Origin of the sequence: Corynebacterium sp. CCM 9203 (genome assembly GCF_041357675.1) — a bacterium.
Taxonomy (GTDB): domain Bacteria; phylum Actinomycetota; class Actinomycetes; order Mycobacteriales; family Mycobacteriaceae; genus Corynebacterium.
Genome location: NZ_JAUERY010000001.1, coordinates 346029 through 403699, shown reverse-complemented (window position 1 = coordinate 403699; position 57671 = coordinate 346029). Strand labels below are relative to the sequence as shown.

Here is a 57671-nt window from a genome sequence, read left to right as displayed (position 1 = left end):
AGCCAGAGCACTCATCTCATCGGGACCGTCGATGACCTCGGACATGGTCTCCAGAATCGCCAGCCGGGCGTCCCTCGCCTGGGATAGTGCCCCGGCGAGAACCTCCGATGGAATGCCATCAAGCTTCGTGTCGAGCTGGAGAGCGGTGATGAAGTCTTCCGTCCCGGCCACCTTGAAGTCCATGTCACCGAAAGCGTCCTCGGCCCCGAGGATGTCGGTGAGCGCCACGTAGCGGGTCTCGCCGTCAACCTCGTCGGAGACGAGGCCCATCGCAATACCCGCGACAGGTGCCTTCAACGGCACGCCGGCGTTGTACAGAGAGAGTGTTGACGCGCAGACGGACCCCATGGAGGTGGATCCGTTGGATCCGAGCGCCTCTGACACCTGACGGATGGAGTAGGGGAACTCCTCGCGGGTGGGTAGTACCGGCAGCACCGCACGCTCCGCCAGCGCGCCATGGCCGACTTCACGCCGCTTGGGCGACCCGACACGCCCTGTCTCACCGACCGAATACGGAGGGAAGTTGTAGTGGTGCATGTAGCGCTTGTGATCGACCGGGGACAACGAATCGATCTGCTGCTCCATCTTCAACATGTCCAGGGTGGTCACACCGAGAATCTGCGTTTCACCACGCTCGAAAAGTGAGGAACCATGCGCGCGGGGAATAAGATCGACCTCAACGCCCAGATCCCGGATATCGGTGATTCCGCGGCCGTCGATCCGGAAGTGGTCCGTCAGGATGCGGTGCCGGACGACATCCTTCATCACCGCGTTATATGCGTTCCGGATCTCCTTGCCCCGCTCCGGGAATTTCTCGATGAGCGCGGACTCGACCTCGGCCATGTGCTCGTTGGTCGCGTCATCACGGTCCTGTTTACCCGCGATGGACATCAGCTTGGCCAGCTTGGCCTTGGCCTTCTTCTCCACTGCCGCATAAACATCGTCAGCATAGGGCGGGAAGAGCGGGAACTGCTGGGTTTCTTTCGCCGCTTCCCGGGCCAGCAGACGCTGGGCTTCGCAGAGCTTCTCGATAAACGGTTTCGCTGCCTCAAGCCCCTCTGCGACAACGGATTCCGTCGGGGCGGGGGCGCCCTCTGCGATGCGGGCGATGACGTTCTCGGTGGCTCCGGCCTCAACCATCATGATGGCGACGTCGTCACCGCCGCCCTTCTTACCGGGGACGATACGACCTGCTACCACGATCTCGAACAGGGCCTTGGCATGCTGCTCATGAGTGGGGAACGCGACCCACTGCCCCTTCGGGTGCTTCTCATCGACAACGAGAGCCATCCTGACCCCACCAACGGGGCCGGAGACAGGCAGACCGGAGAGCTGGGTGGCGGCGGATGCGGCGTTAATCGCCACGACGTCGTACATATCTTTCGGATCCATCGACAGAACCGTGATCACGCACTGAACCTCGTTGCGCAGCCCCTTGACGAAGGTCGGGCGCAGCGGGCGGTCGATCAGACGGCAGGCGAGGACGGCCTCCGTGGAGGGGCGCCCCTCCCTGCGGAAGAACGAACCGGGGATTCGTCCAGCGGCGTACATGCGCTCCTCGACATCAACCGTTAGCGGGAAGAAGTCGAATCCCTCGCGGGGATTACTGGAAGCGGTGGTGGTGGCCAGCAGCATCGTTCCCTCATCGAGGTAGGCGGTTACTGATCCACCTGCCTGGCGGGCCAGTTGGCCCGTCTCGAGGCGAATGGTGCGGGTGCCAAAATCACCGTTATCGATTGTGGCAGTTGCCTCGACAATTCCGAATTCGGTGTCATTGTTGATTGTAACGTCGCGCAAGCGAGTTCTCCTTATTCTTGGCCTTCTGCTCGGCGATCTTCGGTGCCGCCGTTCATGTCTTCTTCGTGGAAGGCTCCGCCCCAGACTACCAGCAGGGCATGACAATTACCCCCGCATATTTCGGCATCACGTAATCCCCACCCCCACGGGCCCGGTCGAACCCACTGAACTGTGGATCTCGGCGGAGTGCATATCAACACCTAATTCAGCAGCACATCGGTGGCAGCGACGTGTTTTCCCTATATCGATTACGGGTCTTCTTCCACCCGGTCCCACACCGAGGTTCCCGTCACCACAAACTCCCAGCCCCGAGAACCCCCGAAACACCAGTACGTCGGATGTTCAGGCGCGGTAATCCAGTAACAACGTCGCAGTCTCGCTATCGGTGACGAGGACAGGGTTGATGTCAGTTCGGGAGATTGCCGAGATGGCGGCGACCTTTTCCCAACCCCAGGCCACCATCAGAGGAAGATCGATCTTCTTCAATCGCTCCGGTTCGAGGGAAATGGTGCGGTCACAGAGCACAGTGTGCACATGGCGACCTTTCACGTCGAAGTGGTGTCCAGAGAAATGCGCCACAACACGGTGTTTCTTCAGCTCTCGGCTGATCTGCGGAGTGATGAATGGTTGCAGCAGTTCGCTGGAGCTACCCTGACCGACCGACCCGACCCCGATGACCGCGATGTCCGCGCGAGCAGCGAGCTCCAGTGTTGTGACCATCATTTCCTCACGCCGCGCCCACCGGGCAGCCGTTGTGGAACGCATGACGATCGGTACAGGAAGCAACCGGTAGCCACCACCGAGTTGGTTGGCGAGATTCCGGGTGAGATCAGGTGCATCCACCGCATGATGCTCCGATCGCCCGAAAGATCCCACCATCTGACAGACGACGGACAAGGGCCAGTTCTGTCGAGGCATCGAATCCACCACCGCCGCAACCGACCGCCCGTTGGATAAAGCGATCACCGCCTGTCGGTGCCCAGCACTCTGAATGATGTCGGCAGCGAGTCGACCAACCGCCTGAGCAGGAGTGAACCTACCGAGGGCAGACGCGACGAACACCCTTTCCAGGCCGAGATGGCGGCGCAACTGGCGTTCGAGTTCAAACGACTGCTCCAGAGGATGGTGCACGGTTGTTCGCACCATATGCCGGTCCCGGGCCTCCTTGAGCAGTCGGGAGATTCGAGACCGGGAACAGAACTGCAGGTCAGCTATCTCACCTTGGGATAGATGCTGCTCGTAGTAGAGACGGGCCACTGTGAGAAGTTCCGCGACATGTTCGCGTTCATTCGGTTTCGCATCAGTGCACATAGTTGCAACATCTCCAGCTCATCCGGAATAACTTTTCACCATTGTACATATTTTACCTGCGATTATTCCCAAATCACATTCACAAAACCTCCACCATCTGCAAAAACGTGCACCAATACACTCCCTTAATCCCCATCCATCTGGAAATCTTCAAATCAGGCAACCGCCGTTATCACGTCAATTTTGAGGAGTAAACTATGTCACAGTTTGTACGCACCATTCTCGGCGACGTGGCCCCTGAGACGCTCGGTGTGGTCAATTCCCATGATCATCTGATCAGGGTCGGCGCAGGTGAGGTGTACATCGACGCCGACCATCAGCTCGCGGACGTCGACAAGGCCGTCGAAGAAGCCACCTATTTCGTCGAGGCATCCAGGAACTGGGCCGACGGCGGGACCGTCGTCGACATGTGCCCCGCCAACTGTGGCCGCGACCTCGATAAACTCGCCGAGGTGAACCGGCGTGTCCCGGGCCTCCAGATCATCGCCACAACCGGCTTCCACCGAGAGCACGTGTACCTGGAAACACAGTCCCACTGGGTGAGCCGCTACAGCGTGGATCAGATCGCAGATCTGCTCATCGCCGACATCACCGAGGGAATCGACCGGCACGATTACTCCGGCCCGATTGTCGACCGCACCGAGTACAAGGCGGGCTGCATCAAGGTCGCCACCGCCTACGGAAAGATCACGCCCTTCGAACGCAAGTGCATGGAGGCCTGCGCCAAAGCCTCCCTCGAGACCGGTGCACCGATCAACACCCACACCACCTACGGCACGTGCGGGCTGGAACAGGCGCAGCAACTGATCGAGATGGGCGTACCCGCCGACCAGATCGCGATCGGTCATATCCAGCGAAACGCCGACGTCTACTACCTCCGACAGATTCTCGACACCGGTGCGTGGTTGGAGATTGACGGAACGTACCGCATCAAGTATCAGCCGGAGTCAAACCGAATGATGGAACTGAAGGAACTGGGTGACAAAGGCTACGGGGACCGAATTCTGCTGGGCACGGATTCCGGGAAACGGAGCTACCAGAAGGCCTACGGTGCAGTCACCGGAGTGGATTTCAATCCTGCCGTCGACGGACCGCGCATGCTCGATGAGGGATTCGACCCGGAGTACGTCAACAAGTTGCTGGTGACCAATGGTCAGCGGTTCTTCACCATGCGGGGAGCTGAATAGCCATGAGACCACAACTTCAGGTCGCGGTGGACTCCCTCGATATGGTCTCCGCTCTCGGACCTTTGAACAAAGCGGTCGGACACGTCGACATCATCGAGTGCGGAACGATTCTGGTGATCGCAGAGGGCCTCCGGGCCGTCCGCGAGATCCGTGCTCTCTATCCCGAAAAGACCATTCTCGCCGATGTCCGTATCGCCGAGGCGGGCAGCCTCATCGCCCGCCAGTGCTTCGAAGCCGGTGCCGACTGGGTCTCCTGCGTAGCAGGCGCATCACTCGCCACCATCGAGCAGGTTGTCAAGGTCGCCCGGGAATACGGCGGTCAGGTTCAGGTCGAGCTCGGCGAAACCTATTCCGCTGATCGGGCACGATCCTGGCGGGACCTCGGGGTTCAACACGTCATCGTGAAACGATCCCGCGACCGGGAGGCCGCCGGAGATCTGTCGTGGGGAGACACCGATATCCAACGAATCAGCGAACTCGCCGAGATGGGTTTCACCGTCACCGTAACGGGTGGCATCAAGGCCAGCGAACTCGATGTCTTCACCGGGCGACCTGTGGGGGTCGTGATCGCAGGACGCGAAATCATGAAAGCAGCGGACCCGAAGGCCTCTGCCCTCAACCTACAGAACGCAATCAGTCAGGTCTGGCCATGAGTACCATCCGTCTCGGAATCTACGAGAAGGCTCTCATCAGTGGCCCCTGGCCCGAGTTCTTTGAGCAGGTCAAGGCCGGAGGTTTCCACTTCGTTGACCTGTCCGTCGACGAAACCCCTGAGCGGGCTGCACGGCTGGACTGGTCGCAGGAACAGCGAGATGCGGTCCGTGGAGCCGCCCGAGATGCGGGGGTGCAGATCGGAGGAATCTGCCTCTCCCTGCACCGGAGAATCATGCCCGGATCCGCTGATCCCGAAATCCGGGAACAGGCCCGCGAAGTGTACCGGAAAGGTATCGACCTGGCTCATGACCTGGGGGTATCGGTCGTACAGGTCGCCGGGTACTACGCCTACTACGAGGAGGATGATCCCGGCAGCCGGATGCGCTACATCGAAACGCTAAAGGACGCGATGCCGTATGCGGCGCACAAGGGCATCATCCTCGCGATCGAGAACGTTGACGGGAATGACATCTCCTCGGTGCAGGACGCGATGGCGGTGGTCGATGAGTGTCACAGTCCGTGGGTACAGATCTACCCCGATGTCGGCAACATCGCGGAACACGGCGGGGACGCGACCGAAGAATTGGCGGCGGGTTCCGGGCACATGGTCGCCCTGCACGTCAAGGATGTCCTCCCCGGTGAGCCACGTCGGATCGCATTCGGCACCGGTGTCGCCGACTTCGACGCGGCATTCACGGAACTCAGGCGACAGGACTGGGACGGGCGAATCATGCTCGAAATGTGGAATGACGATTCCCCGGATTCGCTGGAAACCTGCACAAACGCCCGGCGCTTCATCGAAGAAAGACTCATTTCCGCCGCTTGCATCGTGCAACCCCGACACAGTGAAGGAGGCAACACCGAATGATGCTCAAGGAACTACGGGAGCAGGTCTGCGAAGGCAACCTGGCGCTTCCCCGGCACGGTCTCGTCGCATGGACGGGAGGTAACCTCTCGGCACTCGCCGACTCCGGTGACCGGATCGTCATCAAACCATCCGGCAGGCTGTACACCGAGATGACCCCGGATGACATGGTGATCGTGAGCCTCGACGGGCGCATCATCGAAGGTACCCACGGGCCCAGCTCGGACACCTCCTCACACCTCGGGATCTACCGGGGCCGTGAAGACGTCAAATCAGTGGTACACACCCACTCCACCTACGCGACCGCCTGGGCGGCACTCGGAGAGGAGATCCCCTGCTGCCTCACCGCAATCTCAGATGAGTTCGGAGGACCAATCCCCTGCGGCGGCTACGCGCGAATAGGGGGCAACGCGATCGGAGAAGAGATCCTCCGCAGCATCGGCCACTCACCGGCAATTCTCATGAAACAGCACGGCGTCTTCACCATCGGCCCAGGAATCCAGAAGGCGCTCCAGGCCGCCGTGATGGTTGAGGACGTTGCACATACCATGTGGGCCGCACGGCTCATGGGTACACCAATCCCGCTTCCCGAAGAGGAAATCGCGGCCAACTTTGACCGCTACACCCATCGTTACGGGACAGCCCAAGCATCCGAAGGGGTGACTGAAAATGTTTGACATCACATCCATTGGCGAAGGCCAGATCCGACTGACAGTGATCGAGGGGCGACGACTCGTCAGCTCCACAAAGGTTCTGCTCAACGCTGCATGCTCGGAAGCGAACGTGTGCGGAGTTCTCTCCCAACTCGGACGCGCCACATCATGGTGCTCAATCCTGCCCGAGGGGGACCTCGCGGAGCGTTGCCTCTCCGAATACCGCTCCGTCGGCGTTGATCTCTCCAACATGATTCGTGTGCCCGAGGGCCGGACCGCACTGTACTTCATGGAGCCCGGCAAATCACCGATGCCGTCCCGGGTAACCTACGATCGCCAACACACCCCGTTTCGAGATATCCGGGTCGATGACGTCAACTGGGATTCCATGCTGGACACCAAACTCGTGTTCGTCACCGGAATCACCGCCTCACTGACCGACAACACCGGTGAAGTCATCACCCACTTCGTCAACTCCGCCGCCGATAGGGGCATCGACGTGGTTCTCGACGTGAACTACCGGGGTCTGCTTTGGTCCCCGGAGAAAGCGGCTGAGGTGCTCACCCCCATCGCGGAGAAATCCACTGCGCTATTCTGTTCCCGACGCGACGCCGAGATCGTCTTCGGTATCACCGGCGACGGCCCCGGGTGCGCTAGGACCCTGCGTAAGCGTTTCGGCGCGACATATGTGGTGTCGACGGATCAGACGAATCCGGTGTACTACGCGGGGCCGGACGGTGAGGACAGCGTAACCGTCGAGACCGTCCCCATCGTGGATCGTCCCGGAGCCGGGGACAGCTTCGTCGCCGGTTGCCTGCACGGCTTCCTGTCCGGGGACATGCGCAGAGGTGTCGAATACGGCAAGGCGATCGCGAAGTACGCACTCACCCACCACGGTGATCTGACGAGAATCAATCCGGCAGAACTGTCCATCCCCACCACCGCAGACATCATCCGCTAGCGGATTGTCCAGAGATTAAGGATATCCCCATGTCCAACACACCTACTGCGCCGGTGATGACTGCCGCCAGTCAGATTGACGCCGGGAAACTCACCCGCAACCAGAAATCCATCGTCGGCCTCGTCATCATGGGCAACATCGCCGAATTCTTCGACATCTTCCTCATCGGCTTCGTGGTGTCGCTCCTGGTCAAACCGTGGAATCTCTCAGGCTTCGAAGCCGGAGTCATCCTCGCATGCTCCGGACTCGGAACCGTGGCTGGAGCCATTCTGTGGGGCCGACTGGCCGACAAGGTCGGCCGTAAGGGTGCATTCTGGTGGTGCATCGTGCTCCTCGTGGTTTTCACTGCACTCTGCATCATCACCCCGGATCGCGGCTGGTGGATGCTCGCGATTCTTCGGATCGGCGTCGGCATCGGCGTCGGTGGTCTCAACATCACCTCGATCCCCTACGTCCAGGAATTCGTCCCCGCCAAGCACCGTGGACTTCTCGCAGGTCTCGCGTCCGTGTTCATTCCCGTCGGCCTGCTGTTGGGCGCCCAGGCACAGCAATGGCTCGCCGAGCCCATCGGCTGGCGCGGCCTGATCGCACTCGGCGTCATTCCGGTGTTCCTCCTGTTCTGGCTGGCACGGGTCCCCGAATCCCCCCGCTTCCTGCAGACACACGACCGGGCCGAGGAAGCCAAAGAGGCGTACGCCTGGGCCCTGATGGTTCCTGTCGGAGAAGTCGGTGACCTCCCTGAACTGAAGAAGGAAAGCTCCGCCAGCTTCAGCAAACTCTTTGAATCCCACAAGAAGTCCCTGGCGCTGATCACCCTCGGTTCGTTCTGCTTCATCCTGGGTTCCTTCACCATCCAGTCCTGGGGCCAGACCCTCCTCAAGGACGGTTTCGGCTACACGGCCTCGATGGTCGGCCTGATGTTCACGTTCGTCTCGCTAGCGGACATCATCGGGCGCCTCAGCTCCGCGTGGCTGTCCGACATCATCGGCCGCAGGTGGGTCATGTTCAGCTTCGGAATGCTCGGTGCCGCAGGCTGCGTAATATCCGCCACGGCCTCCACGGGAACTGTCTTCTTCATCGGTATCCTCATCGCGATGATGTTCGGCGACGGTGCGTTCGGCATCCTCAACGCCTTCGGTGCCGAACAGTTCCCGAACGATGTGCGTTCGACCGGCCTGGGACTCGGCTACGGTATCGGCGCTTCCGCGAAGATCTTCGGACCGGCCCTCATGGGGTTCCTCATCGGCGGTTCTGCGATCCGGCAGGATGTAACCCTTGATGCGGTACCACCCGCGTTCTTCCTGTTCGCGGCACTACTGGCACTAGGTGGTATTACCTACCTGTTCGCCAAGGAGACGAAGGCCCTGCAACTAGAGAAGATCTGACATTCTCCGCGAAACGCGGTTCCCATGGAAAGAACACCGTTGTACACGGCTGCACGGCCACTCACCCCTGAGTCGGCGGGAAGATTCCCACGATCTCCCGCCGACTTTTTGTCAGCCACCCGGGGATGTGTACCGCACGCCACTCCCTTACGATGCCGATACGGTTACACACGCCGACCAGGTTGCGCTATATCCAAACAGAACTGGGTATCTCGCAGAATATTCCTTTCCTGTACCGCCTCCGGTGCTCTCGGCTTCTGCCGAAGAGGCAATGACACGGAAAACCGCCGACCCGAAAAACGGGACCGGCGGTTGAACGTTGTTACGAAAACCTCAGCGGCGAAGGCCCAGTCGGGAGATCAGGTCGCGGTAACGGTCGACGTTGTTCTCCTTCAGGTACTTCAACAGGCCGCGGCGACGACCGACCATGAGGAGCAGACCACGGCGGGAGTGATGATCGTGCTTGTGGAACTTGAGGTGCTCGGTGAGTTCACGGATACGCGTGGTGAGCAGCGCGATCTGGGCCTCCGGCGAACCGGTATCGGACTCGTGCAGACCGAATTCGGCCAGGATGGACTTCTTCTTCTCGGTGGAAAGTGCCACGGAGTATTCTCCTCTTACATAATTTCAGTCCACATGAAAATTCCGTGTGTTCCCTCTTGCCATTAACCAGAGCCTGCGGGAAAGAAAAGGCGTCGGGAACCCACGGGGAGCAACTGCTGTGGACCGCAGTCACAAACCTCACGATACTATAGCATGTTGCCCCACCATCCCCTTAGCTTTCGGCTCGAGTTGCCATTATCTGGCGTGTGCGCAGGACATCACGGCCCATTGCGGTCAGTAGGTCATCGACACCGTTGAACTTCTCCATGCCCCGTAGCCTCTCAATGAACTCGATCCGGCAGTGCCGACCGTAAAGATCGGCATCGCGGTCCAGGACGAATGCCTCAACGCTACGACGCTCGTCACCGAAGGTCGGGTTCGTGCCTATCGAGATCGCCGTCACATAACGGACTCCGGGTTCCATGTCACCGTCGATCGGTTCATTTCCTGAATCATTGATGACGGTGAACCAGCCGCAGTAGACCCCATCAGCGGGGACCGCGACGGAATCGGGAAAGTAGAGATTTGCCGTCGGGTAACCGAGTTCCCGTCCCCCACGTCCGGCCCCCCGGACCACTTCACCGGAGAGTCGGAACGCTCGCCCGAGTGCCCAGTTAGCGCGCGCCACATTCCCGTCGCGCAACAGGCTACGAATCACCGAAGACGATATCGTGACACCGTCCTCGGTGAACAGCTCCTGTACATCGACCTGCACTCCATACACCTCACCGAGCTGACGGAGGGTGATTGTGTTCCCCGAGGCCCTGTGCCCGAAAGTGAAGTTCTCTCCCACGACAACGGCTGTCGCTTTCAGTCTCTCCACAAGTACACCCCGGACAAACTCCTCGGGACTCTCCTTCGCCATTTCCGCGGTAAACGGCACGACAAGCATGTGATCGACGCCGAGTTCGCTGGCGATATGCGCCCGAGACTCCATGGTACCCAGCATCGGGGGGAGCTTCTCCGGAGCAAAAACCGCCATCGGATGCGGGTCGAAGGTCATCAGGACGGTCGGCACCCCGTATTCGTGGGAGCGATGTATCGCAGTGGTGATCAGTTTCCGGTGTCCACGATGTACTCCGTCGAAAACACCGATGGTGACCACCGAGCCATCGAGGTCAGCGGGTATCTGCTGCAGTCCATGCCAAATGTCCACCGGTTCAGGTTACGCGATCGCCTAAACTGTCCGCATGACTGATCCCCTCGCCAGATCCGGACTCATCATCGTCGATAAGCCCGCCGGGTTGACCTCGCACGATGTCATTGCGCGTCTTCGCAGAGCTTTCGGGACCAGGAAGGTCGGGCATGCCGGAACACTGGATCCGATGGCCACCGGGGTTCTGGTCGTGGGCATCGAACGGGGCACCCGGTTCTTGGCTCACCTGGTGGCCGAGACGAAGTCCTACACCGGGACGATCCGGTTAGGGAGTTCGACGTCCACCGATGATGCGGAGGGCGAGGTGCTCACCGTGGCACCGAATGGAGCTGTGTCCACGCTTGATGACGCCACGATCACCACCGCACTGGATGGGTTACGCGGCGAGATCATGCAGAAACCGAGCTCGGTGAGCGCAATCAAGATCAACGGAAAGAGGGCACACGAGCGTGTCCGTGCAGGTGAATCCGTCGATATTCCGGCCCGCCCGGTAACGGTTCACCGTCTCGATGTCTCCGCTCAGCGTCGAACGACCGACCACCTGGATCTGGATGTGGATGTTCTGTGCTCCTCCGGAACCTACATCCGTTCCCTTGCCCGCGATCTCGGCGAGATACTCGGCGTCGGTGGGCACCTCACCTCACTCCGCAGGACATCAGTAGGCCCATTCAGCATTTCCGCGGCACGCCCACTGACAGAGATCATGGAAACCCCCCGCTTGTCGTTAAGCCTCGACGAGGCACTGATCGCGGCCTTCCCCGTCCTAGAGGTCACACAGGAGGACGGCTCCGCACTTGCGATGGGAAAGTGGCTGGAACCCCGTGGTGTGAAGGGCGTACACGCGGCGGTGACACCTGACGGACGTGCAATCGCCCTGGTGAAGGAGGGGCGCAAACGTCTGGCAACAGTGTTCGTCGCCCGCCCGTCGACACTGTGAACGCCATCTCTATGTGACCGCTGTTGTCGCGATGACGTACCCGTCCCGCATCGCCCACCTCCCGGATATGAATGGTACGGGTGTGGGGCGAACCAGCAGATAAGACACGAATGTACCGTCGCGACGAAGGTCGATCTCGGCTTGATCGAAGCCGAGCCACCGGCGGGTCAGAGGGAACCACGCCTTGTAGGTTGCCTCCTTCGCACAGAAAAGCAACAGGTCGGCACTCTGCACCCCCTCATCCGTGAGTTTCTTCAACTGCGGAAGTTCACCGTCCCGCGCGATCGATTCCAGCACCCCCTCCGGCAGTGCGGCGATGGGTTCAGCATCGAGGCCCATCGACCGCACCAGCAACGACGGCGCAATCACCGCGGCGCGGAACCCCACCGTGTGGGTGAGCGACCCGGACACCGTCGGTGGCAGCAGAGGCATACCCCGCTCGCCACGGAGAATGGGCATTCCCGTATCAATACCGAGCTGCTCCAACGCCCGATGCGCACACCAACGGGCATCCCCAAACTCGGCTTTCCGCACATCGAGGGCATGCGACACCAGTGCTTTCTCCAGTGGATGCAGTCCGTTGTAGTTCGTAAGATCATTGGCCCCGATCTCGGTCTTCACCCAGCAGAACCTGGCGGAGTCCGGAAACAGTTCCCGGTCAAGCATTCCGCACCTCCATCACCGGGTATGGCCAGGTCCACTCCCCCCGGAGATGCCGGTTCCATTCCCTCGGGTACCCGAGGGACACCTCGATGTGCGGGATACCGTCAACCACCGTCGTTCCGGGAGTGTGCAAGTGGCCGTAGACAACTGCCCTAGCCCCGTAACGCCTCGCCCAGGACCGTGTGTGCCGCGTCCCACACCAGAGCGAGAGTTCCGGGAACGCGATCTTTTTCACCGGCTCGATGACCAACGGCCAGTGGTTGACCAGAATGGTCGGTCCACTGACCTTACTAAGACGTTTGATCGAGTACGCGAGCCGATCCCAGCACCAGGCACGGATGTCGACGAACGGCGCGATGGCGAACTGGTCCGTCATCACCACCTGCCGGTCGTGCGCGGCCTGGACGGCCTGGTCCACCGTGTACCCCGTCTTCCTGAACGAGTAATCGTAGAGGGTGAACAGGGGAACGACAGTCACCCCGTCGAATACCGGGTAGGGATCTTCAGGAGTGAGCACGTCGATCTTCCGACAGCCGACGACGAGCTCATCATACTTAGCCCGACCCTGGTGCCGGTCCGTCGAGCGGCAGAACAGCTCATGATTACCCGGCACCCAGATCACGCAGGCGAAACGTTTACGGAGCCGGTTGAGAATCTGCAACACCAGCTCGGTGCGTTCCGCCACATCCCCTGCCACGATCAGCCAGTCCGATGGATCGCGCGGCTGGATCGAATCGATCATCTCAGTATTGTCCTTCACCGCACCGTGCAGGTCAGCGACCGCCCACAGGGTCTGCGTGACCGCTCCCGGAGAACCGGCGGCACCGCTCGAGCTGGAGGACATGGACATGCGGTTCATTATGCCGCACCACTGCCGACACCACCGTCCTTTTCTCCTAGATCGGTGGTACTGCCCGCACCGGCCCAGCGCATCGAACGGAAGCGCCAGATCACAAAGCCGAGGCGGAGGAACATGAAGGCACTCAGCCCACACCAGACACCAGTCAACCCGGAATCTGTGAGCAGGGCGAGCCATACCCCGGGGACGAATCCGATGAGAACAGATGTGATCGTCGCATTCCGCAGATAAGCGACATCCCCGGCCCCCAGGAGAACACCGTCGAGGGCGAACACCACTCCCCCCGCGATGATCATCACGATCAACAACCACCAGGGGCCGGACATGGCGGCGAGAGTCTCCGTATCGGAGGTGAACAGACCCGGGATGAATACATGCCCGAACGCGAACACCACGGCGAGGACGACAGCCAGTCCACAGGAGTACGCGGTCACGCGGGTACCGACGCTTCGGGCGAGCTGCGCGGTGCCTGCACCGAGTGCTGCCCCGGTCATGGCCTGCGCAGCGATGGCAAGGGAATCGAGCACGAGTGAAAGGAAGTTCCAGAGTTGCAGCATCACCTGGTGTGCAGCGAGGGAAGCGGCACCGAATCGAGCAGACACCGCTGCCGCTGAGATCATCGCGATCTGGAAGGACAGTGACCGGGCGATGAGATCCCGCCCCATAACCAACTGTTTTCGCATAATCCTCAGGTTGGGGCGCCAGTCGCCCTCATGCATCCTCGCCAGGCAGACCAGGAAGAGAATGGCAGTGATCGATTCACCCGTGAGGTTCGCCCACGCGGAGCCGACGATCCCGAAATGCCCGACCAGGTAGGGGACCAGAGCAGCGGATGGGATCACCCCGGCGAGAGTGAACCACAACGGCAGACGAGTGTTCTGGATCCCCCGAAGCCAACCGTTTCCGGCCATCGTCACCAGAATCAGCGGGATACCCAAGCCTGCGACACGCAACCAGGTGGTAGCCTCCGCTGCGACAACAGTGTCACCGGCCAACCACAGCGTCAATCTGGGGGCGGCGGTGAGAATCACCACAGCGATCAGGAAACCGACGGTGAGCGCGACCCATGTCGCGTGAATTCCTTCTCCGACCGCATCGCGTTCCTTCCCTGCACCGTAGAGCCGCGCTGACCGTGCTGTTGTTCCGTAGCTGAGAAAGGTCAACTGCGTGGTGACCGTCGCCTGAATTGTGGTGGCGGCGCCGAGCGCGGCGAGTTCGTGCTGCCCGAGACGCCCGACAACCGCCGTGTCCAGAAGCAGGTAGAGCGGGGTTGCGGCGAGAACCCCCAGTGCAGGAAGTGCCAGTGCGAGGATCTCCCGGAGGCTGACCTTCTCCAACTTCCGTGCTGTCGCATCCGATTGTTCGCTGATGTTCACAGCGCAACCGCATGTTCGTCGACAGCGCGGCGGACAGCGTTGAGAACCGTGGCCCGGCTTCCCGGCACAGTGGCCCCTGCCGCGAGAAGATGTCCGCCTCCACCGAGGACACCAGCTACCGCAGCGACGTTGTAGTTGGTGGAACGTAGCGAGATAGACCAGATTCCGGGGTGGTTTTCCTTGAGGAGGACCCCGATTCCCTGCCCTGTGGCACGGACGAAGTCAGTGAGTGATTCGATAGTCGCCGGATTCGTCTCCGTGATCGTTGAATGATCTGCGGTGAGAACGGTCATCCCAGGGCCGTCAGGGTGGGTTTCCACTCCGGTGAGGACTCTGCCGATGATCCTCAGATCATCCGGTGTCGTCGCGTCCATGAGATCCACCGCGATGGCACGCGTGTCAATGCCGCATTCCATCAGTCTCGCCGCCATCAGGTGCATTCCGGGGCCACCCCAACGGAAACTACCGGTGTCGGTGACCAGTCCCGCGTAGAGGGCGTGGGCCATGTCCCTGTCAATGTCATGACCGGCGACCGTGAACCAGCGGTACAGGATGGCTGTGGTTGATTCAGCGTCGGGTTCGATGACATCGACGGTGCCGAATCCGGTGTTCGACGAGTGATGGTCGATGACAAGGACACGGTCGTGTCCGCTGATGCCTGCCGCACAGCTTCCGGTACGCCCGAGGTCTCCGCAGTCGACAGTGACCACGAGATCCGCGTCCGGGAGGCGATCTACCAGTTGAATGTCGCCGCAACCCGGGATCGTGCGGAGGTTCACCGCGACGGGATCCTGCTGTCCGATGACACCAGTCGCGTCGATGCCCCGTCGCCGGAGCATAGCGACGGTCGCACATACGCTACCGATCGCATCGGCGTCAGGCCGGATGTGTCCGACAACGACGGCCCTCCCGACGGCGGTAGGATCAATCAGTTCCTCAGCGGCGGTGAAATCCCAGTCCGCCACAGTGTCAGTTCTCCTCGATGCGGTACGGATTCTCGTCGCCCACGGGCTTGGCGTTCTCGCGGAGCTTTGCCAGTTCCTCGTCACGCGCCCTGGCCTTGGCGAGAAGCTGTTCCATGTGATCCGCAGCCTGCGGCACCGTATCGTGGGAGAACGCCAATGTGGGAGTGAAACGCACTCCGAGGTCGTCACCGACGATCTTGCGGAGCTGCCCGCGATATCGTTTGAGTGCCTCCGCAGCGGCAGGAACGTCAGGTTGCTCATCGACGGTCTCGCCCCGGACGGTGTAGTAAATGGTTGCGTCGTGGAGATCTCCCGTGACCTTACAGTCCGTGATGGTGATCAGTTCCAGACGGGGGTTGTTGATCTCATTCTCGATCGCAGTCGCGACGATCATCTGGATGCGCTTGGCCATTCTGGCGGCGCGGGCGTGGTCAACCATGGTCGAGACTCCTCACAGTTCAGCGGTACAGGATGCGCCGCATTTCCTCATCCACCGTCGCGGATCGGTTGACGCGACGGCCGTTACGGTCCCTGATCCTACCCGGCGTCTCCACGGCCCCGTCGCTGCCCCGCGATGATTCTCCGGAGGATGAACCCAGAATCCGGGATCCCCATCACTGAGCCACAGTGATAGCCTTCTTCACCTGTGTCATAATCTCCGCTGAGTTACCCCTCCGCTCTCGCAGTACGCGATCACCGGGGTCAGAAGACACAGAAGAACCGCCTCTCCCCCGTGAATCCGGGGCAGGGCGGTTTTTCTGCCGAGTTTAACCTAGTCGCGGGGAACCTCAACCTGCTCGTAGGCTTCGACAATGTCACCGACGGAGATGTCCGGGTAGGACAGCACCATACCGCACTCGTAGCCTGCGGACACTTCGGTGGCGTCGTCCTTCTCGCGGCGGAGAGAGACGATCGTGGCCTTCTCCACAATGACGTTACCGTCGCGGATGAGTCGGACGGCCGCATTCCGGCGAACCTTGCCAGATTCGACCATGCAGCCTGCGATGAGGCCGACTGCGGATGCCTTGAAGAGCGCTCGGATCTCGGCGCGGCCGATCTCTCGCTCCTCGTAGACGGGCTTCAGCATGCCCTTGAGGGCCTGCTCGATCTCCTCGATGACCCGGTAGATGACCGAGTAGTAGCGGATTTCGACGCCTTCGGTGTTGGCCTCTTCGGTGGCCTTGCCTTCAGCGCGGACGTTGAAGCCGATGATCACTGCATCAGAGGCCGCGGCCAGCGAGACGTTCGTCTGCGTGATCGCACCGACACCGCGGTCAATGATGTTGAGCTGAACCTCGTCGTCGACCTCGATCTTGAGCAGGGCCTCCTCCAGCGCCTCGACGGAGCCTGCGTTATCGCCCTTGAGGATGAGGTTGAGTGTCGAGGTCTCCTTGAGCACCGCATCCAGATCCTCGAGGGAGACGCGCTTACGACTCCGTGCGGCAAGCGCATTGCGTTTGCGGGCAGCGCGCTTGTCGGCGATCTGGCGTGCGATTCGGTCATCCTCTACTACAAGGAGGTTATCACCGGCACCACAGACAGCGTTGAGTCCCTGTACCTGGACCGGACGCGACGGTCCGGCTTCCTCGACGTCATTACCGTACTCGTCAACCATTCGACGGACACGACCGTGAGCACCACCGGCGACGATGGAGTCACCGACGCGAAGAGTACCGCGATGAACGATGACGGTAGCGACTGGACCACGGCCACGGTCGAGGTGTGCTTCGATGGCGACGCCCTGGGCGTCCATGTCGGGGTTTGCGACGAGTTCGAGCTCGGCATCGGCGGTCAGCAGCACGGCTTCGAGGAGTGCCTCGATGTTCGTGCCCTGCTTAGCCGAGATGTCGACGAACTGGGTATCGCCGCCGTACTCCTCGGGAACGAGACCGTATTCGGTAAGCTGACCGCGGATCTTCTCCGGGGAGGCTCCTTCCTTGTCGATCTTGTTCACTGCGACGACGACGGGGACATCAGCGGCCTTGGCGTGGTTGATCGCCTCAACAGTCTGGGGCATGACACCGTCATCTGCGGCGACAACGAGGATCGCGATGTCTGTCGCCTTCGCACCACGGGCACGCATGGCGGTGAATGCCTCGTGACCGGGGGTGTCCAGGAGCGTCAAAGTACGGGGCTGCTCATCGAGCGTAACCGTCACCTGGTAGGCACCGATACCCTGTGTGATTCCACCGGCCTCGTCACCGCCGACATTCGTCTTACGGATAGTGTCGAGCAGTCGGGTCTTACCGTGATCGACATGGCCCATGACGGTGACCACCGGAGGACGCTTCGAGAGTTCTCCCTCGCCGCCCTCGTCCTCACCGAACTGCAGGTCGAAGGACTCGAGGAGTTCGCGATCTTCGTCTTCGGGGGAGACAACCTCAATCTTGAAGTTCATTTCCTCACCGAGGAGCACCAGGATCTCGTCCGAAACGGACTGGGTCGCGGTGACCATTTCACCAAGGTTGAACAGAACCTGGACCAGGCTCGACGCATCAGTGTCGATCTTGTCCGCGAAGTCGGAAAGCGAGGCACCCCGGGCGAGGCGCAGGCTGGCACCACGACCGTCAGGCAGGCGAACACCGCTGACGACGTTCGGTGCCTGCATCGCCTCGTACTCGTTGCGCTTCTGCCGCTTCGACTTGCGTCCACGGCGTGGAGCACCGCCCGGACGCCCGAAAGCACCTGCGGTACCTCCTCGACGTCCACCACGTCCACCGCCACCGCGGTTGAAACCGCCGGGACCGCCGGGGCCACCGGAACGACCGCCGGGGCCACCGGAACGACCGCCGCCAGCGGACTTCTGCGGCATGGCACCGGGACTGGGGCGTTCAGGCATCATCGCGGGAGTAGGACGACGTCCACCACCCTGACGTTCCGGAGAAGCACCTGTTCCGGGGCGACCACTGGGACGACCGCCCTGTGCACCACCGGGACGGGGACCACCGGGACGGGGTCCGCCACCGGGACGGGGGCCGGCCGCACCGGGACGACTGCCCTGTGCACCACCGGGACGGGGACCACCGGGACGGGGTCCGCCACCGGGACGGGGGCCGGCCGCACCGGGACGAGGCTGGGTTCGCTCAGTACCCGTGGAGAACGGATTGTTGGCTACCCGCGGTGCACGGGCACCCGGCTTCGGGCCAGGCTTGGCCATCGGACGAGGCATCGGAGCACGACCCTCGGAAGCCGGTTTCTCCGCTTCGTTCTTCTGAGCCACGGAAGCGGGGTTTGACTTTGCGCTGGGAGCCGCTTCAGCCGGGGTCGGAGCAGCGGGCTTCTTTTGTTCCGGTGCCTGGTCCCGGGTTTTCGCGACAGCCTCAGCCGGAGTGGGCACGGGCTTCGTATCCGGCTTCTCAGCGGTCGGCTTTACCGGTGCGGGCTTCGTCGCCGAAGGCACCGGGGCTGCGGGTTTCGCGGCACCGGGCTTCGGAGCGGCCCCCGGTCTGGCTCCCGGTTTGATGCCGGTGGAGGGCTTCTTCTCGGCGGCGGGCTTCTCACCGGAACCGCCCTCGACGCCGACACCCTTGTCGGCGTAATAGGACTGCATCTTCTTCACGACCGGTGATTCCACCGTCGATGATGCTGTTTTGACGAACTCGCCCTGCTCTTTGAGCGTGGCAAGCAGTTCCTTGCTTGTAATACCGAGCTTCTTAGCGAGCTCATGTACACGTAGCTTTCCGGGCACTTCTCTCCTTGTAGGTTTAGCTCCAGGCGGATCGAAGGCCGGCGGACTGCGCGTTCTTCAGATCAGCAGGCTGACGGATTCTCCGAGCGCCTGAAGATGTAGCGTGTGACGTTCATCGCTGATGCTTCATCGTGTGCTCATCAGTGTTCGTGTCTTTCCTGGGTAGGTGGTTCGGCGGTATGCTCCTGTATCCAGGTTCGTACCGCCTCGGTGTCCACGGGGGTGGACACCCGCAGCGCACGGTTGAATGCGCGCCTTTTTTCTGCCAGCTCCAGTGCCTCAAGACTAGGTGTGAGCCAGGCACCACGTCCCGGCTTCCGGCGCACCGGATCTGGGACGAGATGACCAGAGCATGAGGTGTCGACGACTACTCGCAACAGATGCGAGTCCGACTTACGTTCACGGGTCGCGATACAGGTGCGTATACGGATCCCGGTCGGTGCCTGGACACTGGTTCCGGTATTCCGCATTCATCTCCTCATTACAGTCATTGTCACCGGGATGGAACCGGCGACATCATTGTGCCGGACACGACCCACCCCATGGGGATGCATCCCTGTCACGACACCTGATTGATGTCGACTCGCGCGTCCGTCAAATGATGATCTTCCGGTGATGACCTCCGGATTATCCGGATATTTCCACAACCATCCCCAACTCCATGAGGAGCGGAAATTTTAGTGGTCATACATGGTCATCGGCACGGGCCTTTAACAAGCCTACGCGAAAAGCACATCAAAAGGGAACCCGCCCCTGCACGTCGTCGAGAGGTCAGGGGCCGTTCAAGGAAAAATCCCTAGGACTGAATTACACCGGAGTAGTTCCGTGATCCTGAATCACAGGATTCCAGGGTCAGCGTTCGACGGGGTCCGCATCCGAATGAATGTCGATCTTCCAACCCGTGAGTCTGGCAGCCAGACGGGCATTCTGGCCTTCCTTTCCGATGGCGAGCGAGAGTTGATAATCCGGAACGGTGACCCGCGCCACCTGCATCTCCGGATCTATGATCTCAACTCGCACAACCTTCGATGGGGCGAGGGCATTTCCAACAAAGGTCGCAGGATCATCGGAATGGTCGATGATGTCGAGCTTTTCACCGTGAAGTTCCTTCATCACGTTAGAGACACGTTGACCACGCGGACCAATACACGCCCCCTTCGCATTGAGGCCCTTGACGGCCGCCTGGACCGCAACCTTTGAACGATGACCGGCTTCCCTGGCGATGCCAGTGATCTCAACCGAGCCGTCGGCAACCTCCGGAACCTCAAGTTCGAACAGACGTCGAACCAGCTCGGGGTGGGTGCGGGACAGACTGATCTGCACATTCCGCTGGCCCTTTGCAACACCGACGATATAGCACTTCACACGATCCCCGTGCTTCAGTTTCTCCCCGGGAATCTGTTCGGCCGGAAGAAGGACACCGTCTTGACCATCCATCTCAGTACCGAGCCGGACGACAACAATGCCCCGCTCGTTCGCACGGGCATCAGCCTGCACAATACCGCTGATGACCTTTCCTTCGAACTCGGCATATTCGCCGAATGCACGCTCGTTCTCCGCGTCTCTCATACGGCGGATGATGGCGTCGCGGACAACACTCGCCGACACCCGGGCGAAGTTCGACGGAGTGTCATCGAATTCCGAGGTGACCTGCCCCTCCTCATCGAATTCGGTCACGATGACCGCTACGGAACCCGTCTCCGCGTCGATATCGATGCGGGCACGGGATGTCCCGTCGGAATTACCCCCGGTGTGAGTGTGGTAGGCCTGCAGAAGAGCCCTGCCGATCGTCGTGAGCATGTCGTTAACGCTAATCCCGCGTTCCTTCTCAATGCTCTTCAATGCTGCGACATCAATATTCACTTGTCTTCCTCTCGCTTGGACAGCGCGTCTTCGTAACTGAGATCCACCAGTTCGGCTTCGGCGACCGGCGGTTGTGAGAACTCAATTTCTACCACTGCCGAGGCCCCTGTTCCAAGCTCAGCGAGTTGGAGGGTGTCGATAATGATGCCCTTGCCCCCTCGCTCAGACCGACGCAGAAAAATGACAGAGCTTTCTTCATCATCCAGAGCACCGATCCTGCCGAGTTCCTTCCGACCGTCGCGGATCAGTGCCACGAGCCTGCCTCGATTCCGCCGCCAGTGCCGTGGACGTGTGAGAGGATGACCGACCCCCGGCGTCCCCACCTCCAAGGTGTATCCCTGCCCCCCGAATTCAATCTCCCCTCGTTCCTCCGCAGTGTCGAATACCTCAGAGATCTCCCGGGAAATTTCCTCCAGCAGGTCGAGATCGGGCCGTTCGTCGCCGTCGAGAGAAACAGCGACGGAAGACTTCGAACCAGCTCGGTTGATCCGGAGCTTCTCGACGTCCAGGGCCCTCCCCTCAGCTATCGGCGCAACAAGCTCGATCAGGGTTTGTTCAGTCGGGAATGCCATGGCCTCAACCCTACCGTGCGTCCCCATGCTCCGGAGTACACTGAACCGCCGTGAAACACCACCCCTTCCTCCTCCGCGTCTCAGCGCCTCTATCCGCTCTGTTACTGACCGGAGGACTGACCGCCTGCCAGGCCATTCCGACTCCGGAACCTGATCCTGTCCTGACGGGATTGTCAGCATCCGCGCATGCCGACGCCACGTATTTGAACGACAAAGATCCTTCGGCTGCGGCGGTGCGGGCACGGCACGCTGCCGCCCTCGACGCAGAGATACGCAGACTCTGTGGTTTCCTCGAAGACGGGAGGGTTCCTGCTTCCTGCACCGTGCCGGAACAGCAGGATCGGATCTCCAGTCGACCCGGTGACGGTGATTCCGTCCTCTCGGAGTCCCGTGCACTCACCATCACCGAACTCGCGGCTCTCCCGAAGGAATCGGTTCTTCCGGTGGCCCGCATGCACGCGGAGCTCGCCGTCATCACCGATTCATCCGCAGATCCGTCCAGTGCTCCGGATCTCGTCGGCGCACAATTTCGTACGGGGTCCGTCGATATGGATGCCCTCCGAATGGCGTTGGAATGGGAATATGGGGCTATCTTCGGACTTTCTGTGGCACAGGCATGGGCCACCCCAGAGGCGGCCACACTCATCAGTGAAGCCGTCGAAAGACATCGGTCATCGGCGGCACAGTTGCGCCGACTAGTCGCCGATGTACCTGACGATGAGCTACCCAGCCCTGCCGCCGGTTACCGCCCCGGGACAAACCTTGTGACCCCGGCCGATGCGGATTCGGCGCTCAAGACCGCTGTGCGTATCGAGGTTGATTCGGCCCGTATGTGGCAGGCTGCAGCAGCGTCCGCCGAACAGCCGGTGTGGCGGACCTGGTGTGTACTGGCTGGTTCAACCACGGTGTTACGGTCACTGCCGTTATTGGCCGCAGCGGGCACTAATCCGGCTGCCGAAGGATTGTTCGACCTGACGCATGCCCAGTCCTGACCAATTTTCCGGGGTCAGATCCGCTGCCATTCCGGCTTGTTGTCGAAGGCGTAGCGGTAGTAGTCAGCATTGATCAGCCCACTCGCGGCTGCCTCATCGACGATGACGGTGGCGTGTGGATGGAACTGCAGGATCGACGCCGGACACAGTGCCGAAACCGGCCCCTCGACCGTCGCCGCGACGGCATCCGCTTTCCCCGCACCGGTCGCAAGGAGGAGAAGATGGCCTGCGTCACTGATCGTACCCAACCCCTGGGTGAGGACATGGTGGGGAACCTGATCCTCGTCATCGTCGAAGAACCGGGCATTATCCGAGATGGTCTGCGGGTGGAGTGTCTTCAGCCTTGTCCGTGAGCGCAGTGAAGAACCCGGCTCGTTGAACCCGATATGTCCATCGGTACCGATACCCAACAACTGAACGTCCACTCCCCCGGCCTCCGCAATCGCCGAGTCGTAGGCTACTCCTGCGGCTGTGGGATCATCCGCGAGACCATCAGGGCTGTGTACCTCCGCATCCGGAATGTCGATGTGGGAAGTAAAATTATCGCGGATGAAACGGTAGTAGCTCTGCTCGTGGGTACGGGGCAATCCGACATACTCATCGAGGAGGAAAGCACGGCAGTGAGCGAAGCTCAGGCCTACATCCCGGTGCCTTCGGATGAGCTCCTCGTACATCGCCAGAGGGGTGGATCCGGTTGCTAGCCCCAGGTTGGCGGAATCACGGCGGGCGTAGTCGGTAAAGACGTCCGCCGCGACTCGCGCGACAGACTCGGCATCAGGCTGGATGATGACCTCCATAGCGGGGGCCGTCCTTTCTCCTCGGGGTCGTGACCATCGGTTGGATACCGGTGGAACAGCCGCCGTGTGCGGCACCTCCAATTCAACACCAAACGCGGCGTGTCAGACAGGAAAATCGGCGAAGGGTGTTCCCTGCCGCCGATTTTTCTTTGCCCGAAACTCAACACACCTAGTTGTCAGACAAGGGACCGTACCTCGTTAAGAACATCGGACACCGGAACCTCACGTACCTCACCGGACTCACGGATACGGAGTTCCACGATTCCATCCGCGAAACTACGCCCCAGAACAACAACGAAGGGCATACCCAACAGTTCGGAATCCTTGAACTTCACGCCGGGACTGACCTTGGGTCGATCGTCGAAAAGCACCTCGAGGCCCGAGTCGGACAGTTCTCCCACTAGCGTCTCCGCGGCTTCGGTCGCGTCAACGTTCTTGTTCGCCACCACAACGTGGACCTGGAATGGCGCGACCGACACAGGCCAGTTCAGCCCCTTCTCGTCATAACGCTGTTCGGCGATGACCGCGACCAATCGCGAGACACCGATTCCGTAGGATCCCATGGTGGGGACGGACCGCTTGCCGTTCTCATCGAGGATCTGCAGTTCCAGCGCTTCGGAGTATTTGCGCCCGAGCTGGAAGATGTGGCCGATCTCGATGCCCCGGGCGAGACGCAACGCGCCCTGGTTGTCCGGCGCCGGGTCTCCTTCCCGGATCTCAGCGGCCTCGATGTAGCCATCCGGGGTGAAATCCCGACCGGCAACACAGTTGACCACGTGGCGTCCCTCAGCATCCGCACCCGTGATCCAGGACGTACCGGGGACCACCCGGGGATCAGCGAGGACCGGCACGCCGTTGGCGGCCAGTCCTCGGGGACCGATGTACCCCTTGACGAGGAACGGGGTGGTGGCGAAGTCCTTGTCAGAGACGAGCTCGACGGCGGAGGGTTCCACTGAAGCCTCCAGACGCTTCATGTCGACCTCCCGGTCACCCGGGACGAGAATGCCGGTCAGTTCCGGCTCCTCGCCAGGGCGGGTGATCTTCACCACAAGGCACTTCAACGTGTCCGCGGCAGTGACCTCCCGCTCATCGATTCTGATTCCCGCACGATTGGCCCACTCCACCAGTTTGTTGATCGTCTCGCATTCGGGGCTGTCGTACTCCAACGCCGCAGGCTGCCCCTCGATGGGCTTCTCCTCGGCCCGCGGCGTGATGACCGCCTCCGCATTCGCCGCATAGTCTCCCTCCGTCGCACGGACGAAGGTGTCCTCCCCGTTCTCGCAGACGGCGAGGAACTCCTCCGAAGCTGATCCACCCATCGCACCGGACGTGGCGGCACAGATGACGTAATCAATGCCCATACGATCGAAGGAGTTGATGTACGCCTGTCGGTGCTTCATGTAAGCGGCGGCCAGCCCATCATCGTCCATGTCGAAGGAATACGAATCCTTCATCGTGAACTCACGGCCCCGCAGGATACCCGCACGCGGGCGCTCCTCGTCTCGGTACTTCGTCTGGATCTGGAAGAGGATCGCCGGGAAATCCTTGTAAGAGGAATACATGTCCTTGACTAGCCCGGTAAACATCTCCTCATGCGTCGGGCCAAGCAGGTAGTCACTTCCCTTGCGGTCCTTGAGTCGGAAGAGGTTGTCGCCGTACTCCGTCCATCGACCGGTCTGTTCATAGGGTTCCCGGGGAAGCAACGTGGGCAGGCAGATCTCCTGCCCACCGATGGCCTCCATCTCCTCGCGGACGATGCTCTCGATCTTCCGCAGCGTGCGCAGGCCGAGCGGAAGCCAGGAGTACACACCGGGTGCCGCACGGCGAATGTACCCGGCGCGAACCAGGAGCTTGTGGCTGGGGACCTCAGCCTCAGCCGGGTCGTCGCGCAGAGTGCGCAGGAATAGGGTGGACATGCGTGTGATCATGAGCGCCAATATACCCGCCCGCCCCCACGGGTTAGGGTGGTGACCATGCTCATTGTCCTGCCCCCTTCCGAAACCAAAGCCAACGGTGGCGACGGTGCCCCACTCGACCTCGGCGCCCTGTCCTTCCCTGAGCTCAACCCCGTTCGCAAGTCAATCGCGGATGCACTGCTTGCCCTCGATGACGTCGCGATGCGCGAGGCACTGAAGATCAGCACGAAGCTGGACGGTGAGATCACCGCGAACCGCGAACTCTGGGTGTCACCCACGATGCCCGCGATCCGGAGGTACACCGGCGTACTCTACGACGCTCTCGACGCCGGTTCCCTGGATGCCGAAGCACTGTCGCGGATCACAATCGGTTCGGCATTGTTCGGTCTGGTCCGCGCCACAGACCATATCCCCCACTACCGGCTGTCGGGTGGTTCAAAGATTCCGGATGCCGGTGCGGCCACGTCACCGACGATGAAATCCCGCTGGGGAAAGAGGATCACCGAAGCACTGCGCGCAGCAGCGCCGTCGAAGGGGCCGGTCGTGGACCTGCGCTCCGGCGCCTACCTCACCCTCGGTCCTCTACCCGGTGCCATCACCGTGCGGGTGGAATCGGTGCAGGAGGACGGGTCCCGAAAGGTGGTCAGCCATTTCAACAAGCACTACAAGGGAATCCTTGCCCGTGTCCTCGCCACCGCCGAGATCGACTTCGGCCCGACAGACGGGGCGCCGGAACTCGCAGCCGCTGCCCGGGATTCCGGATTGTCTGTCGAAATCACCGGATCGGACTCGCTGACACTCATCGTCTGACGGCCTGCACGACAGAGCAGCTCAGGACACCTGAGCCATTTTCTCGTCCGCCGTGACCAGTAATGATTCTCACCATCCGGAACGTGGCCTTCCACTAATAAAATGTTAGACCCATCATTACTGCATATCTGAGGAACGTCCTGTTGGGGCTCCCCTACACCCCCCGGTATGGGGACGTTCTCCACATATCCCCCTATTCCGGGACAACGGTTGGTAATACTCTGACATCAGGCCCATATGTCGGACGGAAGTACTCGGCAGGCGCCCCTGGATGTGACGGGATCGCCAGAGACATAGCGGGTCCAAACACAACCAACGCGACCCCAGGAAGCCACAATGTCAGGGAATACTCGTCACCAGGTCACCACAACACCATGGGCACTGGGAATAGACGTCGGAGGCACCGCGATCAAAGCCGCCGTTGTCGACCAGACGGGGAACACGCATCATCAGCTCACCATTCCCACTCCCACCGACCCGCGCGCCCTCGCGGACACAACCGTGAAGGTCACCACCGAGCTCACCCGGTGGGCGCGGTCGAAGGGCATCAACACCGTCGACACCATCGGCGTCAACATTCCCGGCATTATCGACGAGGTGCGCGGTATATCGGTCTTCTCAGCGAACCTCGGATGGCGCAATGAACCGATCGCCGCGATGCTCGAAGATTCCCTACGCCGTCCCGTGGCACTCGGACACGACGTCCGCAGCGGAGCACTCGCCGAATCCCGGTGGGGTGTCGCTTACCCCGATTTCTTCTTCCTCGCAATCGGTACCGGGATCTCCGCCGTCGTCATCAACGGACACCAACCGATGACCACCTGGCAGTGGGCGGGTGAGATCGGACAGATCCTCGTTCCCGGTTACGACGGTGCGCTGATGCCTCTCGAACAGGTCTGCTCGGCAGCCGGTATCGGACGCCGGGGAGCGAGTCTCGGACTCGTACCGGAAGGTGCCGGCTCCCGTGAGGTCTTCGAGCTGGTGGACCGGGGCGATGAAAAAGCCACCGAGATAGCCGACACCGCCTGCGAGACACTCGGCCGATTCCTCGCACCAGTTGTCGCGACCCTCGGACCCATCCCCGTCGTGATCAGCGGTGGCATGGTCGCACGAGGAGACAAACTCCTCACCCCGATCCGGAAAGCGCTGACCAGATACCTCGGTGTGGTCCCCGTGCCGACCCATATAGAAGTAGCTCGGCTCGGTGTCGACGCGCAGGTCCGCGGTGCGGCACTGAGGGCCTTCGACGCCTCCGGTTGCAGGATCCGGCCACAGAAAATCCAGAACACCGGAACTGACGCCGAACTTTCCCCCTAACATCCCGGTCTGTTCCATCCCTCCATAAGACAGCCCCACCGGACGACGGTGGACGGATGAGTTCGTTGACGCCGCGCTCCGCATGGATACGACGCCCGGCGACTCTTCCGTCGCCGTCACCATACTTTCCTTTTTCACCCCCACTTCTTCCTGCGGGCATGAACCGCACATGACATTCTGAAAGGTCAGTCATGTCCTTCATCAGTGATCTCAAGTCCGCTCCCCCGGTCGGGCGTGCCATCGCACTTACCGCAGCGGCCCTAGGAATCACCTACGGCTACGACATCTCGAACATCGCGGCCGCGCTGCTGTACCTGGAGAAAGACTTCGGTCTCGACACCACCGGACAAGCCACGATGGCCACCGCCGTTGTCGTCGGTCAGATCTTCGGCGCGGTCGCCGGTGGTCCGATGGCCAACGCCATCGGACGGAAGAAGACCATGCTCATCGTCGCCGGTGGGTACGTTATCTTCTCGGTCGCCAGTGCCTTCGCCCCGACCGCCGGCATCCTGGTATTCCTCCGCGCGCTGCTCGGCGTGACCATCGGTCTGTCCATCACCGTCGTTCCGGTGTTCATCGCGGAATCCTCCCCCAACAGGATCCGTGGTGGCCTCCTCACCTCTTACCAGGTGACTACCGTCCTCGGTATCATAGGCGGCTACCTCGTCGGCTGGGGACTGTCCTTCTTCGAGAGTTGGCGCTGGATGCTCGGCGCTGCGGCAATCCCCGCCGCTATCGTGTTCATCGCGCTGCTCAAGATCAACGAGACTCCACAGTGGCTAGTAATGAAGGGACGTCTCGCGGAAGCACGCGCCACCCTGTTGTCCATCAACTCCGAACGGGAAGCCGAAGAGGAATTCCGGTCCATCTCGCAGTCCGTCAACCAGAACCGTGGCGGAAACGACCTCAAGCGTCTCGGTGAGATGTTCCGCGGTCCCATCTCCCGTGCGACGATCTTCGCCATCGCGCTCGGCTTCTTCATCCAGATCACAGGTATTAATGCGACCATCTACTACGCGCCCCGGATCTTCGAGCAGATGGGCTTCCACGGCACCGCTCAGCAGTTGCTCCTCCCCGCTGTGGTGCAGACCTTCGGCCTCGCCGCAGTCCTGGTGTCCATGGTGGTGATCGATTCCTTCGGGCGCCGGAAGGTACTGCTGAGCGGCATAGCCACGATGATTCTCGCCGACATTCTGCTGATCCTCGTCTACCGCATGGGTTCCGAGTCATCCACGGCGTTCCTGATCCTCGGATTCATCGGCATCGTGCTCTTCACCATGGGCTTCACAGGTGGCTTCGGCGCGATCGTCTGGGTGTACGCCGGGGAACTGTTCCCCACCCGGTACCGGGCGCTCGGTGCTTCCCTCGTATTGACGGCGGATCTCATCGCCAACGCCATCGTCGCACAGCTCTTCCCGCCGCTACTGGAGGCGGTCGGCGGTGCCGGGGTGTTCGCCATCTTCGGGGTGTTCGCCGGGATCGCCTTCGTCACGGTCTTCCGTTACGCTCCAGAAACGAAGGGCCGCAAGCTGGAGGACATCCAGAGCTATTGGGAGAATGGCGCCACCTGGTCGGGGCCGGTCAAGGCCTGACATCTCCCGACGCCACCGCCGTCACTGTCTGAACCCGCAGTACCGGCGGTACCGGAGCCCGGGCACCTGTGCATTTCCGCACGGTGACCGGGCTCCATCTCGTGTTCACCGGGTGAGGGTGCAGGTTTTCGGCGATTTCCCGGGGTTCTATATCGGTCCAGCCGCCGGTCTCAATCACAGGTTCCGACGCCGGGTCAACGGATCGCGTATCTGGTGTCGGACCACCACGCGAGACCCCCCAGCACGAGCACCCATCCGACCAGCGCGATACCACCCTGGAGCGGCGTGGCTGTGATACCCGGGATGGAGGTTCCGTTGGCTATCCGCCCGGACAGGAAGGGGAGTACCCAACCGAGGTCCTTCAGTGTCTGGACGTTCAGGGCATAGACCATGGACTCGATGACAAAGACATCAGCAGCGAAGATCAGGGATGCGAGCACCGTCGAACGGGTTATCACGGCCAGAAGCGCGGCGAAAAGAACCGCGATGATGAACTTGATGAACTCGAACCGGAACTCCCGGAAATCCTCGTCTGAAATATCGACCGGGAGATGCTCCCCCATGAGGAGAAGGGCACCGTGGGCGAGTGCCAGTCCCAGGACGAGGGCCATGAGAGCACCGCTCAGGAGAACACCGATACGAATGGCGGTCCCTCTGCTCCTGTTGTTGTCCACCATCCACATCCAGGCGATGGAGTGGTGCCGGTAGGCTCCTCCGACGATCGCGGCGGCGGCGAAGCCCGCGATGAGGAAGGACAGATCGGTGCCGACTGTGAGGTCACGGAGTGTCGCGGGCTCATCGTCTCCGGCAAGCCGTACCGCTACCGTGAGTGCCGGAATCACGAGTATTACGGCGGCGAGGAAAACCAGATGACTGCGGACCGAAATCAGTTCCGTGATAACGGCGGCGAGCAGCCCTTCGTAGCTGGGACGCCGATCTGTTCCGGTGGTCGGGAAAACTGGGGTTGCGGCGGTCATGATGAGGAGCTCCTGTAGGTGGTGGTGTCGGCTGTTGCAGTGAGGAAGACGTCTTCGAGGGACTGTTCCCGGGAAGCCAGGTGTGTGATCACGATTCCTGCCCCCTGGCAAAGCCGGGCGATGCGCTCAGCGGTCGTGGTGTCCGCGCTGACGGTGATCAACCCGTCGGGCGCACGGTCGGCGGTGATGTTGTGCTCGGCGAGGACCCGGACGGCGGCGTCCACATCGGTACACCTGATCTCGTACACCGCATCCCCGACGAAGTCCGAGAGCGGTCCCTCCGCGATGAGTCTTCCCTGTCCGATGATCACGAGCCGGTCCGTGGTCACCGACATTTCGGAGAGCAGGTGTGAGGACACCAGCACAGCGCGTCCCTCCTCCGCGAGCTGCCGGGTCATCCGGCGCATCCAGATGACCCCTTCCGGGTCCAGCCCGTTGACGGGTTCATCGAGGATGATGTGGCCGGGGTCGCCGAGCAGCGCACACGCGAGACCGAGCCGCTGCCGCATGCCGAGACTGTATCCGCCGACCCTCTTGTGCGCGACGGAGTGCAGGCCCACCCGGTCGAGCACGGTATCGACACGATTGGCGTCGATACCGCCCGCTCTCGCCATCATGCGCAGATGTGCCTCTCCGCTTCGCCCCGGATGGAACCAGGAGGCGTCGAGCAGCGCGCCGATGACGCGGGCCGGTGCAGGCAGCGTGGTGAAGCGGTGTCCGTCGATGAGGGCGGTGCCCTCGTCCGGGCGTTCGAGTCCGCAGATCATGCGCATGGTGGTGGATTTTCCGGCACCATTGGGTCCGAGAAAACCCGTGACCTGCCCGTCTGGAACGGTGAAGGAGAGATCGTCGACGGCTACGGTACCGCCGTATCTTCTGGTGAGTGAACTGACTGTGATCATGTCTCCACGATCCCGCGCCGGAGGGGTTATCAGCGTCCTCCCCTCTGCCGATTCCCCGGATATCAGTCCCCGGGGTGAGCGAGCAGCTCCGCGCGCCCCACCAGACCGGTGCGGTAGGCGTAGAGAACCGCGTGAACCCTGTCCCGGGAACCCGTTTTCGCGAGAATGTGCCGGATGTGGGTCTTCACCGTAGCCATGGACACGAACTCACGGGCAGCGATCTCATCATTGTTGTAGCCGAGCGCGACCAGGCGCAGGATCTCGGTTTCCCGTGGCGTGAGCGGATCAACGAGGGACAGTGGAGGGGGATTCTGGTCTTCTGCCGCCTCCGCACCCGTGTGCCCCGGTGCCCGCAGTCGTTCAAGCAGGTCTGCGGTTACCGACGGCGCGAGGACCGCCGCCCCGGAGTGAACGGTGCGCACGGCGTCGAGAAGCTCCTCCGGTTGAGCGTCCTTCAACAAGAATCCGGACGCTCCCGCAGCGATCGCACCGCTGACGAAACGCTCATCGTCGAAGGTGGTGAGCATGATGACGCGGACGGTGCGGTCACTCGCGAGCACCCGTCTGGTCGCCGGAATCCCACCGATCCGGGCCATCTGGACATCCATCAGAATGATGTCGGCACCCGATTCCCCGTCGGGAATCTCATCACCGTCACCGGCCTGCCAGGCGATGTCCATGTCATCCTGGCTACCGATGAGCATGGCGAAACCCGCGCGCACCAGGGGCTGATCGTCGACGAGTCCGACTCGGATCATCTCGGCATCACCGCTCTCACCACGAACTGTGCACCCGAGTCCACAACACCTAGCTTGCCTCCGATCGCCCCGAGGCGTTCCCGCATCCCGGTGAGCCCGAATCCCCTGTCCGAAGTTCCCGTCTTCGGACCAGTCGGATTCGTGGCGGTCACCGTGACTTCCCTGTCACTGCTGTCCACCGTGAGATCCCCGGTGCCGGTCCCGTGCCGGAGCATGTTCGTCAGCATCTCCTGGACCAACCGGTACAGAGTCATTTGCGACAACGGGGACAAGTCCGTCGGGATCTTCTCCAGCCCCTCTGCCCGCAGCACCAATCCACTCCGCCGGGCATCGGCGACCAAACCGGGAATATCAGCGACTCCGGGCGGCGCCGTCTCTGAACGCCCCTCGTCCTCCCGCAGGACGCTCAACAAACCTCGCATCTGAACCAGCGACTCCCGGGAGGTCTCCGCAATCAGTTCCAACGTGTCGACCGCCACCCGCGGATCCTTAGGCGCCGCAAATCTGGCGCCGTCAGCGAGCGAGATCACCGCAGCCAATGAATGCGCCACGATGTCGTGCATCTCGCGAGCGATCCGGGTCCGTTCCACCACCCCGGCGAGTTCCGCCCGTTGGCGAAGTACCTCAAGGTCGCGGTGACGCCGACGCGCGGCATCGCCGAGCATCCAGAAGAATGCCACCCAGGTCCACGACGAGAAGAGGGCCGCCATGAGCATCACCACGGGCCACCTGTCTCCTTCGGGGAAGAGAGAGATGTTCCACAGCATCAACAGGGCCACGGTGGCACCGAGCAGCATCGCGCCGAGGTACACGAAGCGGATCCGCGATGTTATGCGCGCGGCGGTGAGGAACGCACAGTACGCCACGGCCACCGCGCCGACCACAGGTCCGCCGGGTAGACCGCGCAACAGGATCGCCAGCAACGCGATGCCCGTGGTTCCGACGGTGGCCTCCGGGTACCCCGGCGCAACGAGTAACACGCAGGCAATGAAGAGATAGAGGACCGAGGAGAGTGTGTCAGTCTGTCCACCGGCATCCAAGAAGATGACCCCGGACGCACAGAACACGTAGCAGAACGCGTTACCGGGTCCGCCGACAGCGACGCGGACACGCTCCAGAAGCGCGGCGGAGGCTCCGGAACGGGTGAAGGGTGGCGGCATCGGACAGATCTCTCGGATCGGGTGCGGGTCCACCTACCAATCGTAGGACCCAGCGGGCGGGAGAAAATCAGCCTCAGGGATGACTGTAGATCCGTCCGAAACGGGTCCGCCGGATACCCACCAGGGAGCACTCTCGGTCACCTGCCTGTCCAACAGTTCCTCCCCGGAGAGGCTTCACTCCGGCGAATCCCCACGATGTACCGGGCACCCACCGTGGGATCGATACACCGCGCTATCCCAGGGTGCTGGCTTTCTCCGCTTCCCTACCCTCACGTATCTGTTCCGGGGTGAAACGAACGAAGACCAGGGAGATCATCACGACGGCGATCGCCAGGCCCGCGCAGATGAGCAGTGATGAGGTGTAACCGGTTCCGAGCGCCGCACGTGCCGCGTCATTGAGTGCAGCGCGGTCAATCGTGTCGAAGGCCGCACCGAGAACTGAGCGTGCCCGGTATTCGGCGTATGCGGTGACGGCCGCGAGTCCGAGTGGTCCGCCGAGAGTCTGGGAAACCAGCGAGGTGGCGGTCAGCGGACCGACATCGATGGGTTTCACACCGGCGACAACGGACAGCGTGAGCGGGATGAGGACCACGCCGATGCCGAATCCGATGATGAGGATCGGGACGAGGAGATCGGGGAGATAGGTGGTCTCCACCCCGAGGGTGGATCCGAAGATGAAACCGGCGACGAGGATCAGACCACCGACGGCGATGATGAATCGAGGAGCAATCCGTTCCACGACGAGGCCCGCCACCCAACTACCCGCACCGAGGGCGAAGGCGAAGGGGATGAACGCCAGCCCGGCCTTGAGGGGGCCGTAGCCGACGACCTCCTGGACGAAGAGAGCGACCTGCACGGTCATCGCCATCATGAGGGCACCGACGAGCAATAGACAAATAAATACTGCAGCCCGGGAACGGTTAGCGAACATGTGCAATGGCAGGACCGGGTTGGGGACATGGCGTTGAGAAAAGAAGAACGCCACGAGGGTGAGTGCACCGAGGATCAGGGCACCGACAACAACAGCCGAGTAGCCGGTTCCCCCCTCTGCAAGGCCGAACACCAGGAGCGTGGACGCGCCGGTGGCGAGTATCGCTCCTCGAATGTCGAGCCGGATCCGTTCGAACGCAGGGGTCCGGGCGAGTACTTTGATGCCGACGGTGAGGATCAGTATCCCGATGGGGACATTGATGAGGAAGATCCACCGCCAACTCGCTTCGGTGAGTGCCCCACCCGCGACAAGCCCCAGGACGCTGCCCATCCCGGTCATCATGGCGAACACGGAGAACGCCTGGTTACGTGCTTTTCCGGGGGCGAAGGTGACGACGATGAGGGCCATCGCGGTGGGTGAGGCAATCGCCGCTCCGATCCCCTGGATGACCCGGGCCGCGAGAAGGATCACCGGTGTCGTCGATAGTCCGCAGGCCAGGGAAGCCAGGGTGAACAATCCAACGCCGGTGAGGAACACCTTTTTCCTACCGAAGGTGTCCCCCAGTCTCCCGCCCAGCAGGAGCAGTCCCCCGTAGGCGAGTGCGTAGGAGGTAACGACCCAGGAGCGGAGGTTGTCGGTGAGCCCGAGTTCGATCTGGATACGTGCGAGAGCGAGGTTGACCACCGTTCCATCGAGGACGACCATCAGTTGCAGGGCGGAGAGCACCGCCAGCGGCCAGCCGAGGGCGGAAACCGTCACAGGCTGAGTGAGCTCGGATGCGCGAGGCCCGGTTCCAGGTGCAGTCACAGGCCGGACACCTCTCCGATTACGATGACGGCGGGCGGGGAGACCGCATTGTCTGCGATGAGTGCACCGAGTTCACCGAGAACACCACGAAAGCTGCGTTCCCTATCCGTAGTCCCTTCCTGGATCACAGCTACGGGAGTCTCTGGGCTGCACCCGGAGGCGATGAGTGCGGTGGCGATGGACGGGGAGTTCTTCACCCCCATGATCACAACGATGGTTCCCCCGGTACGGGCGAGAGCTGCATAGTCGACGAGTGACTTCGGGTGACCGGGCGGAAGATGCCCGGATACGACGGTGAAGGAGTGGACCACACCCCGCTGGGTGACGGGGACGCCGACTGCCGCGGGAACCGACACCGCGCTGGTGACACCTGGAACGACCTCGCACTCGATATCTGCCTCGCGACAGGCGACGAGTTCCTCGAATCCCCGGCCAAAGACATAGGGGTCACCGCCCTTCAGCCGGACGACGGTGCGCCCGGCGCGGGCATGGGCGACTAGGAGTTCGTTGATCTTCTCCTGTGCCATCTGTTTCCCGTAGGGGAGTTTCGATGCGTCGATGACCTCTTTGTCTGTGACGTCACAGAGTTTGTCAAGATCACCGGTCGGCCCGAGATGGTCGGCGACAATGACATCGGCGTCCCGGAGACGATTCATGCCGCGGACGGTAATGAGGTCATAGGCTCCCGGCCCGCCGCCCACGAGGGTGACGCGGCCGGGAGCAGGCTGTCCGGTTCCAGGGCTGGTGGGTGAACTCATAGGTGTCCAGTGTAGTCGTTCGACTCATGCCTACCTGGGTTGGAGTCAGGTCTGTTCTCAGTCCACCGAGGGCATTGCCCCACAGGACCGCTGCACCCACCAACTCTGATTCCCGCTACGGTCCAGAGACACGGAAACCTCACCCGCTCCAGTCGGTTTCCGTCGATGGGCTAGTTACAGGCGGACACGAAACGTTCAATCGACTGAGGTACCGAAGTCGGGTGACAGTGCAGATAGGACGCGTGCACCGTCTCGTTGGTGAATCCTTCTCGTACGCTGCGACCGTCCCAACCGCGCCAGCCCCAAGATGGTGCCCACCCGGGGACGATTGTGGCAGTGAGCGCAGTGTGGTGAAACTCGTGCCCGGTCACTCGTTCCCCTTCCCGGTGAAGCAACGAATCAGATATCGCAACTGCTTCCCGGTAGCCGAGGGTGAGCCGCCTGCCCATGACCGCGTGGGTACCGATCACCCCGAGCATCGGGTGCGCGTCGAGGCTCGCGGTGAGCCACAGCAGCCCCGCGCATTCCCCGTGGACGGGCATCCCGTCCGCGATCCGGTCCCGTACCTGCATACGGAGTCCGTTTCGACCGGCGAGGTTCTCCACATGTTCCTCGGGGAAACCACCGGGGATGATGAGTCCGTCGCAGTCGGGTAGATCATCGACGAGCGGGTCAAAACGCACGACCCGGGCACCTGCCGCAACAAGAAGTTCGGTGTGTTCGGCGTAGGCGAACGTGAATGCGGGGCCTCCGGCGACAGCGATCGTCGGATCCCCCACCCTGCTGACCTCACTTTCGGGTGCCCAGGATGTTCCGTTCCATCCACAGTCGGCGGCAGCGATGAGCGAGCCGAGATCGAGATGCCGCTCAACCAGGTCCGCCATCCGCTCCACCGCTGCGACGGCGACACCACCTCGTTCAACAGCCGTGACCAGACCCAGATGCCGGGACGGAACCTCAATGTCCGCGAATCTCGGTAGCGCACCGAACACCGGAACTCCGACAGCCTCGCATGCTCTCCGACAGATGGCTTCGTGCCGTTCAGTACCGACCTGATTGAGTATCACGCCGGCAAGCCGCACACCGTCGACCGCGGTCGCGAACCCCCGAACGAGTGCCCCGATGGACTGGCTCATTCCCCGGACATCGACGACGAGTACGACGGGGAGACCCAGAGTGTGGGCGATCTCAGCGGTTGAACCCGGCGCGCACACGGGGTCCGATCCGGGTGCGATACGACCATCGAACAATCCCATCACCCCCTCCACCACGGAAATGTCACACCCCGACGAGCCGTGGGCGTAGAGCGGCCCTATGCGACTGCCACCGCACATCACGGAATCCAGGTTTCGCCCGACCCGCCCCGCAGCAAGACCATGGTAGCCGGGATCAATGTAGTCGGGACCAACCTTGAACGGGGCGACTTCCATGCGCCGGGCGAGAGCTCGGATGAGTCCTGTTGCGATGGTGGTCTTGCCTGTCCCGGATGACGGAGCCGCGATGCACAGCCCCGGTACTACCATTCGATTCCCTTCTGCCCTTTACGTCCCTGATCCATCGGGTGTTTGATCTTGGTCATCTCGGTCACGAGATCGGATATCTCAAGGAGTTTCGGGTGCGCATCCCGACCTGTCATCACGATATGCTGGCGCCCCGGTCTGGTTCTTAGTGTCTCCGCAACCTCATCGACGTCAATCCAGCCCCATTTGATGGGGTAGGTGAATTCGTCGAGGACATAGAAATCGTGGGCCTCCGCTAGAATCCGGCGACGAATCTCCATCCATCCATCCGCGGCGTCCCGGGCGTAATCTTCCACCGCCCCTGGTTTCCGCGCCCAGGACCAGCCTTCGCCCATCTTGTGCCACTCAACCGGACCGCCCATCCCGGTCTGTTCGTGGAGATTCCCGAGTCTGCGAAACACCGCTTCCTCACCGACCTTCCATTTCGCGGATTTCACGAACTGGAATACCCCGATGTTCATTCCCTGGTTCCAGGCACGTAGAGCCATACCGAAGGCCGCCGTCGATTTACCCTTGCCGGGGCCCGTGTGGACAGCGGTGACGGGCAGCATGCGTCGTTGCCGGGTAGTCAAACCATCATCGGGAATGCTGGCGGGATCAAGTTTTCCCTTGGGCATGTCATCCTCATGTTCATCGGGGAAAGGTCCTGGGTCATCCTATCGCGGAACATGAAGCCACCGGTGTACAGGACGGTCGGCACACCGAGTTCTTGCGGACATGACTGTTCCCCCGCTCTCTCGAGAGGGAGCGGGGGAACACGTTCTTCCTGGGCCACCGCCAACCGCTACCACCCGGTAGCGGTTCGGTGCAGGCACCCGGCGACGTTAGCGGTGCAGCCCCGACATCGGGGGAAGCTGGAAACCGCTCGGCATCTGGGTCTTGATGAAGTGGAACAAGGCTGTGATCATCGCGAAGATGCCGCCTACTGTCAGCAGTGAGACGAGCCCCAACCCGCCGAAGCCGAATGCCGCTTTGGTGGAAAGCTCATCAATCCGAGCACTGGCATCTGAAGACAGATCGTCCTGCGACTCATCTGTCCCGTTGTCGCCGTCCTTCGGATCCGGAGTTTCCGTACCCTTCAACGGTTTATTCGCATCGGAGGAACCCAGTTCAACCGTTTTGAGTGAGCCGTCTGCCGTACCGACCGTGACATCTTCTCCGACTGCGCCAACCTTGATGAAGGTCAGTTTGTCTGTGGAACCGTATCCCTCAACACCGGAGACGAAGATGTCATCGCCGACGATCTTCAGAGTGTCGGGGGATTTGCTGTTGGTGTACCGCAGCGATGAACCAACAGGGGAGGATTTGATGACCTCAAGTGTGATCGGATCAAGTATCACGAGGTCTTCGCCTTCACTGGCGCTGACCATCACGAGATTACCGTCTGCGTTGAACGTGGCTCCGGCGATGAAATCGAAGACCTCAACCTTGTCCGTGGTGCTCTTCTTTGTGAAGGTTCCGTCCGCATAGGTGTAGACACCCACGGACTCGGATTCGCTGTTCACACCGTTATAGAACACGATGTTCTCCCCAACAACGCTGACCGTACGACGCCCACCGGTGTACTGAACCGACTTGAACTGTTCCTTGGCCGCAGCAATCTCAACGACCGAGGGGGACTGTCCCGGACGGATATGGATCGGGGTGGATCCCGTCCTACCGTCAGGGCCATCCAGGATGTCATCGAGGACGTAGAGGAACGTGCCGTCCGGAAGCGCACGGAGCCCCACGGCTTCACCGGCGTTACCGTTGTAACCGTAGGTGCTGTCGTATCCGCCTCCGTCCTCAGCGGGAGCAGTCCCACGAACCTCGCTGGTGAGAGGCAGTTCCGTGATGGACAGACTCGATTCTGCGAGACCGAACTCGGTAAACACTCCCCTCCGGGTTTCCGGATCAGAGGTCAGAACCCCGACGGTGTCGGTCGACTCCGAATATGCGAGCCCCGTCACGTTCGAGTTAGGTACGATGCCGAGCTCCATGACCTCGCCGATACCCTCAGCGGTCACCGTGGCATAGCGGATGGTGTCTCCATCAGCCCAGAAGAGCGTATCCGTCGCCGATTTGAAGGCCGAGGGATTACCACGGTTGATCGTCACATCATCGGAACTGACGAACTTTTCGAGGTTGTTGTCCGCAATGACGAGCTGGGAATCTCCACCGAAACCACCCCGCGTGACATGGAGAATCGAGCCGTCCCGCAGTGCGAACAGGCGATTGGACTCCTCACGCTTGAATTCTGTGGTGACCTCCTTCTCCAGGTTCAAATCTTCGCTCGCAGTCGATTCGGTGCCGAATGTGACGGCACCGTTGAAGGAGAGATTGAGGGAATCCAGAGTATCGGAACCCCTCGGGTTTCCACTGAGAGCGGTACGACCTTCCTCGGTGACGGTGACGGCAACGTCCCGGACCGTTGAGGGCTCATCGGATTTATACCTCGCTTCAGAGAAATCCAGGTCCGCCATAGATACGCGGGTCGGCCCCACCCACTCCCCGGTCTTCTTGTCCAACGTGTGGACGACAACCGAAAGCTGTCCGGTACCGACAGTCGGGTTGAAGGTCACGATCGGCTCACTGAAGGTGAAATCGAGCTTGCAGCTTCCACGCTCATCCTCGCCCGTGTAGTCCTCCCCGCAGAAATTCATGACGTTGGCCGTGCCTGCATACTTCAGGATGATGGTGCCGTCGTCCTGGTTTGTACGGGAAAGAAACGCAAAGGACGGGACACCCGAATGGAGTGTCGCACCATCAAACACGCGATCGAAACCACCGGAAGCCCGACGGAACGGCTCCAGAATCCCCCAGGAGAGTGCCGGGGTATCTTCCGCATACCGGGTGGTCGAGGCGACGTGATCGATACCGATCGTCGAGTTCTCGTCAGCGAGTGCAACGGCGGGAACCATGAGAGACACAGACATCGAAAGGCACGCAACAGCGGCGAGGCCGGTACGGGAAATGCGACGGGGAGACAGTTTCATAATGGTAATACTTTCTGAAGTGGGGAGGCCGACGCTTTTATCGAGGTATTGCGACAATGCCCCGTACTAAGACGAGACCGCACATAAAGCACTCTGTCGTCGGTGCCGAATTAAACTTCCCTCAACTTACCCTAACCAAATATAAAAAAGATAGAGTTCTTTATTTTTATTTATATTTTACTCAGATTTTTACTTAATTAGTGACATCTTCGGGGAATATTTGGACCCCGGTGATCGTTGACCCAGGCGTATCATCCCGTTTTCCCACGCATAAGGAACTCCCCACTTGTCACAAGATCGCCAAGATTCCACTCCGGCCCGGCTCGTCGGCGTCTACAACGCCAATGGCGGACTCCTCGGAGAGCTCACCTATGTCGTGAACAAGATCCGGGGAGCGACTCACTGCGGCCTATGCGACATCAGCCACGGAAAATCCACACGACCGAGGAAGGACTGGACCAAAGCGATCAAACAACTACCCGTTCCGTTGGAGACCGTGCACCTCAATGAGATGGACGCAGACACGGAACGGGCAGCCGATGGCACCAGTCCGGTCATCGTCTACCTGGACGGGAAGACCGATCAGATTCTCCTGGGTCCGGAGGATCTGGACTCGTGCGGCGGCCGCGTAGATGTGTTCACCGATTTGATTCTGTCCCGACTCCCCGACAGCGCCGGGTGAACACACTCGGCGCACCCAACCTCCTAGTCCGAAAGATCAGCGCCACCGGGGATGGACCCCGTTCATACCGCCTCGATCACTCCAGCCACTGCATCCGCCGACACCTCATCCAGTCGGACACAGACGCCATCGAGTCGCTTTGCCAGATCGGTTGCCAACCCGAGACGAATCCTTCCGGACCGCTCACAGTCGATGACGATGCTCCCAGCCAGCCGTCGATCCCTGATGCGGGCCGCGGCACGACGAACACCACCTGTTCCGGACACTCCGGTGGCGCGCCCGTCGGATAATACGACGAGCAGTGCCCGACGGCCGGGTTCCCTGCGATACTCCCTCTCAATGAGTTCATGTGCCATCATCAGCCCCTCACCGAGCGGTGTGCGCCCTCCGGTGGGAGCTCCGTCAAGTCTGCGTACAGCGGCGACAGTGGAGCCGGTTGGCGGAAGCAGCAGTTCCGGTGCACTTCCCCTGACTGAGATCACAGCGATTCGATCCCGCCGCTGATAAGCGTCCCGGAGCATGGACACCACGGCACCCGTCACTGCGGAGAGCCGGTCCCTTCCGGCCATTGAACCGGAGGCATCAACGACAAAGACAATCAGATTGGACTCCTTACCGCGCCGGAGGGAACCCCGCAGGTCCCCCGGACGAAAATCAATGAGCCCATCGATGACCGCCGCGCCACGCTCCGCTGCCGCAAGCACCGAACCCGGTATGTTCACTCCACGTCCACCGACGACGGCACGTATGTTCTGCCCCTGGGGAGAATACGCCTTCGAACGCCTACCGGGGCTCCCCTCGGCGCCATTGTTCATCCGTCTGAGAATCCTGGGAACGAAAGGGGGCGCCCTGTTCGGCGCGACCTGCTTTCCCGTCGTTGTCGGGTCGTTCCGCCGGTTCCTCTTGTTCCGCCGACAGATTCGGTGTTGAGGCATCCGGCGCCTTCGACGAAGCCGATTCACTTTCCGGACCTGGTGTATCGTCCGGTTGCTCGGTTCCGGGATACTCTTCGCGTGCCTGTTCCATCACGTCATCAAGTTTTTCCTCGTCGAGTCCCGGTTCATCAAACGGATCCCGACGACGACGGTGCGGAAGTGCAAGGTGCGCAGCCGTACGAATGTCCTCATCTGTGACGTTGGTGTCACCGCGGTATGCGGCACAGGCGGTGGCTGTCCGAGCGATCACCAGATCCGCACGCATACCGTCAACGTCGAAACTCGCACAGATGTGGGCGATCCGAACGAGATTGGTTTGCGTCAGCTCAACATCCGGAAGAATCCGACGGGCACGGACGATACGGTCAGCGAGATCACCATCCTCTGATGACCATGCGTCCGCGAAACCAACGGGATCTGCCTCGAAAGCCAGTCGACGGCGGATGATCTCCGTTCGGACCTCGACATCTCGCGAAGCGGCGACATCGACAGCAAGACCGAAACGGTCGAGTAGCTGCGGCCGTAACTCCCCTTCCTCGGGATTCATCGTTCCGACGAGCACGAAGTTCGCGGGAGAACTATGTGAGATTCCGTCACGCTCGATGGTGACCCGACCAGTGGCCGCAGCATCGAGAAGTGCGTCAACGAGATGATCCGCGAGGAGATTCACCTCATCGACGTAGAGAACACCACCATCCGCCTGAGCAAGCAGACCAGGCCGATACTCGGCACGACCGGTGGTGAGAACGGTCTCCACGTCAAGAGAACCGACGACACGGTCTTCGGTCGAACCAATGGGAAGATTCACCAGAGGTGCCCCACCGAGTAGTGCGGCGAAGGCACGGACAGTCGTCGTTTTTGCGGTGCCCTTCTCCCCACGCACGACAACCCCCCCGATTCTGGGTGCGATCGCGTTCAGGATCAGAGCCAGACGTAAACGGTCCTGGCCAACGACCGCAGTGAAGGGAAAACCTGTATCGGGGGCAGCCTGCGTCACGGTCAGTCCTGGCCCTCCAGCTTGAGGATCTTCTGGGTACGCTCCCAGGTTTCACGGAACATCTTCTCGTCCGTCGCAAGTTTAATGCCATAGGTGGGCACCATCTCCTTGATCTTCGGACCCCAGCCGACCATCTGGTCCCCGAAGCAACGCTCGAGCAATTCAAGCATCGCGGCAGGAGCGACGGATGCCCCCGGGGATGCGCCGAGGATACCGGCGATCGAGCCTTCGGCATTGTTGATGAGGGCGGTACCGAATTCCAGGGAACCGAAGCGGGGGCCGGCGACAGGCTTGATGACCTGCACCCGCTGTCCTGCGGTGACCAGTTCCCAGTCCTCGGCGCGGGCACTCGGCATGTATTCACGCAGTGCGTCGAGCCGTGCTTCCTCCTTCTTCATCACCTCGGTAATGAGGTACTTCGTCAGCCCCAACTCCTGGATACCGACTGCGGCCATCGAAAGGACATTGGTCGGACGGAGGGACTTAGCAAGGTCGAACCACGATCCGTGCTTCAGGAATTTCGGGGTCCACCCCGCGTAGGGGCCAAAGAGCAGACCGGTCTTGCCGTCGATCACCCGGGTATCCAGGTGCGGGACGCTCATCGGTGGAGCACCCACAGATGCCTTGCCGTAAACTTTGGCATGATGTTGGGCAATGATGTCCTCATTGGTGCAGCGCAGCCACTCCCCGGAGACGGGGAATCCGCCAAAGCCGCGGATCTCCGGGATCCCGGACTTTTGGAGCAACGGGAGGGCCATTCCACCGGCGCCGACGAACACGAAGTTCGCCCGCACCACACTGACGTCACCCGTGTGGACATTCTTGACCTTGATCTTCCACTTGGCCCCGTCCCGAATGATGTCGGCAACCTCGTGTCCATAACGAATCTCCGTACCCGCTTCCTTGGCGTTGCGAAGAAACTGACGGGTGAGTGCACCATAGTTGATGTCAGTTCCGGACTCAGTCCAGGAAATAGCGACCTTCTCCCTGTCGAAGTCACGCCCTTCCGCCATCAGGGGGAGGAATTCGGAGAATTTCTGTGGGTCGTCGGTGTAGCGCATCTCCGGGAAGAGCGGATGCGCGGACAGCGTTTCATAGCGTTTGCGAAGATACTCAACCTGGTCGTTCCCCTGCGCAAAAGAGACGTGGGGTACCTGGTTGATGAAACCCCTGGCATTGTCGAGCTCGTCGTTCTCCAGGAGATGTGCCCAAAACTGGCGGGAAATCTGGAACTTCTCATTGACGGCTACGGCCTTGGTGATCTCTATCTTGCCCCGGACCTCCGGGGTGTAGTTCAACTCACACAGTGCCGAATGGCCGGTTCCGGCGTTGTTCCAGGGAGATGAGGACTCTTCCGCAGGGCCATCGAGCCGCTCGAACACAAGCTGTGACCACTCTGGTTCGAGCTGCCGGAGCATCGCGCCGAGCGTGGCGGACATGATACCGGCACCGATCAGGCAGACATCGACCTCATCCGTCACATGAACTGCAGAAACCTTGGAGTCAGACACTGTATTCAACCTTCGCTAGTTCTCTGAATTGTGCATTCGTCCCAGTCCCGGGAAACGGGTTCTCTTCATATCCGCCATTTCACCATGACAGCCCCCACCGGTATCTGCGCGCCCCCGGAACGCAAAGTCCGACCGAAACGCAGAATGTGACAGCAAACCGACGGAACCCGCTGGGATATCCCTACCGGCAATTGTCAGCCAAGAGGGCCTTCACCAGCACCGGTACGGCCCGATCAGGGATCCCTGGACTGGCCTATCGCTGTAACACCTTACGCCTCAAGCCCCAGAGCTATCAGCATAAGGGCATCCCCCATGCCCACATTCACACCCGGAAACACCCCCGATGGAAGTTGACTAGAACCCACCACTCCCAAGAACCTCGGATTACCACATCGGCATGCCCCTCACTAGAGACCAGTCACCAAACAATAAGGAGAGAAACATCCACCCCCATCACCCCCACGTTCGTGCCTACCCCCGACCACGACAGCACTGCGAGATATCACACCCCCTAGCGTGAACGATTCTTGAAAATTAAGTGAATTTTAGGTGAAAAATGTTCCAAAAAACCCGCTTAGACACATAGGTTTCACATCGAATCGACTCAACTTTTGTCTCAATCACCTCAATTACGAAGAAGGATCCTCACCTTCATGCTTCCATCACGTCTGAAGAAGACAACACACGCTGTCCTCTTGACAGCGGCAGTTACCGTCAGTATCAACCCCCTGCTCGGTTACGCCGCCGCTGACGAACCCCTCGAGCCCCAGTACGGATTCAAGAACCAGTACATCCCCATGGGCACTCCAGAAGATACGACTACCCCTCCCAAGGGGTTCGAGCAGGTGTACACCATGGTGCTCGGACGCCATGGTTCTCGGGGAGCGAGTTCTTCATCCCGATACAAGAGCACGATCAAGTACCTGGAAACAGCACAGAAAACTCCTGGAGCACTGACACCCCTCGGAGAACAGGTGCTCGACCAGATCCGGCAAATCCGGCAAATGACCAAAGACCTCCCAGCCAACAATGACATCACCCCACCGGACGACGGCGGATACGGAACACTCACCAAACTTGGTGCCCACGAGTGGCAGGGCATCGGGCAGCGCAACCATGAGCGCAATAGGGAATTCTACGATCGCATCGCCACGCCCGGCAGTACCGACAAACTCACGTTCCACAGCTCACCGAAGGGACGCTCACAACTTTCCGGTGTGAACTTCGCGATCGGGCTCCACGACAAAGACACTGCACTCGCAGAATCCATGGGATACGACGCTTCTGCACCGGTTCCCATTAACACCGGAGTATTCGCGGAAGACGGAAGCCAGACCCCGCAGTCTAAGCTCATGGTCGAGTACAAGAATACAGACAATCCCGATTATGAAGCTTATAAAGCTTCACAGAATCTGCCAGACGAAAAAGAAGCCAGTGCAGCCGCATACAAGGATCCACAGATCATCGCCGCTGCCCGGGAGATCCTTAGTCATCTCTACTCCCCCGGCTACATCGCAACGCTGGACGACGAGAAAGCCATTTCCCAGGCGCACCAGTTCTACACGGTCAATGGCTACGCCCGACTACTGGCCGCTGAAGCCGAAGCTCCAGTGGATGGATGGGCAACCGAAAAGTACATGACCCCACGGACCGCCCGGGAGATGCGCCACATCTACGACGCCCACGACTTCTACACCTTCGGGCCGGGACGCGAGGGTTCCTCGGATTCCTACCGGATCTATGATCCTCTTGTCCGTTTACTGCTCAAGGACGTCGACGATCGGGCCAACGGCCAGTCAGATATTGCAGCCAACTTCTACTTCACCCACGGAGAAACACTCGGTCCCGTCGAGAGCTACCTCCAGATCCCGCAGGCGAACCACCCGACGCCCCCCGGCAAGTTCTACGACAAGGATAATCCGTGGAACTCATCGGTGACCGTGCCGATGGCCACCAACATCCAGTGGGACGCCTTCCGAAACAGCGCTGGTATCACCGTCGTGCGGATGTTGTTCAACGAGAAGGAGACCCCCTTCGGCCCGAAGTGCCAGCCCATTGCCGATGGCTCCCCCTTCTACACCCTCAAGGAGCTTCAGTCCTGCGTACCTCTGGACTCCACCTCAGATCACTCCGATGCACGACCACTCGCCATATGGGCACCGGACCTAACAACCGAACCTGTCTCCGTGTGCGAAGGTGAAAAGATCGATCCACGGTCCGGGGTAACCGGGCTACCGGAAGATGCAGTCATCAATGTCGTGACACCCGCAGACACCACGAAAACCGGTGAAACACAGCAGACGGTCCAGGTCACGGTTTCAGGTGGCACTCCCAGCGAGCTGATCGTCCCGGTAAGCGTCATGAATTGCCCGACAACCACTCCGTCCAACGGTTCATCCTCCGGTACCGGAGAAGTGATGGTCACAGCCGGCTTCCTGACCATACTGGGATCTGTCCTCGCGATCATCACCGCGCTGAATTTACCGATGATCCTGGCCAGTATCGGGGACGTTTCTTCCGGCACCCCCTTCTTGCCCAGCTTCAGTCCCGGAGCACTGGAGTCCCTGATGCATTCCTTGCAGAATCTGTGATCTAAGTTCCCACACAGGACCTGTTGCATTCAGGAAGACATCAGATCGGTATGTAGCCTCCGATGGCGGGCCGCATTCAGCTTCACGTTCGACATCCGGACCCGGTTCTGCTCACTATCTCCGGTCCTCGGGATAGGGTGTTCCACATGAGTGGCCTGCCTTTCTCCGACACATACACGCCCGACATCCTGGGGTCCGGATTCACCCGCCGCACATTGCGGCTGGGTACCGATCCGGAGGGTGACGGTCCAGTGGTGGCAACCCTGATCAGGTATCTTCCCGAGGCATGCCCGGATTTTGATTCCAGGCCCGCAATGATCTTCATCCACGGGATGAGCGACTACTTCTTTCAACGGCATGTCGCTGAACGTTTCCACACGGAGGGCTACGCCATCTACGGCGTGGACCTCCGTAAGTGCGGACGTTCACATCTTCCCGGACAGGCATGGCACGACGTCCGAGATGTGCGTCGTTACTTCGAGGATCTCAATGCGGTCCTCGATGCGGTACGGGAACACCACTCCAGCGTGATCATTCAGGCCCACTCCACCGGTGGACTCATCGCTCCACTCTGGTTGGATCACTTACGCCGCGCCGCAGCGACCGGGGATCCGGTGTCCGCCGCCCGGCACTCCTCAATTCCCGCCGCTGTGTTGAACAGCCCCTGGCTCGACCTGATGTTCCCGGCGCCGCTACACCGCTGGTCCCGTCCCCTGATCAGAGCATTGGGCGACCGCTTCCCGAGGTTCGATCTTCCTGGCGGCCTGGCGTGCTACGGAGAGTCAATTCACGTGGATTACCACGGCGAGTGGAACTTTGACACGAGAATCAAACCCATAGCGGGCCACGCAAAGAACATCGGCTGGTTGGCTGCCATCGTCCGTGCCCAGGACACCATCCATGCGGGGGGTGTGGAATGCGGTGTACCGGTTCTGGTGTTGTGTTCTACGAGGAGCTGGTTAAACAAGCCGTACTCTGCCATGACCGACACCTCGGACGCGGTGCTCAACGTGAAACAGATTCAACAGTGGGCTCCGTCACTCGGTGCACACGTCACCGTGTCGCCGATTGACGGGGCCCGACATGATGTCTGGCTTTCACTGCACCACTCGAGAGAAAGGACTTTCACTCACACGTTCGAATGGTTAAATACGACGATCCACCAGCAAAACCCACTGTACTGAAACGCCCGAGCACACATTCACTCCCGATACGATGAGGAACAACAGACTCACACCATGACGACTCCCGCCACCAGCACACACTACGATCTCATCATCATTGGAACCGGATCAGGAAACTCAATCCCGGGTCCGGAATTCCAAGACCAGAGAATAGCTATCATCGAGAAGGGACGCTTCGGCGGTACCTGCCTGAACGTCGGCTGCATCCCAACGAAGATGTACGTCTACACCGCCGACATCGCGGAGGAGATCCGTAACGCTGCCACCTACGGCCTGGACGCACAGCTCAATGGAGTGGACTGGTCGTCGATACGCGAGCGCGTCTTCGGACGCCGCATCGACCCCATCGCAGACGGAGGCGAGGCATACCGGCGCGGTGATGAGACCCCGAACATCGACGTCTACGACCGGGCGGCCCGCTTCGTCGAGCCGAAAACCATTGAGACGGGTTCCGGTGACGAGGTGGTGACCATCACCGGCGACACCATCATCATCGCCGCGGGTGCGCGCCCGACTATTCTGCCCACCATCACTGAATCTGGTGTGACGTACTACACCAACGAGAACATCATGCGCCTGGAGGAACTACCGAAAACGATGACGATCCTCGGCGGTGGTTTCATCGCCGTCGAATTCGCGCACGTCTTCGCCTCTCTCGGCGTGGATGTCACCCTAGTCAACAGGTCGAAACAGCTCCTGCGTAAGACCGATGCCGACATCTCGGCCCGCTACACCGAGGTCGCGGGTACCCGTTTCACCCTGCATCTCGGCGTCACCCCGACAGGTGCGACCGAGGACGAGAACGGGGTGACACTGCAACTCGACGACGGAACTCAGGTGACCTCCGAAGTATTGCTCGTCGCAACCGGTCGTACCCCGAACGGGGATCAATTGAATCTCGACGCCGCCGGCATCGAGATGGATGGGCAACGCGTGAAGGTCGATGAGTTCGGTCGCACCACCGCCGACGGCATCTGGGCACTCGGTGACGTAAGCTCGCCCTACCAGCTCAAGCACGTCGCCAACGCCGAGATGCGCGCAGTGAAGCACAACCTGCTGAACCCGGATGACATGAAGCCGATGCCGCACAAGAACGTTCCCGCGGCCATCTTCACTCATCCACAGATCGCCAGCGTCGGGCTCACCGAGGATGAGGCCCGCGACGCTGGACATGACATCACGGTCAAAATACAGAATTACGGGGACGTCGCCTTCGGCTGGGCGATGGAGGACACCACCGGATTCGCAAAACTCATCGCCGACCGGACGAGTGGCCAACTGCTTGGTGCCCACATCATCGGTCCACAGGCCGCCACACTGATCCAGCAGCTCATCACCGTGATGGCCTTTGGTCTCGATGTCCGCGAGGTCGCCCACGACCAGTACTGGATCCACCCGGCGCTCCCGGAACTCATCGAGAACGCGCTGCTGGGTCTGGAGTTCTAGGCTCATCTCAACGTGCATGGCCAACGCCCACCGGCTCCCGCGATCAGCCGGTGACCGAGTGGGCGTTGTCTTACCCCCGAATGAACGAACCAGGCCGAGGACCGCGACCGTCTCCATCACAGATGGCGATACGTGTGGTGGTCAGCGAGTTCCCACGATAGAACGCGGTAGCATGTTCCATGCTGTTGGTGGGTGCTCGGAGTACCTCACGCACCTGAAGTAGCGGTAGGATCGGCCGTCATGCCCAGTAGCGCAACCCGGTCAGATTCCGGTGACTCCCGAGTCGACGGCATCTTCTCACCCACCTATTTCGCCACGACCATCGGTTTGCTCATGGCGATCACCGCCTGCGCTTTCGACAACACAGCCGTCACTGCGGTCATGCCACGTATCACCGAGGAACTGGGGAACACCGATGCCTATTCGCTGGCGTTCTCCATTCCTTTTGCGGTGTCCATCGTGGCAATGGTTGCGGCGGGAATCACCACCGACATCGCAGGGGCCAGGCTGTCGATGCTCACCGGTACCGGAATTTTGACGGCCGGACTTGGACTAGCGGTCATCGCCCCTGATATGACGGTGTTCCTGATATCCCGGGGCATCCAAGGTTTCGGAATCGGCGCGGTGATCGTAGCGATTTACGCGATAATCGCACAAATGTATCCTGCGGCTCTGCGGCCAAGGATCTTCGCGGCATTCGCCGGTGCCTGGGTGATCCCGTCACTCATCGGCCCGGCATTCGCCGGAATCCTCACCGAATCATTGAGCTGGCATTCGGTCTTCCTGTTCACTTTGTTCCTACTCATCATCGCGGCGATCCTGATGCTTCCCGCAATTCGCACGCTCCCGGCCAGACGGGGATCATTGTCGCGTACCGGTATCCGGATGCTGGGCGCGGCTCTGCTCCTCTCGGCTGCGACCGGGATACTGAACTACTCCCCCCACCTCGCACTCGGCACCGGACTGGTCTCATTCATCATCGCGGCACCATTGATCGCGGTGTCCATACAGCCATTGGTTCCCGCTGGAACGTTACGGGGACGCATCGGTGTTCCCCGGTTGATCGCCTCACGGATACTCACCGATATGGTGCTCGGCGCCGAAATCTACGTCCCTCTCTTGCTCGCTCAGGCCTATGGCCTCGGACCTACGCTCACGGGTCTCGGTCTGACGGCCAGTGGCGTCACTTGGTTCATGGGTTCACAGATCCAGGCACATTTCGCAGACGACTGGTCAATGCCCGCTGTCGCCCGGTTTTCCGGTGCCGCGATGGCTACGGGTCTGCTCATCGTGGCAGTGACCGCGGGAGTCGGTGCGCCGTGGCTACTCGCTGTGGCTGGTTGGGGCTTGTCTGCGTTCGGCATCGGTTTCATCTATCCGCGTCTGTCCAGCGAACCGTTTGAACTCAGCACACCGGAACAGAGCGGCTTCATCGGTTCAGCGCTTCAGGTGGCTGGTATCACGGGTATGACACTGTCCATCGCCATCGGCGCCCTGACTCTCGCCCTGTTGAACTCCGTGGATGTACACACCCGGTTCCTCACCACCTTCCTGGTGCTCGCAGGCTCCGTGACTCCCTTCATGTTGTTGTGGAGACCTGCACGGGTCACGCGGGTGCACTGATAGGTGTCCCTCAATGTCGACCTGTATGTCCCGCTGGTGTTTCCTGTCCCCCGCTCGATTACGGGTCTGTGGCTCTGCGACATCGGCCCGGTGTGGATCTTGCCCGAATCACATCCCGCGGCCCGACACCAGGTGGAGGGAGACTCCGACATATCTGGTGTCGGGGTATCTCGCCATCCGGACGACCGCGCGGTGCACAATTAGTCATTGGAGGACTCCACTCGTCACCACGATGTGTCGGTGGACTTGCTATCGACACCTAACCGGTACCTTCTGAACCCCACCCACCTTCTCACTGGCCCGTCCCGGGGTATCCGGGTGCTCCGGGAGACCACCGTCCGCACCATCGATCCGACACCGAGGAAAAACGAGAACATGACCGAAACCACCGCACCCCGTACGGCCGTCGTCATCGGTGCCGGTGCCGCCGGACTCGCGACCGCCGCACTTCTGGCCCGGGAAGACCTGAGTGTGACCGTCATCGAGCAGGGCAGTAACACGGGAGGTCGAGCGGGAACCCTCACGGTGGACGAAGCTCCGGGCTTCCGCTGGGACACGGGTCCCAGTTGGTACCTCATGCCCGATGCTTTCGATCACTTCTTTCGCCTCATGGGGACAAGCACAGAGTCGGAACTCAAGTTGATCACCCTCGACCCTGCTTACCGGGTTTACCCGGAGGGGCATGCGCCACTCGATGTTCCCGCGGGTCGCGGCAGAGTCACGGCACTCTTCGAATCCGTCGAGCCCGGCGCCGGGCGGCAACTTGACCGGTATCTCGACTCAGCGGCGGATGCCTACCGCATCGCGGTGGAGAAGTTCCTCTACACCACATTCACGGGCCCCGCCGGATTCATCAACCGTGCGGTGGGGCGTCGGCTGTCGACCCTGGCACTATTGCTGACCACCTCCATGGAGGATTTCGCGCATCGCTATGTCGAGGATGTTCGTCTCCGTCAGATCCTCACCTATCCCGCGGTCTTCCTCTCCTCCCGCCCGGATCAGACTCCGGCGCTCTATCATCTGATGAGCCACACGGACCTGGATCAGGGAGTTCGTTATCCCGTCGGCGGTTTCGCCGCACTCATTGACGCCATCGAGCGGGTCGCCCGCGACGCCGGAGCAGAGATCCGGACCGCGAACAGGGTGCTCCGGATCACCACGTCAGACCATCCGGGGCCCCTCCGGCGCCGGATACCGGCGGTCTTCGGCCGTGTGAGACCCACCGTCGCGCGCGTCACCGGAGTACAGATTCGTACCAGTGCCGGTGCGGTCGAAGACATGCCCGCGGACATTGTGGTCAGTTGCGCTGACCTTCACCACACAGAAACTGCACTATTGCCTGCTCACCTCCGAAGCTATCCTGAAAAATGGTGGGGTACCCGTAACCCAGGCCCCGGTACCGTCCTGGTGATGCTGGGTGTGCGAGGCACCCTCCCCGAACTGGCCCACCACACCCTCTTGTTCTCTCGCGACTGGGGCGCTGACTTCGATGCCGTCTTCGACGGCTCCTGCACCGACCGAGAATTCCCCGCATCACGGTCGCTGTACATCTCCAAACCATCTGATTCAGACCCCGATGTCGCCCCGGAGGGACACGAGAATCTTTTCATCCTGATTCCGGTACCTGCGGATCCGGGGATCGGGCACGGATCCGCCTACTCGGAGCATCCCTCATCTCTGGTGGAGGCCATCGCCGATGACGCGATCGACCAGATTGCCCGGTGGACGGGGGTGCACGATCTGGCTGAACGGATCGTGGTACGCCGAACTCTCGGACCAGCGGATTTTTCAGCACGCTACAATTCCTGGCGCGGAGGCGGTATCGGTCCCGCTCACACCCTCTCCCAGTCCGCGTTTCTGCGTGGCACCAACGCCAGTCATCTCGTGGAAGGTCTGTACTACGCCGGGGGCACCACGGTCCCCGGCGTCGGTGTGCCGATGTGCCTGATCTCCGCAGAAAACGTACTCAAACGACTCCGGGGTGATGCCTCTCCATCACCGCTCCCGGAGCCGATCTGACATGACGTGCGTCTGGATCTGCAACCCATCATGTGACTGCGGAGACGGGTTCCACAGTCATTCCCACGGGGTACCCGAACCAGCTACCCGCGCAGGAACGGATGAGAGCGCACAGAAGCAGCGGTATCGGGGGAGCAGTCAGCTCAGGAGGGCCCGCCCCGGTCATCACCACGATCCGGACAGCGTGTCACCGTTCCTGGGCCCGGATCGTTAAGATGAGTGCCGCAACCTGTCCCGGATCACCGATGAAGGCCTGACTTTCCTTGTCTCCCGAACACCCCCCATCCCACCATGGCACCCCAGGGATATCCGCTGCCACCGCATCCATAGCGGCTGCTGTGGCGATCATCCTCGCGGCACTCGGGGTCGGTTACACCAGGAGCAGTGTCGGATATTCTGCGCTGGCCGCACTGACGGTCGCCTTCGGAGCGACGAGCGCCATCATTCAGCTATACCTCCCTGGACGTATCACCGTCTTTCGGGGATTGGCCGCCCTGGGCGGCATGGCCCTGCTTATTCTCGGTGTACTCACTGCCGCCAGCAGAATCATCAACTTGGACGAACTGATGTTGGTGGCAACCCTAGGAGCGGTGTACATCACACCTCCGGCCATCATGTGCTGTCTGATTGGCGGCCTGGGAGAGCTGCCGCGGAAATGGGCTCCGCGGACCGGATTCAGCATTCTCGGTGCCGGGGCAGTGGGATGGGCCGCCCTCGGAGCCGATACCCCGGCGACCCGGTTGCTGGTCATCCTCGCCGCGTTCCTTGCGTTGCTCGGATGCCTCCCCGTACTCTTCGATGCCTGTCGACGGCGCAACGACGGCTGGGGGTGGCGCTGGTACGCGGTCACGATCGCCGCAGGAATTCTCGCCACGATCATGATGTACGCCATCACCGTCGCAGCGACTCCGATCACCTGGTGGCCCGCCCGCGCTCCGAGCATCGTTCTGGCATGGGGGTACATTCTGGCTGCCGCGTTACCTGTCATCGCGGGAATCACCTACCGGAGTCCGGGCTACCGGCAATGAGTGCTCCGATTTCCAGCGGTACTGTGCCCGGGTCGGACGCCCGACTGGGGAGAACAGGTGCTGATCGGGCGCTGCAGGTTGACATACGTGAGGCACACGTGAACACTCTCACTCTGTTCTTTTCGTCTCTTCGGCTCCTGTGCACACCGATGATGCTCTGACAGGACCTTCGGACCGAATGATGACGGTCCTGGATTCACCGTCCGGAAGATCCCCGACAGGCTGGTACAGGGCAGGCTATCTTCGGCCGAGTGGAAGCTGAGCCCGGCTGAGAGATCGCCCTCGATAAAACCCGATGCAGGGAACACGGCTACCTTGGCCTGTACCCGATCCCCTTCCACCATGCGCTCTCTCACGGTGGAGTGGGCGGAACCGTCCTATTGCACCAACACCAAGCTCCGTGCCCCGATACCCAGATTTTTCTGTTTTCTTTTGCCGTGATGACGAGGCGACGTGACGCCTGAACGCCTACTGGTGAATGAACCGTATCCATCTCCTTAGCATGTTCCCGGCCATTCACCCACCGCCATCCCCGTTCATAGTCGACCGGACGACCGCATAGCTACCGATATGGCCATGGAAACCTCGTTCAAACATGATGAAGCGATCTACAGGATTTCACCTCCGGATTCCTGCGCACGAACTGCACCTATCTCCGGGGCTCGGCTAGGGCACCGCTTCCCGACCAATCCCGAAGTAGCACCATTCCTTTTTATATGCGCGGGCAAAAAGAATGGGGTCACACTTCTTGACGACAGATCCATCACATGTCTGGGATCATCCCGCAGAACGGTTCTCCGCGCACAGACAATGATGATAGCCACGATCCAGACACAGATTGCCTCCCACGGCACTGCCACACCGGTGATCTGGCGGCCCGCACACGCCCCGAGCATCGTGTTGGCCTGGGCATACATCGTCGCTGCGGCACTTCCGGTGGTGGCGGGTGTGACATACCGACCGCAACCACCGCACCTGACGATGACCGATTAGTTCAACTGGTCGGCGTTGAGTGTGATCTTCCTGATAGCGCGCCCGTTGATACCGCCAGGAACAGTGACGTCGATCCTCGGATAGCTGGCGACGGCCGTGCACGGACCGTCAGCGACACCCTCGCGGATCCCCTTGACCGCCGCGATACCGACGGTGTCCGGCGTAGTGGTGACCACGCCTCGGACACCGTAGCAGTGACTGTCACCGGAGAGGATCGTCATGCGGATGGTGTCCTTATCGATCACGGTGTAGAAGAAATCGGTCTGATGCTCGGAGTGCATCCCGGTCGCGGCTTCTTCGGTCTCGACGGTGTGCGCATGGAACGGCCAAGCGGAGGAACCGCCGGTGGTGCCGATGATCCCCTGGAGAATCTGCCCGATGAACCACTCCAGGGAGGACTCGGTCGATTGGTTGGCCGACGACCCGGATGACAACGCATCGGCGGATGCGACCGCGGGTGCCGCTCCGAACAGTAGAGCGGCTGAAGCGATCGTGATGGTGAGACGACGATAAAGCGTGCTCATGAGGGCTCTCCAGGTGTGTGGTGCGGATAGGGTAACACCTTGTATAGCAGTTTTTCTTCGCTGCGCTCCCTACACTTCCCCCCCCCGACTGTCGCCGTTGAGTCGGCCCTTCTCCGCAGAGAGACGAGGGCTACCGGATCAACGGTGTGGAATGAGATCGTCCAGGTCGATTGCTTGTTCCACGGTGTCCGCGATGAGATCCAGTTGGTGGAGCCGTTCCCCGCCGAAGGAGGTGTCCGGGGCGAGAACGAACCGGGTCCGTCCGGCAGCCGTGGCGATGTCCCGGAGGAAGGCTCGGCGGTGTCCATCGTGTTCCAGGTGGCCGTGCCGGTGGGTGCCGAAGATGGCTCCTCGTCTGGCGCCTTCCTTGCCGATCCACGGCTGTTCGGTGGAACGCACGACCCTGCCGTGGTGAACCTCGTAGGCTCCATCGTCGTGCCGGATGAGGGTCTTGTCCGGGTGGAAGACGATGTCGGTGTCGAACACCCCGAGGCCCCGCACAGGGTCGGATGACCCGGATTCCACGGGGTCGGTGATACTGCGGCAAAGCATCTGGTAGCCACCGCAGATTCCCAGCACCGGCCGGTTCTCCGCTACGCGTGCAACGATGGCCTCGGCAATTCCGGTTCGCCGCAACCATGCGAGATCGTCGACGGTGGCGCGTGTTCCGGGGAGAATGACGAGGTCGGCGTCGACGATCTGGTCGGCGTCAGCGGACCAGACGACGCTCACCCCGGGTTCGCAGGCGAGCGCCTCAACATCGGTGGCGTTGGAGATGCGTGGCAGTCGGACGGCCGCGACCCGGAGGCGCTGCGTTCCCACTCCGGGCACGGAGGGGCCGACGCTCGCGCCGAGCGGTGACTGCAGGGAATCCTCGGCGTCGATCCACAGCCCCTTGATGAACGGCAGGACGCCGACGGTGGGGACACCTGTGAGTCGTTCCAATTCCTCGAGTCCCGGGTCCAGGATCGTCTGGTCCCCACGGAACTTGTTGATGATGAATCCACTGATCCGTGCACGATCCTCAGCGTCCACGATCTGGTGAGTTCCGTAGAGATGCGCGAGGACACCGCCACGATCGATGTCCCCGACGATGTAGACGGGCAGGTCACAGGCCTTTGCAAGACCAAAGTTGGCGACATCGGTGGCCCGCAGGTTGATCTCCGCAGGCGAGCCTGCACCCTCGCAGATTACGACGTCAAAACGCGCCCGCAGGTCATTCAGACACTCGGCTGCGATCTGCCGGAGGTGACTGCGGTGCTCGATGTAGGTCCGGGCGCTCACCGAACCTGTGGCGTGGCCTCGGACCACGAGTTGGCTCGAGTGGTCGCTGCCCGGTTTGAGGAGCACCGGGTTGAAGTCCACGCTCGGTTCCAGTCCGCACGCCGCAGCCTGGAGCGCCTGGGCGCGGCCGATCTCCCCGCCGTCGGGGCAGACAGCCGAATTATTCGACATGTTCTGTGCCTTGAACGGTGCGACGGACACTCCGCGTCGGGCCAGAGCACGGCAGATCCCCGCGACGATGACGGATTTCCCGGCGTCCGAGGTGGTTCCGGCAATGAGGATGGCGGACACGGTCGCACCGAATCAGATGTCGTGGCCGTAGGAGTCGATCTCGGCGTCGGGGATGGTCAGAATCTCCGGACCATCCTCGGTGATCACGAGAGTGTGCTCGAACTGGGCGGTGAACTTCCCGTCCCGGTTCGCCACGGTCCACCCGTCATCCCAGATGTCATAGGGCAGGTCACCGATGTTGATCATCGGCTCCACAGTCAACGTCATTCCCGTCTCGAGGATGGTGTGATCCTCGGGGTTGTCGTAGTGCACGACAACCAGACCATTGTGGAACGTCGGGCCAACACCATGTCCGGTGAAGTCACGGACAACGGAATACCCGAACCGCTTCGCGTAGGACTCGATGACCCGGCCAATCACGTTGATCTCGCGGCCCGCCTTCGCCGCCCTGATACCCCGCATCGTCGCGATGTAGGTACGCTCCACCAACAGGCGGTGCTCCTCACTGACATCACCGGCGAAGAAGGTCCGGTTGGTGTCACCGTGGACACCATTTTTGTAGGCGGTGACGTCGATGTTCACGATGTCACCGTCCTGGACCACGGTCGAGTCCGGGATTCCGTGACAGACGATCTCGTTGAGCGACGTACAACATGATTTGGGGAAACCCCGGTAACCGAGGGTGGACGGGTACGCACCGTGGTCGCACATGTATTCGTGCGCGATACGGTCAAGTTCATCGGTGGTCACACCGGGCGCGACAGCCTGCCCTGCGATGGCGAGAGCGTTCGCGGCGATGCGACTGGCCTCGCGCATGGCCTCGATGGTCTCCGGAGTCTGTACGAGTGGCTCACCGCACGCTTCCCTGACTGTATCCTTCCAAACGTACTCCGGGCGCTCGATGTGCTTGGGCACC

48 protein-coding genes (2 of these 48 cut by a window edge) are annotated in these 57671 nt (G+C 61.1%); 18 read left to right on the top strand and 30 right to left on the bottom strand.

Annotation, left to right across the window (positions count from 1 at the left end):
- Together QWU44_RS01710 and QWU44_RS01705 are read right to left on the bottom strand one after the other, a co-directional pair.
- On the bottom strand, nucleotides 1-1797 hold the 5' portion of the coding sequence (locus tag QWU44_RS01710) for a polyribonucleotide nucleotidyltransferase (protein ID WP_370913976.1). The gene continues 444 nt to the left of window position 1, outside the view; 1797 of the gene's 2241 nt are visible here — the first part of the coding sequence; it begins with the start codon at nucleotides 1795-1797; its stop codon lies off the left edge, out of view.
- A 342-nt stretch (nucleotides 1798-2139) separates the two neighbouring features.
- Entirely contained in the window at nucleotides 2140-3108 is a 969-nt protein-coding gene (locus tag QWU44_RS01705) for a sugar-binding transcriptional regulator (RefSeq protein ID WP_370913975.1), read from the bottom strand.
- A gap of 197 nt (nucleotides 3109-3305) precedes the next feature.
- Between QWU44_RS01705 and QWU44_RS01700 the strand changes: the two genes are divergently transcribed.
- Genes QWU44_RS01700 through QWU44_RS01675 form a run of 6 tightly spaced genes read left to right on the top strand, consistent with a single transcriptional unit; the run spans nucleotide 3306 to nucleotide 8813 of the window.
- Nucleotides 3306-4295 (top strand): phosphotriesterase, encoded by a 990-nt coding sequence (locus QWU44_RS01700; RefSeq protein WP_370913974.1) that lies wholly within the window; start codon nucleotides 3306-3308, stop codon nucleotides 4293-4295.
- Between the two features lie 2 nt (nucleotides 4296-4297).
- Nucleotides 4298-4948 carry an orotidine 5'-phosphate decarboxylase / HUMPS family protein gene (locus QWU44_RS01695; RefSeq protein WP_370913973.1) on the top strand — a complete coding sequence of 217 codons (651 nt, stop codon included), beginning with the start codon at nucleotides 4298-4300 and terminating at the stop codon, nucleotides 4946-4948.
- On the top strand, nucleotides 4945-5817 hold the full coding sequence (locus tag QWU44_RS01690) for an L-ribulose-5-phosphate 3-epimerase (protein WP_370913972.1): 873 nt from the start codon (nucleotides 4945-4947) through the stop codon (nucleotides 5815-5817). The genes QWU44_RS01695 and QWU44_RS01690 overlap by 4 nt, the downstream gene beginning before the upstream one ends.
- The gene (locus QWU44_RS01685) at nucleotides 5814-6491 is read left to right on the top strand and encodes an L-ribulose-5-phosphate 4-epimerase (protein WP_370913971.1); all 678 of its coding nucleotides are present in this window, start codon (nucleotides 5814-5816) and stop codon (nucleotides 6489-6491) included. Before QWU44_RS01690 ends, QWU44_RS01685 begins: the two co-directional genes overlap by 4 nt.
- Complete coding sequence (locus tag QWU44_RS01680; protein ID WP_370913970.1) at nucleotides 6484-7428, top strand: sugar kinase; 945 nt, start codon at nucleotides 6484-6486, stop codon at nucleotides 7426-7428. Before QWU44_RS01685 ends, QWU44_RS01680 begins: the two co-directional genes overlap by 8 nt.
- 29 nt (nucleotides 7429-7457) lie before the next feature.
- Nucleotides 7458-8813 carry an MFS transporter gene (locus tag QWU44_RS01675; RefSeq protein WP_370913969.1) on the top strand — a complete coding sequence of 452 codons (1356 nt, stop codon included), beginning with the start codon at nucleotides 7458-7460 and terminating at the stop codon, nucleotides 8811-8813.
- Between the two features lie 333 nt (nucleotides 8814-9146).
- Here QWU44_RS01675 and rpsO read toward each other — a convergent pair whose 3' ends face one another.
- Together rpsO and QWU44_RS01665 are read right to left on the bottom strand one after the other, a co-directional pair.
- Complete coding sequence (rpsO, locus tag QWU44_RS01670; RefSeq protein WP_198736110.1) at nucleotides 9147-9416, bottom strand: 30S ribosomal protein S15; 270 nt, start codon at nucleotides 9414-9416, stop codon at nucleotides 9147-9149.
- A gap of 172 nt (nucleotides 9417-9588) precedes the next feature.
- Nucleotides 9589-10572 carry a bifunctional riboflavin kinase/FAD synthetase gene (locus tag QWU44_RS01665; protein WP_370913968.1) on the bottom strand — a complete coding sequence of 328 codons (984 nt, stop codon included), beginning with the start codon at nucleotides 10570-10572 and terminating at the stop codon, nucleotides 9589-9591.
- A gap of 34 nt (nucleotides 10573-10606) precedes the next feature.
- On the opposite strand from QWU44_RS01665, the gene truB reads away from it, so the two are divergent.
- The gene (gene truB / locus QWU44_RS01660) at nucleotides 10607-11509 is read left to right on the top strand and encodes a tRNA pseudouridine(55) synthase TruB (RefSeq protein WP_370913967.1); all 903 of its coding nucleotides are present in this window, start codon (nucleotides 10607-10609) and stop codon (nucleotides 11507-11509) included.
- A 9-nt stretch (nucleotides 11510-11518) separates the two neighbouring features.
- Here truB and QWU44_RS01655 read toward each other — a convergent pair whose 3' ends face one another.
- The 9 genes from QWU44_RS01655 to rimP all read right to left on the bottom strand — a co-directional run bounded on the left by QWU44_RS01655 (nucleotide 11519) and on the right by rimP (nucleotide 21495).
- A complete protein-coding gene (locus QWU44_RS01655; RefSeq protein WP_370913966.1) occupies nucleotides 11519-12175 on the bottom strand; it encodes a 4'-phosphopantetheinyl transferase in 657 nt (218 codons plus the stop codon).
- Nucleotides 12168-13016, bottom strand: a complete 849-nt coding sequence (locus QWU44_RS01650) for a metallophosphoesterase (RefSeq protein ID WP_370913965.1) — start codon at nucleotides 13014-13016, stop codon at nucleotides 12168-12170. The genes QWU44_RS01655 and QWU44_RS01650 overlap by 8 nt, the downstream gene beginning before the upstream one ends.
- A gap of 14 nt (nucleotides 13017-13030) precedes the next feature.
- Nucleotides 13031-14401 (bottom strand): MATE family efflux transporter, encoded by a 1371-nt coding sequence (locus tag QWU44_RS01645; protein WP_370914291.1) that lies wholly within the window; start codon nucleotides 14399-14401, stop codon nucleotides 13031-13033.
- Nucleotides 14402-14403: 2 nt separating this feature from the next.
- Complete coding sequence (locus QWU44_RS01640) at nucleotides 14404-15372, bottom strand: bifunctional oligoribonuclease/PAP phosphatase NrnA (protein ID WP_370913964.1); 969 nt, start codon at nucleotides 15370-15372, stop codon at nucleotides 14404-14406.
- Nucleotides 15373-15376: 4 nt separating this feature from the next.
- Complete coding sequence (gene rbfA / locus QWU44_RS01635) at nucleotides 15377-15811, bottom strand: 30S ribosome-binding factor RbfA (protein WP_370913963.1); 435 nt, start codon at nucleotides 15809-15811, stop codon at nucleotides 15377-15379.
- Between the two features lie 333 nt (nucleotides 15812-16144).
- A complete protein-coding gene (gene infB, locus QWU44_RS01630) occupies nucleotides 16145-19060 on the bottom strand; it encodes a translation initiation factor IF-2 (protein WP_370913962.1) in 2916 nt (971 codons plus the stop codon).
- A gap of 140 nt (nucleotides 19061-19200) precedes the next feature.
- Nucleotides 19201-19530 carry a YlxR family protein gene (locus tag QWU44_RS01625; RefSeq protein WP_370913961.1) on the bottom strand — a complete coding sequence of 110 codons (330 nt, stop codon included), beginning with the start codon at nucleotides 19528-19530 and terminating at the stop codon, nucleotides 19201-19203.
- A gap of 382 nt (nucleotides 19531-19912) precedes the next feature.
- Nucleotides 19913-20923: a transcription termination factor NusA gene (gene nusA, locus QWU44_RS01620; protein WP_370913960.1), complete on the bottom strand. Its 1011-nt coding sequence runs from the start codon at nucleotides 20921-20923 to the stop codon at nucleotides 19913-19915.
- Nucleotides 20920-21495: a ribosome maturation factor RimP gene (gene rimP, locus QWU44_RS01615; RefSeq protein ID WP_370913959.1), complete on the bottom strand. Its 576-nt coding sequence runs from the start codon at nucleotides 21493-21495 to the stop codon at nucleotides 20920-20922. Before rimP ends, nusA begins: the two co-directional genes overlap by 4 nt.
- A gap of 50 nt (nucleotides 21496-21545) precedes the next feature.
- Here rimP and QWU44_RS01610 point away from each other — a divergent pair, with 50 nt between their 5' ends.
- Nucleotides 21546-22487 (top strand): DUF4439 domain-containing protein, encoded by a 942-nt coding sequence (locus tag QWU44_RS01610; protein WP_370913958.1) that lies wholly within the window; start codon nucleotides 21546-21548, stop codon nucleotides 22485-22487.
- A gap of 14 nt (nucleotides 22488-22501) precedes the next feature.
- Here the strand turns inward: QWU44_RS01610 and nagB are convergent, their stop codons facing one another.
- Both nagB and QWU44_RS01600 read right to left on the bottom strand, forming a co-directional pair.
- A complete protein-coding gene (nagB, locus tag QWU44_RS01605; RefSeq protein ID WP_370913957.1) occupies nucleotides 22502-23284 on the bottom strand; it encodes a glucosamine-6-phosphate deaminase in 783 nt (260 codons plus the stop codon).
- A 176-nt stretch (nucleotides 23285-23460) separates the two neighbouring features.
- Nucleotides 23461-25212, bottom strand: coding sequence for a proline--tRNA ligase (locus QWU44_RS01600; protein WP_370913956.1), 1752 nt, complete (start codon nucleotides 25210-25212; stop codon nucleotides 23461-23463).
- A 45-nt stretch (nucleotides 25213-25257) separates the two neighbouring features.
- Between QWU44_RS01600 and yaaA the strand changes: the two genes are divergently transcribed.
- From yaaA to QWU44_RS01585, 3 genes are all read left to right on the top strand, one after another.
- A complete protein-coding gene (gene yaaA / locus QWU44_RS01595) occupies nucleotides 25258-26010 on the top strand; it encodes a peroxide stress protein YaaA (protein WP_370913955.1) in 753 nt (250 codons plus the stop codon).
- 336 nt (nucleotides 26011-26346) lie between these two features.
- The gene (locus tag QWU44_RS01590) at nucleotides 26347-27327 is read left to right on the top strand and encodes an ROK family protein (RefSeq protein ID WP_370913954.1); all 981 of its coding nucleotides are present in this window, start codon (nucleotides 26347-26349) and stop codon (nucleotides 27325-27327) included.
- A gap of 191 nt (nucleotides 27328-27518) precedes the next feature.
- A complete protein-coding gene (locus tag QWU44_RS01585) occupies nucleotides 27519-28919 on the top strand; it encodes a sugar porter family MFS transporter (RefSeq protein WP_370913953.1) in 1401 nt (466 codons plus the stop codon).
- Nucleotides 28920-29113: 194 nt separating this feature from the next.
- Here QWU44_RS01585 and QWU44_RS01580 read toward each other — a convergent pair whose 3' ends face one another.
- From QWU44_RS01580 to QWU44_RS01540, 9 genes are all read right to left on the bottom strand, one after another.
- Nucleotides 29114-29896: a hypothetical protein gene (locus QWU44_RS01580; RefSeq protein WP_370913952.1), complete on the bottom strand. Its 783-nt coding sequence runs from the start codon at nucleotides 29894-29896 to the stop codon at nucleotides 29114-29116.
- The gene (locus tag QWU44_RS01575; RefSeq protein ID WP_370913951.1) at nucleotides 29893-30798 is read right to left on the bottom strand and encodes an ABC transporter ATP-binding protein; all 906 of its coding nucleotides are present in this window, start codon (nucleotides 30796-30798) and stop codon (nucleotides 29893-29895) included. Before QWU44_RS01575 ends, QWU44_RS01580 begins: the two co-directional genes overlap by 4 nt.
- A 62-nt stretch (nucleotides 30799-30860) precedes the next feature.
- On the bottom strand, nucleotides 30861-31556 hold the full coding sequence (locus QWU44_RS01570) for a response regulator (protein WP_370913950.1): 696 nt from the start codon (nucleotides 31554-31556) through the stop codon (nucleotides 30861-30863).
- Nucleotides 31553-32749, bottom strand: coding sequence for a sensor histidine kinase (locus QWU44_RS01565; RefSeq protein WP_370913949.1), 1197 nt, complete (start codon nucleotides 32747-32749; stop codon nucleotides 31553-31555). Before QWU44_RS01565 ends, QWU44_RS01570 begins: the two co-directional genes overlap by 4 nt.
- Nucleotides 32750-32948: 199 nt before the next feature.
- Complete coding sequence (locus tag QWU44_RS01560) at nucleotides 32949-34454, bottom strand: MFS transporter (RefSeq protein WP_370913948.1); 1506 nt, start codon at nucleotides 34452-34454, stop codon at nucleotides 32949-32951.
- Nucleotides 34451-35212 (bottom strand): uroporphyrinogen-III C-methyltransferase, encoded by a 762-nt coding sequence (gene cobA / locus QWU44_RS01555; protein ID WP_370913947.1) that lies wholly within the window; start codon nucleotides 35210-35212, stop codon nucleotides 34451-34453. Before cobA ends, QWU44_RS01560 begins: the two co-directional genes overlap by 4 nt.
- Nucleotides 35213-35382: 170 nt before the next feature.
- The gene (locus tag QWU44_RS01550; RefSeq protein WP_370913946.1) at nucleotides 35383-36735 is read right to left on the bottom strand and encodes a cobyrinate a,c-diamide synthase; all 1353 of its coding nucleotides are present in this window, start codon (nucleotides 36733-36735) and stop codon (nucleotides 35383-35385) included.
- Complete coding sequence (gene cobO / locus QWU44_RS01545; protein WP_370913945.1) at nucleotides 36729-37349, bottom strand: cob(I)yrinic acid a,c-diamide adenosyltransferase; 621 nt, start codon at nucleotides 37347-37349, stop codon at nucleotides 36729-36731. The genes QWU44_RS01550 and cobO overlap by 7 nt, the downstream gene beginning before the upstream one ends.
- A gap of 207 nt (nucleotides 37350-37556) precedes the next feature.
- On the bottom strand, nucleotides 37557-39707 hold the full coding sequence (locus QWU44_RS01540; RefSeq protein ID WP_370913944.1) for an HtaA domain-containing protein: 2151 nt from the start codon (nucleotides 39705-39707) through the stop codon (nucleotides 37557-37559).
- Nucleotides 39708-39993: 286 nt separating this feature from the next.
- Here QWU44_RS01540 and QWU44_RS01535 point away from each other — a divergent pair, with 286 nt between their 5' ends.
- Nucleotides 39994-40389 carry a hypothetical protein gene (locus tag QWU44_RS01535; RefSeq protein ID WP_370913943.1) on the top strand — a complete coding sequence of 132 codons (396 nt, stop codon included), beginning with the start codon at nucleotides 39994-39996 and terminating at the stop codon, nucleotides 40387-40389.
- Nucleotides 40390-40451: 62 nt separating this feature from the next.
- On the opposite strand, the gene QWU44_RS01530 is transcribed toward QWU44_RS01535, so the two are convergent.
- From QWU44_RS01530 to mqo, 3 genes are read right to left on the bottom strand one after another with little or no spacing between them, the layout of a single operon-like run.
- The gene (locus tag QWU44_RS01530) at nucleotides 40452-41204 is read right to left on the bottom strand and encodes a VWA domain-containing protein (protein WP_370913942.1); all 753 of its coding nucleotides are present in this window, start codon (nucleotides 41202-41204) and stop codon (nucleotides 40452-40454) included.
- Complete coding sequence (locus QWU44_RS01525) at nucleotides 41173-42321, bottom strand: ATP-binding protein (protein WP_370913941.1); 1149 nt, start codon at nucleotides 42319-42321, stop codon at nucleotides 41173-41175. The genes QWU44_RS01530 and QWU44_RS01525 overlap by 32 nt, the downstream gene beginning before the upstream one ends.
- Nucleotides 42322-42323: 2 nt before the next feature.
- A complete protein-coding gene (gene mqo, locus QWU44_RS01520; protein ID WP_370913940.1) occupies nucleotides 42324-43832 on the bottom strand; it encodes a malate dehydrogenase (quinone) in 1509 nt (502 codons plus the stop codon).
- 653 nt (nucleotides 43833-44485) lie between these two features.
- Here mqo and QWU44_RS01515 point away from each other — a divergent pair.
- The 6 genes from QWU44_RS01515 (at nucleotide 44486) to QWU44_RS01490 (ending at nucleotide 53723) form a co-directional block, all read left to right on the top strand.
- A complete protein-coding gene (locus QWU44_RS01515; protein ID WP_370913939.1) occupies nucleotides 44486-46423 on the top strand; it encodes a histidine-type phosphatase in 1938 nt (645 codons plus the stop codon).
- 146 nt (nucleotides 46424-46569) lie between these two features.
- Nucleotides 46570-47607 (top strand): alpha/beta hydrolase, encoded by a 1038-nt coding sequence (locus QWU44_RS01510; RefSeq protein WP_370913938.1) that lies wholly within the window; start codon nucleotides 46570-46572, stop codon nucleotides 47605-47607.
- Between the two features lie 54 nt (nucleotides 47608-47661).
- Nucleotides 47662-49053, top strand: coding sequence for a mycothione reductase (gene mtr / locus QWU44_RS01505; protein WP_370913937.1), 1392 nt, complete (start codon nucleotides 47662-47664; stop codon nucleotides 49051-49053).
- Between the two features lie 240 nt (nucleotides 49054-49293).
- The gene (locus QWU44_RS01500; protein ID WP_370913936.1) at nucleotides 49294-50676 is read left to right on the top strand and encodes an MFS transporter; all 1383 of its coding nucleotides are present in this window, start codon (nucleotides 49294-49296) and stop codon (nucleotides 50674-50676) included.
- Nucleotides 50677-51051: 375 nt separating this feature from the next.
- Nucleotides 51052-52695 (top strand): phytoene desaturase family protein, encoded by a 1644-nt coding sequence (gene crtI, locus QWU44_RS01495; protein ID WP_370913935.1) that lies wholly within the window; start codon nucleotides 51052-51054, stop codon nucleotides 52693-52695.
- A 338-nt stretch (nucleotides 52696-53033) separates the two neighbouring features.
- Nucleotides 53034-53723: a hypothetical protein gene (locus QWU44_RS01490; protein ID WP_370913934.1), complete on the top strand. Its 690-nt coding sequence runs from the start codon at nucleotides 53034-53036 to the stop codon at nucleotides 53721-53723.
- 989 nt (nucleotides 53724-54712) lie between these two features.
- Here the strand turns inward: QWU44_RS01490 and QWU44_RS01485 are convergent.
- The 3 genes from QWU44_RS01485 to map form a co-directional block, all read right to left on the bottom strand.
- On the bottom strand, nucleotides 54713-55240 hold the full coding sequence (locus QWU44_RS01485) for a hypothetical protein (protein WP_370913933.1): 528 nt from the start codon (nucleotides 55238-55240) through the stop codon (nucleotides 54713-54715).
- A 138-nt stretch (nucleotides 55241-55378) separates the two neighbouring features.
- A complete protein-coding gene (locus QWU44_RS01480) occupies nucleotides 55379-56815 on the bottom strand; it encodes a cobyric acid synthase (protein WP_370913932.1) in 1437 nt (478 codons plus the stop codon).
- A 12-nt stretch (nucleotides 56816-56827) separates the two neighbouring features.
- Nucleotides 56828-57671 carry the 3' portion of a type I methionyl aminopeptidase gene (gene map, locus QWU44_RS01475; RefSeq protein WP_370914290.1) on the bottom strand. Its footprint extends 62 nt past the window's final position, so 844 of the gene's 906 nt are visible here — the last part of the coding sequence; the start codon falls outside the window, past its right edge; the stop codon is at nucleotides 56828-56830.

What these genes read in the sequence shown, in the direction of transcription:
- QWU44_RS01650 (WP_370913965.1), bottom strand. Translation starts at nt 13,016, where the DNA reads ATGTCCTCCAGCTCGAGCGGTGCCGCCGGTTCTCCGGGAGCGGTCACG.
- cobO (WP_370913945.1), bottom strand. Translation starts at nt 37,349, where the DNA reads ATGCCCAAGGGAAAACTTGATCCCGCCAGCATTCCCGATGATGGTTTG.
- nagB (WP_370913957.1), bottom strand. Translation starts at nt 23,284, where the DNA reads ATGGAGGTCATCATCCAGCCTGATGCCGAGTCTGTCGCGCGAGTCGCG.
- QWU44_RS01655 (WP_370913966.1), bottom strand. Translation starts at nt 12,175, where the DNA reads ATGCTTGACCGGGAACTGTTTCCGGACTCCGCCAGGTTCTGCTGGGTG.
- QWU44_RS01600 (WP_370913956.1), bottom strand. Translation starts at nt 25,212, where the DNA reads ATGATCACACGCATGTCCACCCTATTCCTGCGCACTCTGCGCGACGAC.
- QWU44_RS01690 (WP_370913972.1), top strand. Translation starts at nt 4,945, where the DNA reads ATGAGTACCATCCGTCTCGGAATCTACGAGAAGGCTCTCATCAGTGGC.
- QWU44_RS01515 (WP_370913939.1), top strand. Translation starts at nt 44,486, where the DNA reads ATGCTTCCATCACGTCTGAAGAAGACAACACACGCTGTCCTCTTGACA.
- QWU44_RS01625 (WP_370913961.1), bottom strand. Translation starts at nt 19,530, where the DNA reads ATGCGGAATACCGGAACCAGTGTCCAGGCACCGACCGGGATCCGTATA.
- rimP (WP_370913959.1), bottom strand. Translation starts at nt 21,495, where the DNA reads ATGGCATTCCCGACTGAACAAACCCTGATCGAGCTTGTTGCGCCGATA.
- truB (WP_370913967.1), top strand. Translation starts at nt 10,607, where the DNA reads ATGACTGATCCCCTCGCCAGATCCGGACTCATCATCGTCGATAAGCCC.
- QWU44_RS01530 (WP_370913942.1), bottom strand. Translation starts at nt 41,204, where the DNA reads ATGAACAATGGCGCCGAGGGGAGCCCCGGTAGGCGTTCGAAGGCGTAT.
- crtI (WP_370913935.1), top strand. Translation starts at nt 51,052, where the DNA reads ATGACCGAAACCACCGCACCCCGTACGGCCGTCGTCATCGGTGCCGGT.
- QWU44_RS01510 (WP_370913938.1), top strand. Translation starts at nt 46,570, where the DNA reads ATGAGTGGCCTGCCTTTCTCCGACACATACACGCCCGACATCCTGGGG.
- QWU44_RS01680 (WP_370913970.1), top strand. Translation starts at nt 6,484, where the DNA reads ATGTTTGACATCACATCCATTGGCGAAGGCCAGATCCGACTGACAGTG.
- QWU44_RS01570 (WP_370913950.1), bottom strand. Translation starts at nt 31,556, where the DNA reads ATGATCCGAGTCGGACTCGTCGACGATCAGCCCCTGGTGCGCGCGGGT.
- QWU44_RS01540 (WP_370913944.1), bottom strand. Translation starts at nt 39,707, where the DNA reads ATGAAACTGTCTCCCCGTCGCATTTCCCGTACCGGCCTCGCCGCTGTT.
- QWU44_RS01500 (WP_370913936.1), top strand. Translation starts at nt 49,294, where the DNA reads ATGCCCAGTAGCGCAACCCGGTCAGATTCCGGTGACTCCCGAGTCGAC.
- QWU44_RS01700 (WP_370913974.1), top strand. Translation starts at nt 3,306, where the DNA reads ATGTCACAGTTTGTACGCACCATTCTCGGCGACGTGGCCCCTGAGACG.
- yaaA (WP_370913955.1), top strand. Translation starts at nt 25,258, where the DNA reads ATGCTCATTGTCCTGCCCCCTTCCGAAACCAAAGCCAACGGTGGCGAC.
- cobA (WP_370913947.1), bottom strand. Translation starts at nt 35,212, where the DNA reads ATGAGTTCACCCACCAGCCCTGGAACCGGACAGCCTGCTCCCGGCCGC.
- QWU44_RS01685 (WP_370913971.1), top strand. Translation starts at nt 5,814, where the DNA reads ATGATGCTCAAGGAACTACGGGAGCAGGTCTGCGAAGGCAACCTGGCG.
- rbfA (WP_370913963.1), bottom strand. Translation starts at nt 15,811, where the DNA reads ATGGTTGACCACGCCCGCGCCGCCAGAATGGCCAAGCGCATCCAGATG.
- QWU44_RS01580 (WP_370913952.1), bottom strand. Translation starts at nt 29,896, where the DNA reads ATGACCGCCGCAACCCCAGTTTTCCCGACCACCGGAACAGATCGGCGT.
- QWU44_RS01550 (WP_370913946.1), bottom strand. Translation starts at nt 36,735, where the DNA reads ATGGTAGTACCGGGGCTGTGCATCGCGGCTCCGTCATCCGGGACAGGC.
- QWU44_RS01575 (WP_370913951.1), bottom strand. Translation starts at nt 30,798, where the DNA reads ATGATCACAGTCAGTTCACTCACCAGAAGATACGGCGGTACCGTAGCC.
- QWU44_RS01590 (WP_370913954.1), top strand. Translation starts at nt 26,347, where the DNA reads ATGTCAGGGAATACTCGTCACCAGGTCACCACAACACCATGGGCACTG.
- QWU44_RS01485 (WP_370913933.1), bottom strand. Translation starts at nt 55,240, where the DNA reads ATGAGCACGCTTTATCGTCGTCTCACCATCACGATCGCTTCAGCCGCT.
- mtr (WP_370913937.1), top strand. Translation starts at nt 47,662, where the DNA reads ATGACGACTCCCGCCACCAGCACACACTACGATCTCATCATCATTGGA.
- QWU44_RS01675 (WP_370913969.1), top strand. Translation starts at nt 7,458, where the DNA reads ATGTCCAACACACCTACTGCGCCGGTGATGACTGCCGCCAGTCAGATT.
- QWU44_RS01705 (WP_370913975.1), bottom strand. Translation starts at nt 3,108, where the DNA reads ATGTGCACTGATGCGAAACCGAATGAACGCGAACATGTCGCGGAACTT.
- QWU44_RS01695 (WP_370913973.1), top strand. Translation starts at nt 4,298, where the DNA reads ATGAGACCACAACTTCAGGTCGCGGTGGACTCCCTCGATATGGTCTCC.
- QWU44_RS01585 (WP_370913953.1), top strand. Translation starts at nt 27,519, where the DNA reads ATGTCCTTCATCAGTGATCTCAAGTCCGCTCCCCCGGTCGGGCGTGCC.